54 protein-coding genes are annotated in these 57416 nt (G+C 66.8%); 14 read left to right on the top strand and 40 right to left on the bottom strand.

What is annotated here, in order from left to right:
- Positions 1 to 274: 274 nt before the first annotated feature.
- Positions 275 to 2203, top strand: coding sequence for a TonB-dependent receptor domain-containing protein (locus GEM_RS20455; protein ID WP_014899286.1), 1929 nt, complete (start codon positions 275 to 277; stop codon positions 2201 to 2203).
- Positions 2204 to 2318: 115 nt separating this feature from the next.
- Here GEM_RS20455 and GEM_RS20450 read toward each other — a convergent pair whose 3' ends face one another.
- A complete protein-coding gene (locus GEM_RS20450) occupies positions 2319 to 2957 on the bottom strand; it encodes a LysE family translocator (RefSeq protein WP_014899285.1) in 639 nt (212 codons plus the stop codon).
- A gap of 115 nt (positions 2958 to 3072) precedes the next feature.
- On the opposite strand from GEM_RS20450, the gene GEM_RS20445 reads away from it, so the two are divergent.
- On the top strand, positions 3073 to 3534 hold the full coding sequence (locus GEM_RS20445; RefSeq protein ID WP_041490770.1) for an Lrp/AsnC family transcriptional regulator: 462 nt from the start codon (positions 3073 to 3075) through the stop codon (positions 3532 to 3534).
- 58 nt (positions 3535 to 3592) lie between these two features.
- Positions 3593 to 4009 carry a VOC family protein gene (locus GEM_RS20440; RefSeq protein ID WP_014899283.1) on the top strand — a complete coding sequence of 139 codons (417 nt, stop codon included), beginning with the start codon at positions 3593 to 3595 and terminating at the stop codon, positions 4007 to 4009.
- Between the two features lie 43 nt (positions 4010 to 4052).
- Here GEM_RS20440 and GEM_RS20435 read toward each other — a convergent pair whose 3' ends face one another.
- The 3 genes from GEM_RS20435 to GEM_RS20425 are packed head-to-tail and all read right to left on the bottom strand — an operon-like array spanning position 4053 to position 5878.
- A complete protein-coding gene (locus GEM_RS20435) occupies positions 4053 to 4406 on the bottom strand; it encodes a copper-binding protein (RefSeq protein WP_014899282.1) in 354 nt (117 codons plus the stop codon).
- A 39-nt stretch (positions 4407 to 4445) separates the two neighbouring features.
- Positions 4446 to 5237, bottom strand: coding sequence for a DUF2182 domain-containing protein (locus GEM_RS20430; RefSeq protein ID WP_014899281.1), 792 nt, complete (start codon positions 5235 to 5237; stop codon positions 4446 to 4448).
- The gene (locus GEM_RS20425) at positions 5234 to 5878 is read right to left on the bottom strand and encodes a DUF1326 domain-containing protein (RefSeq protein WP_014899280.1); all 645 of its coding nucleotides are present in this window, start codon (positions 5876 to 5878) and stop codon (positions 5234 to 5236) included. Before GEM_RS20425 ends, GEM_RS20430 begins: the two co-directional genes overlap by 4 nt.
- 344 nt (positions 5879 to 6222) lie before the next feature.
- Between GEM_RS20425 and GEM_RS20420 the strand changes: the two genes are divergently transcribed.
- Positions 6223 to 7386 carry an MFS transporter gene (locus GEM_RS20420; RefSeq protein WP_014899279.1) on the top strand — a complete coding sequence of 388 codons (1164 nt, stop codon included), beginning with the start codon at positions 6223 to 6225 and terminating at the stop codon, positions 7384 to 7386.
- A 23-nt stretch (positions 7387 to 7409) separates the two neighbouring features.
- Here the strand turns inward: GEM_RS20420 and GEM_RS20415 are convergent, their stop codons facing one another.
- From GEM_RS20415 to GEM_RS20390, 6 genes are all read right to left on the bottom strand, one after another.
- On the bottom strand, positions 7410 to 7658 hold the full coding sequence (locus GEM_RS20415; protein WP_014899278.1) for a hypothetical protein: 249 nt from the start codon (positions 7656 to 7658) through the stop codon (positions 7410 to 7412).
- A gap of 207 nt (positions 7659 to 7865) precedes the next feature.
- Positions 7866 to 8396, bottom strand: coding sequence for a transferase hexapeptide repeat family protein (locus tag GEM_RS20410; RefSeq protein ID WP_014899277.1), 531 nt, complete (start codon positions 8394 to 8396; stop codon positions 7866 to 7868).
- A 3-nt stretch (positions 8397 to 8399) separates the two neighbouring features.
- Entirely contained in the window at positions 8400 to 9362 is a 963-nt protein-coding gene (locus GEM_RS20405; RefSeq protein WP_014899276.1) for an electron transfer flavoprotein subunit alpha/FixB family protein, read from the bottom strand.
- 16 nt (positions 9363 to 9378) lie between these two features.
- Positions 9379 to 10128, bottom strand: coding sequence for an electron transfer flavoprotein subunit beta/FixA family protein (locus GEM_RS20400; RefSeq protein ID WP_014899275.1), 750 nt, complete (start codon positions 10126 to 10128; stop codon positions 9379 to 9381).
- Between the two features lie 38 nt (positions 10129 to 10166).
- Positions 10167 to 10955, bottom strand: a complete 789-nt coding sequence (locus tag GEM_RS20395; protein ID WP_014899274.1) for an SDR family NAD(P)-dependent oxidoreductase — start codon at positions 10953 to 10955, stop codon at positions 10167 to 10169.
- Positions 10956 to 11018: 63 nt separating this feature from the next.
- Entirely contained in the window at positions 11019 to 11864 is an 846-nt protein-coding gene (locus tag GEM_RS20390; RefSeq protein WP_014899273.1) for an alpha/beta fold hydrolase, read from the bottom strand.
- 138 nt (positions 11865 to 12002) lie between these two features.
- Between GEM_RS20390 and GEM_RS20385 the strand changes: the two genes are divergently transcribed.
- From GEM_RS20385 to dmpG, 6 genes are all read left to right on the top strand, one after another.
- A complete protein-coding gene (locus GEM_RS20385) occupies positions 12003 to 12782 on the top strand; it encodes an SDR family oxidoreductase (protein WP_014899272.1) in 780 nt (259 codons plus the stop codon).
- A gap of 151 nt (positions 12783 to 12933) precedes the next feature.
- A complete protein-coding gene (locus GEM_RS20380; protein WP_014899271.1) occupies positions 12934 to 14499 on the top strand; it encodes a DUF1302 domain-containing protein in 1566 nt (521 codons plus the stop codon).
- A gap of 41 nt (positions 14500 to 14540) precedes the next feature.
- The gene (locus GEM_RS20375) at positions 14541 to 15923 is read left to right on the top strand and encodes a DUF1329 domain-containing protein (protein ID WP_014899270.1); all 1383 of its coding nucleotides are present in this window, start codon (positions 14541 to 14543) and stop codon (positions 15921 to 15923) included.
- 98 nt (positions 15924 to 16021) lie between these two features.
- Positions 16022 to 16804: a 2-oxopent-4-enoate hydratase gene (gene dmpE / locus GEM_RS20370; RefSeq protein WP_014899269.1), complete on the top strand. Its 783-nt coding sequence runs from the start codon at positions 16022 to 16024 to the stop codon at positions 16802 to 16804.
- A 13-nt stretch (positions 16805 to 16817) separates the two neighbouring features.
- Positions 16818 to 17717 (top strand): acetaldehyde dehydrogenase (acetylating), encoded by a 900-nt coding sequence (locus tag GEM_RS20365; RefSeq protein ID WP_014899268.1) that lies wholly within the window; start codon positions 16818 to 16820, stop codon positions 17715 to 17717.
- Between the two features lie 16 nt (positions 17718 to 17733).
- Entirely contained in the window at positions 17734 to 18765 is a 1032-nt protein-coding gene (dmpG, locus tag GEM_RS20360; RefSeq protein WP_014899267.1) for a 4-hydroxy-2-oxovalerate aldolase, read from the top strand.
- A gap of 99 nt (positions 18766 to 18864) precedes the next feature.
- Here the strand turns inward: dmpG and GEM_RS20355 are convergent, their stop codons facing one another.
- Genes GEM_RS20355 through GEM_RS20325 form a run of 7 tightly spaced genes read right to left on the bottom strand, consistent with a single transcriptional unit; the run spans position 18865 to position 25839 of the window.
- Positions 18865 to 19671 carry an SDR family NAD(P)-dependent oxidoreductase gene (locus GEM_RS20355; protein ID WP_014899266.1) on the bottom strand — a complete coding sequence of 269 codons (807 nt, stop codon included), beginning with the start codon at positions 19669 to 19671 and terminating at the stop codon, positions 18865 to 18867.
- 58 nt (positions 19672 to 19729) lie between these two features.
- A complete protein-coding gene (locus GEM_RS20350) occupies positions 19730 to 21304 on the bottom strand; it encodes a FadD3 family acyl-CoA ligase (protein WP_041490769.1) in 1575 nt (524 codons plus the stop codon).
- 5 nt (positions 21305 to 21309) lie between these two features.
- Positions 21310 to 22416: an alkene reductase gene (locus GEM_RS20345; RefSeq protein ID WP_014899264.1), complete on the bottom strand. Its 1107-nt coding sequence runs from the start codon at positions 22414 to 22416 to the stop codon at positions 21310 to 21312.
- Positions 22417 to 22435: 19 nt separating this feature from the next.
- On the bottom strand, positions 22436 to 23059 hold the full coding sequence (locus GEM_RS20340; protein WP_014899263.1) for a nuclear transport factor 2 family protein: 624 nt from the start codon (positions 23057 to 23059) through the stop codon (positions 22436 to 22438).
- On the bottom strand, positions 23056 to 23907 hold the full coding sequence (locus GEM_RS20335; protein ID WP_014899262.1) for an SDR family NAD(P)-dependent oxidoreductase: 852 nt from the start codon (positions 23905 to 23907) through the stop codon (positions 23056 to 23058). The genes GEM_RS20340 and GEM_RS20335 overlap by 4 nt, the downstream gene beginning before the upstream one ends.
- 9 nt (positions 23908 to 23916) lie before the next feature.
- Positions 23917 to 24744, bottom strand: a complete 828-nt coding sequence (locus GEM_RS20330) for an SDR family NAD(P)-dependent oxidoreductase (RefSeq protein WP_014899261.1) — start codon at positions 24742 to 24744, stop codon at positions 23917 to 23919.
- 12 nt (positions 24745 to 24756) lie between these two features.
- A complete protein-coding gene (locus GEM_RS20325; RefSeq protein ID WP_014899260.1) occupies positions 24757 to 25839 on the bottom strand; it encodes a Rieske 2Fe-2S domain-containing protein in 1083 nt (360 codons plus the stop codon).
- Positions 25840 to 26187: 348 nt separating this feature from the next.
- Here GEM_RS20325 and GEM_RS20320 point away from each other — a divergent pair, with 348 nt between their 5' ends.
- The gene (locus tag GEM_RS20320; protein WP_014899259.1) at positions 26188 to 27348 is read left to right on the top strand and encodes a helix-turn-helix transcriptional regulator; all 1161 of its coding nucleotides are present in this window, start codon (positions 26188 to 26190) and stop codon (positions 27346 to 27348) included.
- 556 nt (positions 27349 to 27904) lie between these two features.
- Here the strand turns inward: GEM_RS20320 and GEM_RS20310 are convergent.
- From GEM_RS20310 to GEM_RS20200, 23 genes are all read right to left on the bottom strand, one after another.
- Positions 27905 to 28255: a phasin family protein gene (locus GEM_RS20310; RefSeq protein ID WP_014899258.1), complete on the bottom strand. Its 351-nt coding sequence runs from the start codon at positions 28253 to 28255 to the stop codon at positions 27905 to 27907.
- A 460-nt stretch (positions 28256 to 28715) separates the two neighbouring features.
- A complete protein-coding gene (locus tag GEM_RS20305; RefSeq protein ID WP_014899257.1) occupies positions 28716 to 30770 on the bottom strand; it encodes a Na/Pi cotransporter family protein in 2055 nt (684 codons plus the stop codon).
- A gap of 871 nt (positions 30771 to 31641) precedes the next feature.
- Positions 31642 to 31905, bottom strand: coding sequence for a translation initiation factor IF-1 (gene infA / locus GEM_RS20300; RefSeq protein WP_006483034.1), 264 nt, complete (start codon positions 31903 to 31905; stop codon positions 31642 to 31644).
- Positions 31906 to 32370: 465 nt separating this feature from the next.
- Positions 32371 to 32574, bottom strand: a complete 204-nt coding sequence (locus GEM_RS20295) for a cold-shock protein (protein ID WP_006751843.1) — start codon at positions 32572 to 32574, stop codon at positions 32371 to 32373.
- A gap of 277 nt (positions 32575 to 32851) precedes the next feature.
- A complete protein-coding gene (locus tag GEM_RS20290; protein ID WP_014899255.1) occupies positions 32852 to 33931 on the bottom strand; it encodes a Rieske 2Fe-2S domain-containing protein in 1080 nt (359 codons plus the stop codon).
- Positions 33932 to 34008: 77 nt separating this feature from the next.
- A complete protein-coding gene (locus GEM_RS20285) occupies positions 34009 to 36474 on the bottom strand; it encodes an efflux RND transporter permease subunit (RefSeq protein ID WP_014899254.1) in 2466 nt (821 codons plus the stop codon).
- Positions 36475 to 36570: 96 nt separating this feature from the next.
- A complete protein-coding gene (locus GEM_RS20280; protein ID WP_014899253.1) occupies positions 36571 to 37530 on the bottom strand; it encodes a WD40/YVTN/BNR-like repeat-containing protein in 960 nt (319 codons plus the stop codon).
- Positions 37531 to 37686: 156 nt separating this feature from the next.
- Positions 37687 to 38892, bottom strand: a complete 1206-nt coding sequence (locus GEM_RS20275; RefSeq protein WP_014899252.1) for an acetyl-CoA C-acyltransferase — start codon at positions 38890 to 38892, stop codon at positions 37687 to 37689.
- Between the two features lie 23 nt (positions 38893 to 38915).
- Positions 38916 to 39401, bottom strand: coding sequence for a MaoC family dehydratase (locus tag GEM_RS20270; RefSeq protein WP_041490767.1), 486 nt, complete (start codon positions 39399 to 39401; stop codon positions 38916 to 38918).
- On the bottom strand, positions 39401 to 40201 hold the full coding sequence (locus GEM_RS20265) for an SDR family oxidoreductase (protein ID WP_014899250.1): 801 nt from the start codon (positions 40199 to 40201) through the stop codon (positions 39401 to 39403). The genes GEM_RS20270 and GEM_RS20265 overlap by 1 nt, the downstream gene beginning before the upstream one ends.
- The gene (locus GEM_RS20260) at positions 40198 to 41397 is read right to left on the bottom strand and encodes an acyl-CoA dehydrogenase family protein (RefSeq protein ID WP_014899249.1); all 1200 of its coding nucleotides are present in this window, start codon (positions 41395 to 41397) and stop codon (positions 40198 to 40200) included. Before GEM_RS20260 ends, GEM_RS20265 begins: the two co-directional genes overlap by 4 nt.
- Entirely contained in the window at positions 41394 to 42629 is a 1236-nt protein-coding gene (locus GEM_RS20255; RefSeq protein WP_014899248.1) for an acyl-CoA dehydrogenase family protein, read from the bottom strand. The genes GEM_RS20260 and GEM_RS20255 overlap by 4 nt, the downstream gene beginning before the upstream one ends.
- A 3-nt stretch (positions 42630 to 42632) precedes the next feature.
- Positions 42633 to 43511 (bottom strand): SDR family oxidoreductase, encoded by an 879-nt coding sequence (locus tag GEM_RS20250; protein ID WP_014899247.1) that lies wholly within the window; start codon positions 43509 to 43511, stop codon positions 42633 to 42635.
- Positions 43512 to 43553: 42 nt separating this feature from the next.
- A complete protein-coding gene (locus GEM_RS20245; protein ID WP_014899246.1) occupies positions 43554 to 44705 on the bottom strand; it encodes an acetyl-CoA C-acetyltransferase in 1152 nt (383 codons plus the stop codon).
- Positions 44702 to 45772 carry an acyl-CoA dehydrogenase family protein gene (locus GEM_RS20240; protein ID WP_014899245.1) on the bottom strand — a complete coding sequence of 357 codons (1071 nt, stop codon included), beginning with the start codon at positions 45770 to 45772 and terminating at the stop codon, positions 44702 to 44704. The genes GEM_RS20245 and GEM_RS20240 overlap by 4 nt, the downstream gene beginning before the upstream one ends.
- Before the next feature lie 35 nt (positions 45773 to 45807).
- Entirely contained in the window at positions 45808 to 46977 is a 1170-nt protein-coding gene (locus GEM_RS20235) for an acyl-CoA dehydrogenase family protein (RefSeq protein ID WP_014899244.1), read from the bottom strand.
- Positions 46974 to 47777 carry an enoyl-CoA hydratase family protein gene (locus tag GEM_RS20230; protein ID WP_014899243.1) on the bottom strand — a complete coding sequence of 268 codons (804 nt, stop codon included), beginning with the start codon at positions 47775 to 47777 and terminating at the stop codon, positions 46974 to 46976. Before GEM_RS20230 ends, GEM_RS20235 begins: the two co-directional genes overlap by 4 nt.
- A gap of 25 nt (positions 47778 to 47802) precedes the next feature.
- Positions 47803 to 48903: an NAD(P)H-dependent flavin oxidoreductase gene (locus tag GEM_RS20225; RefSeq protein ID WP_014899242.1), complete on the bottom strand. Its 1101-nt coding sequence runs from the start codon at positions 48901 to 48903 to the stop codon at positions 47803 to 47805.
- Positions 48900 to 49820: an enoyl-CoA hydratase gene (locus GEM_RS20220; RefSeq protein ID WP_014899241.1), complete on the bottom strand. Its 921-nt coding sequence runs from the start codon at positions 49818 to 49820 to the stop codon at positions 48900 to 48902. Before GEM_RS20220 ends, GEM_RS20225 begins: the two co-directional genes overlap by 4 nt.
- A gap of 8 nt (positions 49821 to 49828) precedes the next feature.
- Positions 49829 to 50626, bottom strand: a complete 798-nt coding sequence (locus tag GEM_RS20215; protein ID WP_014899240.1) for a CoA-transferase subunit beta — start codon at positions 50624 to 50626, stop codon at positions 49829 to 49831.
- Between the two features lie 10 nt (positions 50627 to 50636).
- On the bottom strand, positions 50637 to 51530 hold the full coding sequence (locus tag GEM_RS20210; protein ID WP_014899239.1) for a CoA transferase subunit A: 894 nt from the start codon (positions 51528 to 51530) through the stop codon (positions 50637 to 50639).
- A 9-nt stretch (positions 51531 to 51539) separates the two neighbouring features.
- Positions 51540 to 52436, bottom strand: a complete 897-nt coding sequence (locus tag GEM_RS20205) for a VOC family protein (protein ID WP_014899238.1) — start codon at positions 52434 to 52436, stop codon at positions 51540 to 51542.
- A gap of 212 nt (positions 52437 to 52648) precedes the next feature.
- On the bottom strand, positions 52649 to 53059 hold the full coding sequence (locus GEM_RS20200) for a type II toxin-antitoxin system VapC family toxin (RefSeq protein ID WP_041490766.1): 411 nt from the start codon (positions 53057 to 53059) through the stop codon (positions 52649 to 52651).
- A 255-nt stretch (positions 53060 to 53314) separates the two neighbouring features.
- Here GEM_RS20200 and GEM_RS29230 point away from each other — a divergent pair, with 255 nt between their 5' ends.
- From GEM_RS29230 to GEM_RS20185, 3 genes are all read left to right on the top strand, one after another.
- Positions 53315 to 54217 (top strand): HNH endonuclease, encoded by a 903-nt coding sequence (locus GEM_RS29230; protein ID WP_014899236.1) that lies wholly within the window; start codon positions 53315 to 53317, stop codon positions 54215 to 54217.
- A 584-nt stretch (positions 54218 to 54801) separates the two neighbouring features.
- On the top strand, positions 54802 to 56118 hold the full coding sequence (locus tag GEM_RS20190; protein WP_148283873.1) for a PIN domain-containing protein: 1317 nt from the start codon (positions 54802 to 54804) through the stop codon (positions 56116 to 56118).
- Between the two features lie 512 nt (positions 56119 to 56630).
- Positions 56631 to 56864: a hypothetical protein gene (locus GEM_RS20185; RefSeq protein WP_011549124.1), complete on the top strand. Its 234-nt coding sequence runs from the start codon at positions 56631 to 56633 to the stop codon at positions 56862 to 56864.
- Positions 56865 to 57416 lie beyond the last annotated feature (552 nt).

Genomic DNA, 57416 nt, shown 5'->3' with positions numbered 1-57416 from the left:
TGGACGGCCCGACCTCAGGACCTTTCCGATGTCCATCCTTTCCGCCTCCGCTGCCACGCCGGAAGCGTCGCGCCGCCGCGCCGCCAGAGTCGGCTGCGTATCCGCGCACTTACGCCGTGCCGTGTCGATCGTCTCGTCCGGCTGGTGCCCAGTCGAAACCCGCGACAACCGTCCACGCTGTCCGGTCTCGCGATAGACCAACCCGAACCAGGCGGCACCGCCCGCCCCCCGCTTACCGTCGCCGTACCTGCAACACGCTCACCCTAGCTGCCTCATGAACCTTCGCCACCTTCTCGCCACGTCCGCCGCCACGGCCCTGCTCTCCCCGATCGCCCATGCGGCCGGCGACCCGGCGCTCACGCCGTCGTCGCAGCCTGCGGACGGCACCGACCTGCCGACGATCAGCGTGACCGACACGCGACACCTGCCCGAATCGTTCGACCAGCGCTATGCGACCACGCAGGTGCTCACGCGCGCCGATCTCGACCGGCTGTCGCCGAGCGACCCGAGCATCACGCAGGCGCTCGCGACGCTGCCGGGCGTCACCGTCTCGCAGACCGGCGGCCCCGGCTCGTCCGCGTCGGTCAGCATCCGCGGCTCGTCGTCCAGCCAGGTCGCGGTGTTCGTCGACGGGATCCGGATCGGCTCGCCGACCACCGGCATCGCGCCGTGGGCCAACCTGCCGACCGACGCGTTCGAGCGCGTCGAGGTGATTTCGGGGCCGGCCGCCGCGTCGTTCGGCGCGAACGCGATGGGCGGCGTCGTGCAACTGTTCACGCGCCGCGCCGCCAACCAGCCGAACCAGACCACCGTGTCGTTCGGCGGCGGCTCGAACAAGACCTTTGACACGCAGCTGCGCACGTCGGGCACCGTGCCGTCGACGGGGCCGCTCGCCGCGCTCGGCGGCCTCACCTATGCGCTCGGCCTGCACGACTACAACACGGCCGGCATCGACGCGACGCGCCCCGTGTTGCCGTACCACGAGGACGGCCGCAATCCGTATCACGCGCAGGACCTCGATGCGCGCCTCGGCTACGCGCGCGACAACTGGTCGATCTCGACGTTCGCGCTGTATCACCGGTCCGACCTGTCCTATGACAACGCCGGCTTCGCGAACCGCGAGCTCGATCATCAACTGACGACCGGCATCGCGTTCCATCTCGACATCACACCCGACACGCAGTTCGACCAGTCGTTCGGTTATGCGAACGACCGCCAGTTCCTGTATGCGAGCGACCCGACCATCCCGACCGACCAGATCAACTCGCAGCGCATCAGCACGTCGACTTCGCTGACCCATCAGGAGCACGGCTTCCACCTGTTCGGCCTGCCGCTGTCGGGCGAGACGAAGGTCGCGTACGACTTCACGCGCGAACAGGCATTCCTGCCGGTCGACGCGCCGAGCGGCGTGCCCACGCGCAACGATTCCGCGTTCTCGCTGCATCAATCGGCGACGCTCGGCAGCGTGACGATGTTCGTCGCCGGCCGGCACGAGATCATCGCCGGGACGGCCGTGAACACCGGCAACGCGGCGCTGGCATGGGCGATTACGCCGGTGTACACGGCGCGCGTGTCGTACGGCAATGCGTTCCGCCTGCCGTCGTTCAACGACCTGTACTACCCGGGCTACGGCAATCCGAACCTCAACCCCGAACGCAGCGATTCGGTCGAGGCCGCGCTCGACGCGAACACCGCGTACGGCACGTTCAGCGCCGCGGTCTACGACACGCGCGTCAACAACCTGATCGCGTACAACCCCGCGACGTTCTCGCCGATGAACATCGGCCGCGCGCATATCCAGGGGATCGACCTGTCGTACAAGGGCACAATCGGTCGCTATACGCCGGTGAGCGTCGCGATCGGGTTCCTGAATCCGCAGGACGAAACCAACGACAGCTGGCTCAGCCGCCGGCCGCGCCAGACGGTCAGCGTCAACGTCGACCACACGTGGGACGAATTCCAGCTGCACGCACTGAGCACGGGCGCGTCGCTGAACTACGGCGGCACGACGTTCGACGACCCGGCCAATACGACGTATCTGCCGTCGTACCTGACCGTGAACCTGCGCGCGTCGTACCGGGTCAACGCGCACCTGACCGTGTCGGCGACGCTGTCGAACCTGTTCGACCGTCAGTACATGACCGCCTACGGCTACAACACGCTCGGCCGCACCGCGTTCGGCAAGGTCAGCTATACGTTCTGACCGGGGCGGCCGGTTCATCGACGCCCGCGGTTGCGCGCGTCGATGCGGACACGGTTGCGGGTACCGGATGCCGTCGTCGTGCGCGAGCGAACGCGTTCGCTCGCTGCGGTTCGCGTCAGGACCAGACGACGCCGCGCACGCCCGCGATCAACTGGATCGCGCCGAACAGCGCGATGACGACGGCCGACACGCGCGACAGCCGGTGCATGAACGTCAGCGACATGTTCGTGCGCAACGCGGCGGTCGCGCTGCTGAGGCACAGCCACCACGTCGCGGAGCCCAGGAACACGCCGGCGACCATCAGCGCGATGGTCGGCCCCATCGCGCCTTCCCCCGTGCCCGCCAGCGGGCCGAGGGCCGCGAAAATCCCGACGAACGACAGGATCGTCATCGGGTTCGACAGCGTGAGGCCGAACGTCGTCAGGAAATCGCGCAGCACGGTCGTGCGCGGCAAGTCGCGCGGCGCCGCGGACCCGGCCGGCGCCTGCCGCGCGATGGTCCAGGCCAGCCACACGAGGAACGCGCCGCCGCCTATTTTCAGCGCGACCGTCAGCATCGGGAACGCGGTGACGATGCCGGCGACGCCCAGCGCGCCGAGCAGCCCGTAGATCGCGTCGGCGCATGCCGCGCCGATCCCCGTGGCGAACCCCGCTTGAAAGCCGCGGCTCAGGCTGCGCTGGATGCACAGCATGCCGATCGGGCCGACCGGCACCGCGATCGACAATCCCATCATGACGGACTTGATGAACAGCATGGCCGGCTCCTTGCGACATGTAATGACATGCATCCGAATCGTAGGGAAAGTCCGATCGCCGATGAAGGCGGTTTTTAAGGAAAAATGGCGGCTCCACCTTAAAAAACCTACCGCGATGGACGAACTCGACTGGAAGATACTCGCGCTGCTGCAGGCCAACGGCCGCGTCAGCTACACGGAGCTGGCCCGCCAAGTTCACCTGTCGGTGCCGGCGGTGACGGAACGCGTGAAACGCCTCGAATCAGCCGGCGTGATCGACGGTTACACCGCGCGGGTCAATCCGGCCGCGGCCGGCTACCCGGTGAGCGCGCTGATCGGCATCACGGTGCCGCAGCCGGCGAAGGCGAAATTCCTGAAGCTGCTGGAGACGATTCCGGAAGTCGTCGAGTGCCATCACGTGACCGGCGCGGATTCCTACGTGATGCGGCTCGTCGCCGTCAGCATGACGCACCTCGAACGGTTGATCGAGCGCATCAACCTGTACGGCGAAACGCGCACGTCGATCGTGATGTCGACGCCGCTGCCGGCGCGCGGGCTGGCGCGCCCGTCTGTGGGGATCAAAGGCATTCGGGGGTGACAGAACGCCTCACGCTGCGCGATGCTGTACTCACCTTGCACGAACCGGACAATCTGCCATGCCAGTGATCGGACTCAATCATTACAACCTGCGCGCGGATCGATCGACGCTCGATACGCTGCGCGATTTCTACGTGAACGTCGTGGGCCTCGAGCTTGGCTTTCGGCCGCCGTTTCAGAGCGCCGGCTACTGGCTCTACGCAGGAGCGCAAGCGATTCTCCATCTGTCGGAAGCGCGGCCGGGCGAGGTGCGGCCGGCGCACGTCGTCAATACGTTCGACCATGTGGCGTTTTCATGCGCGAACGCCGCGGACGTCGAACGGCGTCTGGCCGATGCTCAGGTCCGGTACACGCGCCGGTACGTTCCGCTCACGAGTCAGTTGCAGCTGTTTTTCACCGACCCGGCCGGCAATGGCGTCGAATTGAACTGCGCCGATGCCGACGGCGATTCCGGTGACGGCCCGGGTCAGCACTAGCGGCTCGTGACCGTCGCCCGGAAAGCGATCGCTTGCGCGAGCGTCACTGCCGTTGCACGAGCTTCACGATCGTCAGCGTGCCGTTCACGCGTTCGATCCGCACCCTGACCTTGTCGCCCACGTGCAGCGATTCGATCATCGCCGGGTCGCCGGCCTTGAACGTCATCGTCATCGGCCCCATCCCGACGTTCTCGAGCGCGCCGTGCTTCAGCGTCACCATCCCGTGCGCGGCATCGATCCGCTTCACTTCGGCGTCGGTCAGTGCGCTATCCGGCGCCGCCATCTTCATGTCGCCCATGTTCATGTCGGACATGCTGCCGCCCGCGCATGCCGGCCTCGCGACGACGGTCATCGCGCCGAAGGCTGCAACGGTGACGGCGATGGATCGGATCTTCATCGATAGACTCCCCGGTACGGCCGGTAACGAATGCGCCCGCTAAACCAGCAACGTCGCAACGGCCCACGCGATCAGCACGACGCCCAGCGCGCGGCCGACGCGCTCGCCGCCGGGCAGCACTTTCTCGACGAGCACGAACAGCGACAACGCGACGATCCACACGACATTCATCACGCCGCCGACGAACAGCAGCGCCATCAGCAGCCAGCAACAGCCCACGCAATACGCACCGTGCCGCACCCCGAGCAGGAAGCTGCCCGCGACGCCCGGTCGCCAGTACGTGGCGAGAAAACGAACCGGCGACCGGCATTGCCGCAGGCAAGCGTGCTTCAGCGGCGAGAACTGATAGACGCCCGCCAGCGCGAGGACGGTCGCGGAAAGCGCGGCGCTCTTCGACCACAGCATCATCCCGGAGATCAGGCCGGCGGGCTGCAGCAGCCGCTGGAGCACGGCCGCGCCGACCGAGAACGCGAGCCACGCGCTCAGGTAGCCGGCCAGCAGGAACGTCGACATCAACGCCGAGCCGGAACCGTCCGCATCGTGATGCCGCAGCACGCGCCGGTACAGCAGCACGAGCGGCGCCGCGCCGGGCGTCATCATCGCGATCATCATCACCCACCACATCAGGATCACGGTAGCGAGCGACGGATCCATGGCGCCGAGGTCGTCGGCCAGCCGGTGCGGGAACAGCGCGACCGCCGTCATCTGCAGCGCCGACATGCCGGTGCCCGCCCCAGTCCACAGGTAGACCCAGCACGCGCCGACGAGCACGGTCATGCCGAGCAGCGTGACGACGCGCTCCCGTCCGAGGAATTCGTCGACCGGAATCATGCCGCGACGCGATGCCGGACCACTCCGTGGTTGTTCAGGTGCAGCCGCGCGAACTGCGCGTAGCTCCGCTCGAGATCCAGCTCGATGTGGCCATGCGAGCGGCCGGTGCCCGACCCGATCTCGGCAAGCTCGTACTCGAAGCCGTGCGGCAGGTCGATCCGCACGCGATGGTCGGCGCCCGTCACCGGATTGCGGATCGGTTCGCCGACGACGTCGAACACGCCTTCGACGCTGATCCGGCCGCGCCGCGCATCGACATCGACGTCGAACTCGATATTCGTGAAGATCGGATCGTAGGCCTGCTCGAGCGTCGACGCGAATACGGAGAACATCGTCGCGAATGGATCGGTATCCTGACCAGTCATGATCTTCAGCACGGCCTCGCACTGCGCCGGGCTGGCCCGCTCGTCGACGATCGGCTGGCACCTTCCGTGGCCTTCGTGAATCGGCCCGGGCCACTGGAATACGACCGCGATCCGGACGCCGTCGAGCACCACGTCGCCGTAGTGTCCGCTGTCGATCGAAATCGCACCCATCGCTTCGCAGTTGCCGTGCGTCGGCAGCGAATTGAACTGGCAGGGGCAACCGTATGAGCAATTGCAGTTCAGCAGCTCGGTTCCCTGAATCTCCCACGGCGTCATGGCTCCACCTCGCACATTTGGTGACACATATCACGCTTCGAATCTAGTGCACGGCACTGGGGAAAGCAAAGCGCGCCCGAGCGGCGCCGACGCCCCGGCAAAGCGCTGCCGGCGCGGCCTGCAACAAGGCTGATCCGACGAATCGATCCTCGCGCCGCGACCACGTCGTAACGGGCCGCACACGGCCAAATGGAGCATCCGGCGCATCCGGTTCGCGCCAGGTCCGACGAAAGCCGGCAGGACCGCCGCGACATAACGAATGCGGGGACCCCGCATGGGTCCTGGTACATACTGTTTCGCAGTCGACGATTCTCCGACCGTCACCGCTGCCCAGGATGGCTGTCATGCGCGTTCACAGTGCGTTGCTGTTCCTCTTCGGCACCCTGCTCACCGCGGGCGGCTATGGCGCGACCTTCCTGCTATCGATGCGATTCCGCGCGATCGGCGGCAGCGACCTCGATACCGGCGCGGCGCTTGCCGCCGCAACGGTCGGCACCTTCGCCGGCCTGTCGTTCGTCGGCTGGTTCTCGCAGCAGATCGGCACGGCGCGCATCGCCGCGCTGTCGTCGCTGTGCATCGGCACCGGCATCGTCGGCTTCGCGCTCGGCGGACGCGTGCCGTCCGCCGACCTGGCGTCCGGTTTCCTGGTCGGGTTCGGCTGGGGCGCGTTTCACCTGGCCGCGCCGATGTCGCTGGCCGAGCGAACCAGCGGCGCGGAGCGCGGCAGATGGTTCTTTCGATCGGCGACGTTCCAGATGACGGGGATCGGCGCGTCCCCGGCGTTTGCCGCGTATGCGATGAGGATGCTCCACTGGTCGATCGAAGACACGCTTTATGCGGTCGGCGCCCTGTGCGTGGTGGCGTCGCTGCTGCTGGAAACATTCGGCCGACTGTGCCCGCGCAAGCCCGCATCCGTGCCCGGCGGACGCTGGGTGCGCGACCTCCGCGCCATCTCGCGCACGCGCGCGGCCGCGCCGATCGCGATGATCGCACTCGGCACCTGCGTGTTCTCCGGCCTGATGACGTTCCAGATGTCGCTGATGCAAGGCACGCACGCGCGCCCCAGCACATTCTTCAGTCTTTACACGATGACGGTGGTGACCGCGCGCTGGCTGCTCGGGCGATGGGTCAGGATGGCGCGCCCGGAAACGGCGACCAAGGGTTTGCTCGTGATGATGCTGCTCGGCGCGCTCGCAATGTTCGGCGCGTCCGCGCATGCATCGTTCCAGTCCATCGCGGCCATTCTGCTCGGCGCCGGCTACGGTCTCGTCTACCCGGTGATCCAGGCGCAGGCGGTCAACGATTGCGCGGACACGCAACGGCACGGCGTGCTGACGTGGTTCGTCGCGTCGTATTTCCTCGGTGCATTCGGGTTCCCTTCGGTCGGCGGCTGGGTGATGGTGCACGCCGGCAAGGGTGCATTGCTGATGCTGATCGCCAGCTGCGGTCTCGCGGCGCTGTCGCTCGCGATCCTGCACGACCGGCCGGAGCCGGTGCGCACGCAATAAGCGGCGGCGCGACGCCCGCCCGGCTAGCCGGGCTTCTTCGGCGCGCGCGCGATGGTGAACCACCCCATCAGCGCGCCCGCGACCCACGCGCAGGTCAGCAGCAGATCGAAGTCCATCATCCCTTCGAAATTCGCGGTGTTCTCGAAGCTGCAATGCCGGCTGCCGAGGAATTCGATGCAACCGCTGACGACCCACTGGACGTGCATGAATACGTGATAGAAGGCGAAAGCCGAAGCAATGATGGCGACACGCAGGCGTATATTCGTTTTCATTCGGCGCCGGAGGCGGTGGGCTGGTCTGACGCCGATCTTAAGACAACGACGCCGCATCAGGCAATCGCTGCGGCACGGATGTCACGAACGGCATGCACGATCGCGCGTCGCCATCGGCATAAACCCCGAGAAAAGCCGCGACCGAACGTCACACGCGCGTGCCGATCGTCGACGAGCGCGCACCGCCGGGACGATGGCGCGCGACGCTTACGCGTCGTCGACCTGCCTGAGCTCCTTCAGGCAATCCACCGCCAGTTGCTGGTAGATCCGCGTGCCGTTCGCCTTCGCGACGATCTCCGCCTCGCTCAAGCGCCGCACCACGCGCCCCGGCACGCCCGCGAGCAGCACGCCGGGCGGCACGTCGTAACCGGCCTTCACGAACGCGCAGGCGGCGACAATCGTCGTCGCGCCGATCGTCGCGCCATCCATCACGACCGCGTTCATCCCGATCATCGTGTCCGGTTCGAGCGTCGCGCCGTGCACGATCGCGCCGTGGCCGATGTGGCTGTTCACGCCGAGCCGGCACGTCTCGCCGATGCCCACGTGCAGCACGCAGCCGTCCTGCACGTTGCTGCCGTCGGCGACGACGATCGCGCCGAAATCGCCGCGCAGGCTCGCGTGCGGGCCGATATAGCAGCCCGCGCCGATCGTCACGTCGCCGATCACGACCGCGCTCGGGTGCACGTACGCGGACGGATCGACGCGCGGCCGCATGCCGTTGAATTCGAACAGCGGCATCGCTCAGAGCACCGCGGCCGTATCGGGCACGAGCGTGAACAGGTCGCCGACCACGCCGTAGTCGGCCACGCTGAAGATCGGTGCGTCCGGGTCCTTGTTGATCGCGACGATCACCTTCGAATCCTTCATGCCGGCCAGATGCTGGATCGCCCCCGAGATGCCGACCGCGATGTACAGCTGCGGTGCGACGATCTTGCCGGTCTGGCCGACCTGGTAGTCGTTCGGCACGTAGCCGGCGTCGACTGCCGCGCGCGATGCGCCTAGCGCCGCCTGCAGTTTGTCGGCCAGCGGCTCGAGTACCTTCGTGTAGTTCTCGCCGCTACCGAGACCACGGCCGCCCGACACGATGATCTTCGCGCTGGTGAGCTCCGGACGGTCCAGCTTCGTCACTTCACGGCTCAGGAACTGCGAAATCCCTGCGTCGGGCGCTGCATCGATCTTCTCGATCGATGCGCTGCCGCCCTCCGCCGCAACCGGATCGAAACCCGTCGCACGCACCGTGATCACCTTGACCGGATCGCCCGACTGCACCGTCGCGATCGCGTTGCCTGCGTAGATCGGGCGCTCGAACGTGTCAGCCGACACCACCGCCGTGATGTCGGAGATCTGCGCGACGTCCAGCTTCGCGGCGATACGCGGCGCGACGTTCTTGCCGTAGGCCGTCGCCGGCGCAAGGATGTGCGAGTAGTTCGACGCGACGGCCAGCACCGTCGCTTCGACGTTCTCGGCGAGACCGTCCGCGAGCTGCGGTGCATCGGCCAGCAGCACCGTCGAAACACCGGCGATCTTCGCCGCTGCGTCGGCCGTCGCTTGCGCATTGTGGCCGGCGACAAGAACGTGAACGTCGCCGCCGCCGAATTTGCCAACCTCGACCGCCGCCGCCACCGTATTCAGCGTCGCGACCTTGATCGGCGAAGCGCCACCCGCCGTTGCCGCATCGTGCTCGGCAATTACCAGAATCGTCATGTCCTTCCGCTCCCTGTTACAGCACCTTGGCTTCGGTCTTCAGCTTGTCGACCAGCGTCTTCACGTCCGGCACCTTCACGCCGGCCGCGCGCTTCGGCGGCTCGTTCACCTTGAGCACCTTCAGGCGCGGCGTCACGTCCACGCCGAGATCGTCGGGCTTGACGGTTTCCAGCGGCTTCTTCTTCGCCTTCATGATGTTCGGCAACGTCACGTAACGCGGCTCGTTCAGGCGCAGATCCGTGGTGACGACGGCGGGCAGTCGAAGCGACAGCGTTTCCGCACCACCGTCGACTTCACGTGCAACGGTTGCCTTGCCGTCGGCGACCGTCACCTTCGACGCAAACGTCGCTTGCGGGAGACCCGCCAGCGCGGCCAGCATCTGGCCCGTCTGGTTCGAATCGTCGTCGATGGCCTGCTTGCCGAGGATCACCAGTTGCGGCTGCTCCTTGTCGACCAGCACCTTCAGCACCTTCGCGACGCCGAGCGGCTCGACGCCGTCATGCGCTTCGACGAGGATCGCGCGATCCGCGCCGATCGCCAGCGCCGTGCGCAGCGTTTCCTGCGCCTGCGCGACACCGACCGACACGGCCACCACCTCGGTCACGACGCCGGCTTCCTTCAACCGCACGGCCTCTTCCACCGCGATTTCGTCGAACGGGTTCATCGACATCTTCACATTCGCGATGTCGACGCCAGTGCGATCGGATTTCACGCCCACCTTCACGTTCGCGTCGACCACGCGCTTCACTGCCACGAGCACTTTCAACTGCCTGTCTCCTGTTTCGTTGCGACTGCCGCACCGCGTCAGCGCGCGGTATAGCCGCCGTCGATCACCAGCTCCGCACCCGTCACGTAGCGCCCGGCCGGCGACACGAGATACAGGATGCCGGCCGCGATGTCGCGCGGGCTGCCGATCTTCGCCATCGGCACGTGCGTCTGCAGATAGCCGAAAACATTGTCGGGGTCCTGCCCCATCTGGCGGAACGCGTCCTCGAGCATCGGCGTGCGGATATAGCCGGGATGCACCGAGTTCGCGCGGATGTTCTTCGCCGCGTACAGCATCGCGTCGACCTTCGCCATCATCCGCACCGCGGCCTTCGATGCGTGATACGCCGGCACGTCGGGGCCGCCGACGATGCCGTACATCGACGACAGGTTCACGATCGAGCCGCCACCGGCTGCATCGATATGCGGGATCGCCGCACGCGTGCACAGGAACACGCCGTTCACGTTCACGTCCTGCACGCGCTGCCACTGCGCGAGCGTGAGCTCGTGCGTCGGCACGTTGTGCCCTTCGATACCCGCGTTGTTCACAAGTACGTCGAGACGCCCGAAACGCGCGACGATCTCGCCGAACACGCGCGACACGTCGGCTTCCTGCGTGACGTCGAGCGACCAGAACGAGGCCTGGCCACCCTGCGCGCGGATCTCTTCGACGAGCGTTTCTGCCGGCTGCGACAGCACGTCGAGGATCGCGACGCTCGCGCCGGCCGCGGCCAGCGTGCGTGCCGTTTCCGCGCCGATGCCGCGCGCGCCGCCGGTGATCGCGGCCACCTTGCCGCGCAGGTCGAACAGGTCTTGGATGAGTTTCATGGAGTCTCCGTGTAATCGGGCGGACCGGCCTCGAACGGGCCGGCCATCAAGGGCATCCGGGGGTTATCGTGCGGCGGTCGCGGCAGGCGCGGCCAGGAAATCGAGGCATTCGCGGTTGAAATAGGCCGCGTGTTCCACCATCACCCAGTGGCCGCAGCGGTTCAGCAGCACGAAGCGCGCGTCGCGACAGTGTTCGAGGAATTTCATCGCGCCGCTGACCGGATTGAAGCGATCGTCCGTGCCCCAGAAACCGAGTATCGGGCAGCGCAGGTCGCCGAGCGCACCCGTCAGGTTCGGTACGCTCATCGTCGACAGCACTTCGGTCGGCTGCTCGACGCACACCTTCATCCGCTCGGCGACGAGCGCGTCGGTGACGATCGCGGGGTCGTGCACCAGCAGCGTCAGCAGCTCGCGCATGGTGTCGTCATTCATCTGGCGATTGGTGAACAGCTTCACCATCCGCTGGATCCCTTCCATCCGGAAATAGGTATCGCGATCCTCGACGCCGCCCGGCGCCATCATGATCAGTCCGTCGACTTCAGCGGGGTAATCGAGCGCGTATTTCAGCGCGATCGCGCCGCCGAGCGAGTTGCCGAGCAGCACGGCCGGCCCGATGCCGAGCGCGGACAGCTGCGCGTGCAGCGCGCCGACGAAGAAATCGAGCGTATAGGCGACGTCGGACGGCTTCGACGACTGCCCGTAGCCGGGCAGGTCGACGACGATCGCGCGGTGGCCGGCGGCCGCGAACGCGGGGTAGTTGTGCTTGAAATTGCTGAAACCGCTGGCGCCCGGGCCGCTGCCGTGGATGAACACCACCGGCCGGCCTTTGCCCGCCTCGAAATGATGCAGGCGCAGGCCGCCCGGTACGTCGGTGAAGATGCCGGCCGGCGGCGTCGTGGGGGTCGTCATCGCGGGTTGTCTCCTTCGTCGGTCGATGGATGCTTGCCACGATGATTGCGCCGCCGGCGCCGGCCGGCATCATCCTTTCAGACTACGAAGCCGCGCGCGCTTGTTTCTATCATCGGGCCACCGAAACGGAGGCAGACGATGAACGGATTCGACTACAGCGGCAAGACGGTGCTCGTGACGGGCGGCACCAAGGGCATCGGGCGGCGCATCGCCGAGCGGTTTCTCGCGGCGGGCGCACGCGTGTTCGTGTGCGGGCGCAGCGCGCCCGACACGCCGCCTTCGGCCAGCGGCCGCACGGCCAGCTTCATCGCGGCCGACCTGCGCGACATCGAGCAGGTCGACGCGATGCTCGCGACGATCCGCGATGCGACCGGCGGCCTCGACGTGCTCGTCAACAACGCGGGCGGCTCGCCGTTCGTGCTCGCGGCCGACGCATCGCCGCGCTTCACCGAATCGATCGTGCGGCTGAACCTGATCGCGCCGCTGCAGCTCGCGCAGCGCGTGAACGCGATCATGCAGCCGCAGCCCCACGGTGGCGTGATGCTGTTCATCGCGAGCGTCAGCGCGTCGCGGCCGTCGCCCGGCACGACCGCCTACGGCGCCGCGAAGGCGGGCCTCGTCAACGCGGTCACGTCGCTCGCGGTCGAGTGGGCGCCGCGCGTGCGCGTGTGCGCGATCAGCCCGAGCCTGGTGCAAACGGAATCCGCGACCGAAGGTCATTACGGCGACGACGACGCGCTCGACGCGATCCGCGCGACGATTCCGGCCGGACGGCTCGCGACCCCCGACGACGTCGCATCGGCGTGCCTGTTCCTCGCGTCGCCCGAGGCGTCGTACACGTCCGGCGCGAACCTGCGGCTTGACGGCGGCGGGGAGCGACCCGCGTTCTTGTCGGCAGCACAAACGGACGCGCGATGACGCCCGCAGCGCGAGCGGCGCGACGCGATCGTTTCTAGTCCTAGGGAAGTCATCTAGTTCATTTTGACGATTCCCTGCTAACGCGATCTCCCTACTCTGCCTCTCACGACAACCACAGTCGACCGTCGTCGATACCCCCAGAGGAGACACCATGCATCAACGGATTTCGCGCCGTACCGACAAGCGGGCCACCGCCACGCTGTCGACGCTGGCCGCCGCGCTGCTGACGTGCGCCGTTCCCAACGCGCACGCCGGCAGCACGATCGACCTTGGCGCCGACACGACGCTGGACTACACGTTCACGCTGAGTTACGGCCTCGGCATGCGCACGCGTGCGCCGAGCGGCAATCTGCTGACGCCCGCGAACATCAACGGCGACGACGGCGACCGCAACTTCGCGAAGAACAAGCTGATCGAGAACCAGGTCAGCCTGCTCGGCGAAGTGAACCTGAAGCACGACGACTGGGGCGTATTCGTCCGCGCGAACACGTTCTACGACCAGGCCTATCACCGCCCGAACTACAACGACGCGCCGGGCACCGTGAACCAGTCGGGCCAGTACAACAACTTCACGAGCGACGCGCGCTACTGGTCCGGCGGCCACACGACGCTGCTTGCCGCGTACGCGTACAACACGTTCCATCTCGGCTCGACGAGCCTGAACGTGAAGGTCGGCGACCAGGTGGTCGCGTGGGGCGAAAGCCTGTTCTTCCCGAACATCGCGGGCGCGCAGGGGCCGGCCGATGCGACCAAGTCGTACATGGCGGGCGCCGAGGTGAAGGACATCCTGCTGCCGGTGCCGCAGATCTCGACGCAATGGCAGATCACGCCGAACTTCAGCCTGCTCGGCTACTACCAGTTCTCGTTCCAGCAGAACCGCCTGACCGCGCCCGGCACCTACTGGAGCTATTCCGACGTGACGGGTCCGGGTGCGCAATTCATCATCGGCCCGGGCGGGATGATCATTCCGCGCGGTCCCGACGACAAGCCGAGCGCACGTAACCAGTGGGGTATCGGCGCACGCTTCCGCGTGCTCGGCGACACCGAGCTCGGCCTGTACCACCTGCATTACAACGACATGAACCCGAGCGTCGTCACGACCTTCTTCCCGACGCTCCAGTACCAGCAAACCTATTTCAGCAACATCAAGCTGACCGGCGCGAGCTTCTCGACGCAGATCGGCCCGGTGAACGTCGCGGGTGAAGTGTCGTACCGCCAGGGCGCGGCCGTGCTCGTCAACACGCCGACCGGCCCGCAGTCGACGCGCGCGAACGTGCTGCAGACCAACCTGTCCGGCATCTACTCGATCGGACCGAGCTTCCTCGCGAACTCGCAGTCGCTGATCGGCGAACTCACATACGTGCATGCGGGCAGCATCTCCGAGCTCGACGGCTCGACGACGCTCGCCAACTCGCGCAACGCGCTCGCGATGGAGATCGCGTGGACGCTCAGCTACAAGAACGTGTTCAACGGCTGGGATCTCGACGTGCCGCTCACCTACACACACGACCTGACCGGCACGTCGCCGCTCGCCGGCGCGCTCGGCTCGCTGACGGGCCAGGGCGATCACCGCGTGACGGCCGGCGTGACGTTCACGCGCCTGAGCAACCTGCAGCTGTCGCTCGTCTACGCCAAGTTCCTCGGTTCGCCGAACCCGACCACGCGTCCGCTGGCGGATCGCGACTACGTGCTCGCCACGGCGACCTACCACTTCTGAGCGGCCCGGCCGCTCGTCACTCAGCAAGAAGAGGATTTGTCATGAAACGAACTCGTCTCCCCCTCCTGCGCGCGTCGGTGATGACCGCGTGCGCGCTCGTCGCGACGGCGTCGTTCCCGAAGGTCACGCCGGACGACCTGAAGGCGCTCGACGGCAATCTGACGCCGATGGGCGCGGTACGCGCCGCGAGCAAGGACAACAGCGTGCCCGAGTGGTCGGGCAAGTGGCTCGGCACGCCGCCCGACGTGCAGTACAAGCGCGGCAGCCGCTACCCCGATCCGTTTGCGAGCGACAAGCCCGTCGCGACGATCACCGCCGAGAACATGGCGCAGTACGCGGAGCACCTGACCGACGGCCAGAAGGCGATGTTCAAGCGCTACCCGGCCACGTTCAAGATCAACGTCTATCCGAGCCATCGCGACTTCCGCTACGCGGACTCCGTCTACAAGGACATCCGCGCGTATGCGCCCGATTCGACGATGACGTCCGACGCGAACGGGCTGACCAACGCGCCGCCGCAGGTGCCCTACCCGATTCCGAAGACGGCCGCCGAACTGCTGTGGAACCAGCGCTTCTCGTCGGCGATCGGCACCGAGCAGGCGACCTACGACCAGGCGGTCGTGTATTCCGACGGCAACATCGCGTGGGGCAAGGTGCGCTACGACATCTACTCGCCGCGCAACGTCGGCAAGTACGACGTGAAGAGCGACCTGAACAACCGCACGTTCTATCGCAACGCGACCGAGCTGCCGCTGTCCGACCGAGGCTCGCTGATCGTCGGCTTCACGAACTGGGACAAGGCCGGCGCGGACAACTCGTCGCGCACGTGGATGTACAACCCCGGCACGCGGCGCGTGCGCCAGGCGCCGGAATACGGCTATGACCAGCCGCAGGGCCCGGGCGGCTTCCGCACCGTCGACGACGATCGCCTGTACAACGGCCCCGGCGACCGCTACGACTGGAAGATCGTCGGCAAGCGGGAAGTCTACGTGCCGTACGACAACTACAAGGCGATGGACAGTTCGGTCAAGTATGCGGAACTGCTGACCAAGGGCCACGAGAACCCGTCGTACATCCGCTACGAGTTGCATCGCGTATGGGTGCTGCAGGCGACGCTGAAGAACGGCTACCGCCACCAGTACGCGAAGCGCGTGCTGTACATCGACGAGGATTCGTGGATGACGCTGCTCGCCGACAACTACGACGCACGCGGCCAGCTGTGGCGCACCAACGTCGCGACGACGCTGTACGCGTATGACGCGAAGACGTTCTACCCGGGCGTCGTGTTCTTCCACGACCTGATCTCCGGCGCATACATGGCCGACCGCCTGACCAACGAAGGGCCGATGCCGAAGCTCGACAGCAGCCCGCAGTTCAGCGAGGCGTACTTCTCGCCGGACGCGATCCGCAGTTCGGGCAACTGACCGAGCGGCGCGGCACGCCCGCGACCCACGCGCCGGAGCCTGGCTCCGGCGCACGACGCCGCCCGAGACGGCGGCCTGTTTCATTCGAGGGCCCTACCATGTCCAACCGCTTGCATGCGACGCTCGGCGACGAGCTGTATGCCGCATGGCACTCCCGCGCGCCGGTCGCGCCGCTGTCGGGGCGGCCACGCCGGCTGTCCCTCGACGATGCGTACCGCATCCAGCAACGCTTCATCGAACGCCGCGTCGAACGCGGCGAATCGGTCGTCGGCAAGAAGATCGGCGTGACGAGCCAGGCCGTGCAGGACATGCTGAACGTGCGCCAGCCCGATTTCGGCATCCTGCTGTCCGGCATGCACTACGCGGCCGGCGAAGCGATCGCCACCGATGCGCTGATCGCGCCGCGCGCCGAGGGCGAGATCGCGTTCATCCTGTCACGCGACCTGCGCGGCCCCGGCATCGACCGCACCGACGTGATCGCCGCGACGGCCGCCGTCGCACCCTGCTTCGAGATCGTCGATTCGCGCATCCGCGACTGGGCGATCCGCATCGAGGACACCGTCGCCGACAACGCGTCGTGCGGCGTGTACGTGCTCGGCGACGCGCGCGTCGATCCGCGCACGCTCGACCTCGCCGCGTGCGAGATGACGATCGAGAAAAACGGCGAGCCCGTCGCGCAAGGCCGCGGCGACGCGGCGCTCGGCCATCCCGCCGACGCGGTCGCGTGGCTCGCGAACACCCTCGCCGAATACGACGTGCCGCTGCTCGCCGGCGAAATCGTGCTGTCCGGCTCGCTCGCGAAACTGATTCCGGTCACGGCCGGCGACGCGCTGTCGATGCACATCGCCGGCATCGGCGGTTGCGACGTCCGCTTTATCTAAAGGAACGAACCTGATGAAGAAAATCAAATGCGCACTGATCGGGCCCGGCAACATCGGCACCGACCTGCTGTACAAGCTGCGCCGCTCGACGGTGCTCGAACCGGTGTGGATGGTGGGCGTCGACCCGGCTTCCGACGGCCTCGCGCGGGCCCGCGAATTCGGCCTGAAGACCACCGACCAGGGCGTCGACGGGCTGCTGCCGCACGTCGCCGCCGACGACATCCGCATCGCGTTCGATGCGACCTCCGCCTACGTGCACCGCGACAACTCCGACAAGCTCACCGCGCTCGGCGTGAAGATGATCGACCTGACGCCCGCCGCGATCGGGCCGTACTGCGTGCCGCCCGTCAACCTCGATGCGCATCTCGACAGTGCGCAGATGAACGTGAACATGGTGACCTGCGGCGGCCAGGCGACGATCCCGATGGTGTACGCCGTGTCGCGCGTGCAGCCGGTCGCGTACGGCGAGATCGTCGCGACCGTGTCGTCGCGCTCGGTTGGCCCCGGCACGCGCAAGAACATCGACGAATTCACGCGCACGACGTCCGGCGCGATCGAAGCGGTGGGCGGCGCACGCAAGGGCAAGGCGATCATCGTGATCAATCCGGCCGAACCGCCGCTGATCATGCGCGACACGATCCACTGCCTGACCGACGGCCCGCCGGACGTCGATGCGATCACGGCGTCGGTGCATGCGATGGTCAAGGAAGTGCAGCGCTACGTGCCCGGCTACACGCTGAAGAACGGCCCGGTGTTCGACGGCAACCGCGTGACGGTGTTCATGGAAGTCGAGGGGCTCGGCGACTACCTGCCGAAATACGCGGGCAACCTCGACATCATGACCGCCGCCGCGGCCGCCACGGCCGAGCGTTTCGCCGAACAGATGCTGGCCGCGACGGCCGCCACCGCTTGAGTCGAGGAGTCACACGATGTCACTTGCAGGCAAGAAGATTACCGTCCACGACATGTCGTTGCGCGACGGGATGCACCCGAAACGTCACCAGATCACGCTCGACCAGATGCGCAACATCGCACGTGGGCTGGATGCGGCCGGCGTGCCGCTGATCGAGGTCACGCACGGCGACGGACTCGGCGGCGCGTCGGTCAACTACGGCTTTCCCGCGCACACCGACGAGGCGTACCTGAGCGCCGTGATCCCTGAGCTGAAGCAGGCAAAGGTGTCGGCGCTGCTGCTGCCCGGCATCGGCACCGTCGAGCACCTGCGCATGGCGCACGAACTCGGCGTCGGCACGATCCGCGTCGCGACGCACTGTACCGAAGCGGACGTGTCGGAGCAGCACATCGGCCTCGCGCGCACGCTCGGGCTCGATACGGTCGGCTTCCTGATGATGGCGCACATGTCGTCGCCCGAGCAACTCGTCGTGCAGGCGAAGCTGATGGAGTCGTACGGCGCGAACTGCATCTACATCACCGATTCGGCCGGCCACATGCTGCCCGACGACGTGACTGCGCGAATCGGCCAGGTGCGCGCCGCGCTGAAGCCGGAGACGGAACTCGGCTTCCACGGCCACCACAACCTCGCGATGGGCGTCGCGAACTCGGTCGCGGCGGTCGCCGCCGGCGCGAACCGGATCGACGCGGCCGCGGCCGGCCTCGGTGCGGGCGCGGGCAATACGCCGATGGAAGTGTTCGTCGCGGTGTGCGACCGGATGGGGATCGACACCGGCGTCGACGTATTCGCGATTGCCGACGTCGCGGAGGATCTCGTCGTGCCGATCATGGACGCGCCGATCCGCCTCGACCGCGATGCGCTGACGCTCGGCTATGCGGGCGTCTACTCGTCGTTCCTGCTGTTCGCGAAGCGTGCGGAAGCGAAGTACGGGATTCCCGCGCGCGACATCCTCGTCGAACTGGGCCGGCAGCGGCTCGTCGGCGGCCAGGAGGACATGATCGAGGATGCGGCGCTGACGATGGCGCGGGCTCGGGCGGTGGCGGCCTGATCGGATGACCTCGACGGCCGATCAGGCCGTCGCATGAAAAAACGCGGAGCCTCAGCTCCGCGTTTTGCATTCCTGGCGCGACCGAACGCGGCGCCGCGCTCAGAACCGCTGCGACGGAATATTGCCGCCATCCACCACCAGCTCGGCGCCCGTCACGTAGCTCGCTTCGTCGGACATCAGGAACCGGGCCACCCGGCCGATCTCCGCCGGATCGCCGAGCCGGCCCAGCATGATGCGCCGCTCGAACGTGCCGGCGGGCAACGCATCGACCACCGGCTGAATCATGGGCGTGAGGATCTGGCCGGGCGAGATCGCGTTCACGCGGACGCCGTCATTGCCGAGGCTGTCCGCGAGCGAGCGGACCAGCGCGAGCACCCCGCCCTTCGACGCCGTGTAGGCCGGAATCAACCCGTTGCCGAGCGTCGCGTTGATCGACGCGATCGCGACGACCGCCGAGCCGCGCTGTGCGCGCAGGTCCGGCAGCACCGCCTGCACGAGCAGCGCCAGCGCACGCAGGTTCACGTCGAGCACGGCGTCCCAGCGCGCTTCGGTCAACGCGTCGATGCCGCTCTGGTCGACCACGCCCGCCGCGTGCACGAGGCCGCCGAGCGGCGGCAACGCGGCGCGCGTCGCGGCCAGCGCGTCGTTCATCTGGCCACCGTCGCGCAGGTCGACGCCGACACCGAAGGTCGGCACGCCGTAGCGCTCGGCGAGCTGGCCCGCCACGTCGCGCGCCTTGTCCGCCTGGATGTCCCAGATCGCGACCGGGCGGCCGACCGCCGCGAGCGCTTCCGCGCACGCGTGGCCGATGCCCGATGCGCCGCCCGTCACGATGACGCCGGTCGAAGGTGCATCGAATGCGATGCGCGATACGTCGCCGTGCGTGGAAGAGGTTTGAGTCGTCATGGGTTGTCTCCTGTGTTGAGTGTTTTATGTCGATGGTTCTGTCGTCGATGGTCGCACGTCACGCCGAATCCCGCGCCGACAATTCGCGCAACGCCTGCTTCAATACCTTGCCCGACGCGTTGAGCGGCAGCGCGTCGACGAACGCGATGCCGCGCGGCACCTTGTAGTTCGCCATCCGCGTGCGGCACCACCCGGCGAGCGTCGCGGCGTCGAGCGACGCGCCCGCCCGCGGCACGACGAACGCGTGGCCGGCTTCACCGAGCCGTGCATCCGGCACGCCGATCACCGCGACCTGCGCGACCTGCGGGTGCGCAGCGATCATGTTCTCGATTTCCGCCGGATAGCAATTGAATCCGCCGACGATATACATGTCCTTCAGGCGATCGGTGATGCGCAGGTAGCCGCGTTCGTCGAGCACGCCGACGTCGCCGGTATGCAGCCAGCCGTGCGCGTCGATCGCATCGCGGGTCGCCGCGTCGTCGTCGAGGTAGCCCTGCATCACGTTGAAGCCGCGGATCAGGATCTCGCCGGGCATCCCGACCGGCACGTCGGCCCCCGCCGCGTCGATGCAGCGCAGTTCGATCCCTGGCAGCGGATGGCCGCAGGTCGTCGCGGCGACACGCTCGTCGTCGCCCGCACGGCACACCGTCGCGAGCCCGCAGCATTCGGTCAGCCCGTATGCGGTCAGCACCGACCGAAAGCCGAGCCGGTCGCGCATCCGCGCGATCAGGTCGGGCGCGACGTTCGCCGCGCCGGTGACCGCCACGCGCAACGACGACCGGTCGAAGCGGTCGAGCGCGGGGTGCGCGAGCAGGCTCAGGTAGAGCGTCGGCGAACCGGGCAGGAAGCTCACGCGTTCGTCCGCGATGCGGCGCAGCACCGCATCGGCATCGAAGGTCGCCTGCGGCAGGATCGTCGCGCCGCGTATCAGCGCGGCGAGCCAGCCGGCCTTGTAGCCGAACGCGTGAAAGAACGGGTTGATGATCAGGTAGCGGTCGCCGGCCTGCAATCCGACCAGCGTCGACCACTGGTCGAACGCGGCCAGGTTCTGCCCGTGTGCGGTGACGACGCCCTTCGGCCGGCCCGTCGTGCCCGACGTGAACAGCACGTCCGACGGCGTGTGCGGCCCGATGGCCGCGATCCGCGCGTCGAGCACCGCTTCGGGGATCGTCTCGGCGCGTGCGACGAACGCGTCCCAGCCCGCCGCGCCGGCCTGCGGATCGCGCAGCACGACCGTGTGCCGTAGCGACGGCAGCGCGTGCCCGGCGAGCATGTCAGGATAGCGGACGCCGAGAAACGCGCCGATCGAGAACAGCACGCGCGCGCGGCTGCGGTTGAGGATGTCTGCGGCTTCGTCGCCCTTGAGCCGCGTGTTCAGCGGCACCAGCGCAGCGCCCGCGAAATGGACACCGAGCGCGGCGACGATCCACTCGTGCAGGTTCGGCGCCCAGATCGCGACGCGCTCGCCCGGCTGCACGTCGAGTGCGATCAGCGCGCGTGCGGCGCGCCGTGCCGCGTCGTAAAGCGTCGCGTAGTCGATCGAAAGCCCGTCGTCGACGATGGCCGGGCACGCCGCGTAACGCCGCGCGGATTCGGTCAGCATCGCGGGAATCGTCGACGGCACTGCGAGCATTGAGGTCACGGGGCACTCCGTTGCATGGAAGGACCGCCCCCGTCGAGCGCAGCGAGCGGCGGATAGTCGGTAAAGCCGTGCGCACCGGGCGTATACAACGTGGTGCGGTCGAACGCGGCGAGCGCGGCGCCGTGCCGCAAGCGCGCGACGAGGTCCGGGTTCGCGATGAAATGCCTGGCGAACGACACGGCGTCCGCGTGGCCGGCTGCGAGCAGGTCGGCCGCGCTGCGCGCGTCGAATCCGTCGTTCGCGATCAGCGCGCCGCGAAAATGATGGCGGGCGAGCGCGAACGCATCGAGCTGCCGGTCCGGCGAGCGGCTCACGTGCAGATACGCGAGCCCGAGCGGCGCCACCGCATCGAGCAGCGTGCCGTACGTCAGCGCGGGATCGTCGTCGTGCATGTCGTTGTACGGATTGCCCGGACAGATCCGCAGCCCGACGCGCTGCGCGCCGATCGCGCCAACCATCGCTTCGAGCGCTTCGATCGTGAAGCGGGCTCGCCGCGCGGGCGTGCCGCCGTAGTCGTCGGTGCGGCAGTTCGAGCCGGCGAGCAGGAACTGCATCGGCAAATAGCCGCTGCTCGCGTGCAGCTCGACGCCGTCGAAGCCGGCAGCGCGCGCGTTGACGGCCGCCTGCCGGAAGCCGTCGATCACGGCGGGGATCTCCGCGCGGCCAAGCGCGCGCGGTACCTCCATCGGCACCGGGCCGTGCCCGTCCGCATGGATCGTGCCGTGCGCACGAAGCGCGGACGGCGCGACGGTGTCGGCATCCGGCGCCTTGTTGAAGCGCGATGCGACGCGCCCGACGTGCATCAGTTGCAGCATGATGCGGCCGTGCGCGCGGTGCACGGCGTCGGTCACGCGCCGCCACGCGTCGATCTGGTGTTGCGTCGCGATGCCGGGCGTGCGGCAGTAGCCCTTGCCGTCAGCGTGCGGGTACGTGCCTTCCGCGACGATCAACCCGGCGCCCGCACGCTGCGCGTAGTACGCGACATGCAGGTCGCCGGGCGCGTCGTGCTGGTCCGCGCGGCTGCGCGTCATCGGCGCCATCACGATGCGGTTCGGCATCGCAAGCGCACCGATCCGCGCGGGCTCGAAAAGCGGTGTGGTCATGGTCGGGCCTCCGTGCCGGTCAGCGCGTGCGAATCTTCGGGAACGCCGAACCGCGCCGCATCGTCGCGAGAAACGCACCGAGCGGCGCCGGCGCCGCGACGTCGGGCAGCCCGTCGGGCTTGTCGTTCCAGAACGCCTGCCACGACGGCCACAGCGCATGCCATGAACCGTCGTACGGCTCGCGGCCCGGCCAGCGCATCTTGCGTTCACCGATCGGCGGCCGGTTCAGGTCCGACGCGTACAGGTAGCACGGGTAGCGCCGCCGAAAATACCAGCGCCCGCCGATCCGCTCGTAGTCATCCCAGTAGAGCATCTGCATCGCGACCCACTCGGGGCCCGTCTCGTGCTCGTTCTTCGAATAGACGACGCCGCTCGCGTGGTCAGCATCCGAGAACTCGATGATGTGGCCGCCGATGTGATGCGACGTGACGGTGAACTGGTGGCGCAGGGTATCGTCGATCCAGCGTTTCAGGTGCGCGCGGCCGACCTGTTCCTTGCTGACCACAACGTCCTCGGGAAAGAGGTTCGTCCACGCGTCGAGATCGCGCATGTCGAGCGCGAGCGCATATTGCGCGGGCAGCATCCGGATCGCCTCGATCGATTCGAGCCGGTCGATCCGCGCGAGCAGGGTCGTATCGTTCATCGCGTGTGCGCTCCGGCAGGATCGGCTTGCGGTTCGGGTCGCGCGCGCCGTTCGGCGGACGTGTCCGACACGTAGTCGGTGGCGCCGACATCGAGGCGGCAGGTCTTGCCGCCGTCGACAACGAGGCTTTGCCCGGTGATGTACGACGCTTCGTCGGACGCGAGAAACAGGATCGCGTCGGCGACCTCGCGCGGCTCGCCGATGCGCCGCAGCGGCACCGCGCGCGCGGTGCCTTCGCGCGTCGCGTCGTCCTGCAGCGCCTCGCGCGTGCCCTCGCTCCACACCACGCCGGGGATGACCACGTTCACGCGGATGCCGTCGGCCGCGCCCTCAAGCGCGACCGCGCGGCTGAAATTGAGCACGCCCGCTTTCGCCGCGCCATACGCGGACAACCCGGGGCTGCCGAGCAGCCCCACGACCGAGCCGAGGTTGACGATCGCGCCGCCGCCCTGCCGCTTCATCGCGCGCATCGCCGCGCGCGTGCCGAAGAACGCGACGTCCAGCGTGCCGCGCAGGCAGCGGTGCCAGTCTTCCGTGCTTACCTGGTCGATGAGGCCCCACGTGTAGTTCACCGCGTTGTTGACCATCACGTCGAGGCGGCCGAAGCGCTCGAGCGTCGCGTCGACCGCGCGGCCGACCGACGCTTCGTCGGTCACGTCGGCCTGGATCCATCCGGCCTCGCCGCCCGCCGCGACGATCTCGCGCGCCACCTGCTCGAGCGGCTCGCGGCGCCGGCCGCACAGCATCACGCGCGCGCCTTGCGCCGCAAAGCGCTGCGCTGTCGCCGCGCCGATCCCGGTGCCCGCGCCGCTGATCAGCGCGGTCTTGTGCTGCAAACGTCCTGTCATGGTGGTCTCCTAGATCATGTGCATACCGCCGCTGACCGACAGCGTCTGCCCGGTCATCTGCCGGGCGTCGTCGGACGCGAGGTAAAGGACCGAGCGTGCGATGTCGTCCGGTTCGGCCATGCTGCCGAGCGGAATCGCGCGTTCAAGTTCGCGCGCCCACGCGTCGGGAATCGACTGCATCATCGGCGTACGGGTCGGGCCCGGGCAGATCGCGTTCACGCGAATGCCGCGCGGGCCGAGATCGCGCGCGAGACAGCGCGTCAGCCCGAGGATCGCGGCCTTCGACGCGCAATAGGCCGGCGGCCCGTCGCCGGACAGCGCCGACACGCTCGCGATGTTGACGATCGAGCCGCGCACGCCCGCGGCGATCATCAGCCGCACGGCAGCACGCGAGCAGAAAAACGTCCCGTTCAGGTTGATGTCGACGATGCGACGCCAGCCCGCGTCGGTGAGATCGACGATCGTGTCGGAAAACACCGTCGGCGCAGCGCCGTTCGCCAGCTGCTGCGCGCGCTGCGCGATGCGCTGCTGGGCAAGTTCGAAGCCGTCGCCCGGCACCTGCCCCGCGCCCGCGTTGTTGACCAGCACGTCGAGCCGCCCGTAGCGCTGGCCGATCGCGTCGAACAGCGCGCCGACCGCGTCGCTGTCGGCCACGTCGCACGCATGGGCGAGGCCCGTGCCGGCGGCCTGCGCGAGATGCAGCGTCTCGTCGGCGCGCGCGCCGTCGAGATCGGCGGCCACCACCGTCGCGCCGCGCGCGGCGAACAAGCACGCAGTCGCTCGCCCCATTCCGGATCCTGCGCCCGTGACGAGCACCACCTTGTCGTTGAATGACATCGTCGTGCTCCGTCAGATCGTATGCAGGCGGCTGGCCGCGAGCGGCGGCACGTCGTTCAGCGTGCGCCACGCGCCGTCCTGCCATTCGAAGACCTTCTTGCGGTCGAGATCGGCGGGCAACTTCGCGATGTCCGTATAAAACTGCCGGTACCAGTCGCGCAACTGGTAGATCGGGCCGTCGCCTTCGCACAGCACGGGAAAATCGATCCGCGTCTTGTTGTGCCAGATCTCGACGTCCTGGAAGAACGACCGGTGCGCCTGCTCGACATATGCGTTCGCGATCGCGCGGTTAGCGTCGTCGGACAGCGCCGGATCCTTGCAGATCATCACGCCGTAGCGCAGCTCGAAGCTGTGCTGGTCGATCGGCACGTGGCAGTTGAGCAGGATGCTGTCGACCGCGCGCCCTTCGACGTCGGCCGTCATCCGCGTGATGTGATACGCGGGGCCGAAATACGCGCTGTCCGCGACGAGCCCGTTGCCGAGCAGCTCGCTCTGGCCACCGCGAAACATCTGGTAGCCGGTGTGGCCGACGAAGGTGTTGCAGAAGTAGTTCGCCGGCGAGCCGTGGACCGGGCCGAAATGGGCGACGTCCGCGAGGTTGTCGACGAGCTCCCGGCAGTTCGTCCGGATCGTCATCTTGCGGACCGCCCACGCGGTCCACTCGCCGGAGAAGCACGCATCGATGCGCGGAATCGCGACGCGCGCCGGCGGCTCGCCGCCTTCGTGGTCATGCCAGACGAACAGCAGCGCGTTCTGCTCGCATGCGTGCCACGACCGGATCCGCGCCTTGTGCGGCACGCGGGTCGCATACGGGACCTGCTCGCAGGCGCCGTCGCCGCCCCAGCGCCAGTGATGGAACGGACAGACGAGCGCGTTGCCGCGCACCTCGCCTTTCGACAGGTCGGCGCCCATGTGCGGGCACCACGCGTCGAGGATCCGGATGGCGCCGTCGTCGCCGGCGAAGGCGACGAGCTGGGTGCCGAAGATGTCGAGCCGGTGCGGCTTGCCGTCCCGATAGTCGGCTGCGAGCCCGAGGCAATGCCAGCCGCGCGCATACCGGTCGCCCGCCGCCTGGGCGGCGTGTTGCAGTTCCATGTGTCCCCTCCGTGATCGAGTCGTGTGCGGACCCATTGTCGGAACCGGGTCGGGGCCGGACATACTCCGGATGGACGAGATCGCCGCCCGCGCGCGAAACGGGCGCGAGTTCTTGCACGGAACGGGGGTAAACAACCCCGGTTTGGACTAGAAATGGCGCCGCGCCACGCCGATCGCGCGGCGGCGGCCGAAGCCCGCGACACGCGAGACAACCCGGCCAAACCGGTCGTTCGGCGAAGCTAGTGGCACGCCCGCATTCCCGTTCCCGCTCGCGTACGGCAATCTCGCGATATCGCCCGGCGCCCTCGAAGGTGGCGACGACGCAACGACAGGACAGGAGACACCGCAGTGCCCACGACCGCCCCCCCGCCCGAGCACGCCGGCTCCGACCTCGCCGCGGCGACGCCCGACGAACTGAGCGACCTGATCGGCCTGGTCTACGAAGGCGTGACGTCCGCCGTACCCTGGCACGGGCTGCTCGACGCACTCCGGGTCCGGCTCGCGGCCAACTACGCGACGCTCGTGCTGCGGCCGCCCGCCGATGCGATGAAGGGGTTCATCGTCACGTCGAGCCTCGTCGATACGTCGGTCGGCACCGGCGCGTACCTGCAGCGTTTCCACACGCTCGACGCGTTCGTCAACCTGCCGCGCGACACGGTGACGACCGTGCACGAAATGCTCGGCGAACGCGGCTGGCTCGACAGCGAGAAATACCGGAACTTCGACCGTATGTACGACGTGCTGCACGTGATGGGCGCGGATATCCACGTGGACGCCGACAACGAGTGCCGGTTGCGCATCTGCCGGCCGCACGGCGCACCGCCGTTCGACGCGAACGACAAGCGGCTGTGCCGGTTCCTGCTGCCGCACCTGAAGCGCGCGGCGAGCCTGCGCGCGAGCCTCGAAGTGACGGCGAACGAGCGCCACCTGTATGCGGAGACGGTCAGCCAGTTGCGGATCGGCGCGATCCTGCTCGACGAGCAGGCACGCGTGATGAAGACCAACGACGACGCGGCGCAGGTCCTCGCCGAACGCGACGGGCTGTTCATCGTCGACGGCAGGCTGGCCTGCGACGGCGCCACGAACCAGCGCATGCTGCACGCGCTGATCCGCGACGCGCTGGCGCGGCAGCCCGGCGCCACGCGCGGGATGACGCTGACGCGCCGCGCCGGACGCGCACGGCTGGGCCTGCTGGTGCGGCCGCTGCCGATCGACGAGCAATCGGGCCGCAAGCGTCGCGCGGCCGCCGTCGTGCTGGTGCGCGATCCCGACTGCCGGCCGCAGATCTCAGGCGAGACGCTGCAGGCGATGTTCAACCTGACCCGCAGCGAGGCGTCGCTGGTGCTGCACCTGACGCAAGGGCTGTCGCTGCAGGACGCCGCGGACACGATGGCCATTCGCCACAACACCGCCCGCTCGCATTTGCGCGCGGTGTTCTCGAAGATGGGCGTGACCCGGCAGACCGAACTGATCCAGGCGATCGAGCATTGCGTGATTCCGCTGCAGTGACGCGGCGCGGCGACTCGATGCGCTCCTGCGGTGCTGCGGCTGACCGGCGGGCTGCTCGCGGACCTCCACAGCCGGCGCTGCATCTTCATGACAGGCGACGGTCGACGCTCTTCGAGTCGACGGATGGCGATCGATCATCACGCTGCCCCGCCTGCTTGCATCGCTGGCTCAGGCCTTGCCGAACTACCCGCTCGGGTTAGCGTACGCGCGAGACCGCTTTCAGGACAGCATGCCCCTCGGCCGTTACCTGGATCGGTCCATAGTCTGTCGACAACGGATCGAAGGCGACCAGTCGACGCTCCAATAACGTGAATAGCTCCGCCCGGTCAGAACCAAGCTGGTCGGGGGCAGACCACGCCATCATCAGCGTCGTAATTTCGTGTGGACTCAGCATCGTGAGCGTAGGGTCCTCGCATCGAAACAATCGGGTTATGGATGCATGCGCCGACGCATGGCGATCTCGAATCGTTGACACGCGTGCTCGACCGCAGCCTAAGACACCGTCAGCATGCTCGTCGCAGCCTTCTTGCGGGCCGGTGGATGCCTCGCAAGACGTCTAGAAACGCGGCATGCTGCGGGCGTGATATTCGTACTGCGATCCGACGATCTTCAGCCATTCGGCGTGGATGCCCGATGCAATGGCGGCAAGTTGACCACCATACGTCAATGCTCGCTCGGCACGCGACTGGAGGTGCTTCGTCTGTTGCGCGATCGCTTGTTCCGGGGACTTCCACGACAGTGCTTCCGTCAAATACGACCTGCTATCGTCAAGCGCCTGCCGGGCCACCTGCAGGTTGAGTTGAATCACTTGCTCGCAGCCTTCGAATGCCTGACTCGTGAGTGCAAGCATGGCGGCTGTGTTGGCTTTGCTCAACGCAACCAGTTGCTCCGGCGTGAAACCGATCATTCGTGCGCTCCCTTGTATGGTTCGGCGCCTGCCATGAATTTGCCTGCCTGGAAAACTCGAAGACAAGGACCCGTCTGGCATCCAGACTATCTTCCGCGCGAACACAATGCTTAATTGGAGCAACGATTCTATCGTGCCAGTATTGAATCGGGTTCACCACTCCGTAGGTAGATGCCCTAGCTCGAAAACGTTACCAGTCGCGTCGATTGATGCGGACGTTCGAAACGAGCTGAAGATCGGATCCTCCGACACGCGTCATCCAGTCAAGCCGCTCGGCGTCGGCAGGTCACCGGCAGCGGGCGTCAGTCGCGCGGACTTCAGCGAGTGGCGCCTCGTTGGCGTTGGCGATGTGAATCGAGCGGTACGCACGCCGCGAATGAACGTTTGCCAACAATGCAGTGCCCTGGAGTCGTTCGCTCAATTGATCGGGTTGCGATCTGCAGGCCAGGCCCTCGCGTTGTCACCGCCCCTTGATCAAAAGCACGATAACCAGGATCGCGACCAGCGCAGCGAGCCACTTCAGGCCGGCAAACACGTTGTCGAGCCTTTCCGTCAGCGCCACGACTGGATTCCTGTCGTCCGCGCGCTGCGGCACCTGCGCTGACTGGCCATCTCCCGGCAGGCTGAATTTCGGGAGATCGATGGCGAGATAAACGACATATCCGCTGGCAGTGGCCGGAGTCTCCAATGTGTTGCCATCCTCGCCAGGCCTCAGGAACACGCGGAATCCATCAGTTGGCGCAGCACCAGACGGGATCGGCGTGTAGACGTCCCGCAGGCACAGCCCGGCCTTGACAGCGGTAACCCGTCCCGCCTCAACGCCGTCGGCAAGTGCCTGCATGCTGCTCGCCGGCACGTCACACCATGCCCACCACTGAGCCGGTTCCTGCATCTCGGCATCGGACTCGTTGTAGCCGAGTCTTGCCGTGCCAAGCGGATCGTCTGAATGGGCGATGCCGAGTTCGTCCTGCAATTCGCGAAGGCCTCGCCGTTCAGTCGCGCCGATCTCGCGAGCCGCGAAGGTGATGTGTACCGTGCGCGTGTGGTTCTGCCCTTCGCCAATGATCGACAAACAGCAGTCGTCCAGGCTCGCCGTCCCCTGGACATAGGTCGAAAGCGTCGAATGCGTTGCCCCGCCGGCTGGCTCCAGTCGCCTGACGACCTGGATGTCCTGCAGCGTAAGCCACAGCGACTTCGCCGGGTAGTACGTCTGCACATTGCCATCGGCACCAAGGTGCTCGAGCGTATGGCTGGCGCACTCCCTGATTTCGATGCGATGTCGCGCGTCCTCCTGGAGCCGCTCAATGCCTTCAGGTCGGCGCGGTCCATCGTAGCCGGCAAGTTGTCCGGCATCGGGCCGTGCCAGGGATGTCCGGGGCGCAATCCTGACGTTGTCCAGAACGTCGTCGCAGGTACGGACTGCCTTGACCAACGCTGCGGCACGGGCTTGTGAGCGTATCCCGTATCGACTGTCGGCGCCGGGAAGCACGTCATGGGCCGCCATGCCGGCAATGATCTCGGGTACCTGTTCCGCGAGCGGGTCAATGTACTGCGATCGGGACGCGTCCGAGACTTTCACGAGCGAAGGAAGCAGCCGGGTCAACAGGTCTGCGTACGGGATCAGCAGCGGCAGGAACAGGCCGGCCAGCGACAGGTTGAACAGTGTATGAAAATCGGCCACCACCCGCCCATTGTCCGGTTCGATCCTGACCATGACGCGGCCGATCGGCGTCAGTGCTGCAAGTGCAATCACCACGCCTACCGACAGGATGAGCAGCGTGCCAACCGGCATGCGCCTGGAGGCCGGATCGTGTGTTGCCGTTCCCTCCAGCACCGGGCGGATGGCCGCGCCCAGGTTCGCACCGAGCACCAGTGCGAAAGCTGTATCGGGGGGAACGACGTTTTGCGCGCAGAGCGACATGATCAGGAGAACGATCGCGACGTTCGAATCGGCGGCCCAGGTCAGGCCAGCCGCCAGCAAGACGTCGATCAGCGGTACCGTGGATACGTCGCTCAGCAACATCCGAAGACTCGGTGCGTCCTCGTAGTCCGTCATCAACTCCTGCAGATGGTGCAGTGCGAGCAGCAGCAAGCCCAGACCAATGAGCATGCGCCCCAACTCATGTGCGCATGTGTTCGATACCTTGCGGAACATCAGCATGCCAACGAGTATCAGGGCGGGCGACACGGTATCGACTTCGAACGAAAGCACCTGCACGATCAACGTCGTACCCACGTTCGCGCCGAGCATGACTGCCAACGCTGGGACAAGGCCGACGCGCCCCTGCGCGGTGAGTTCGCTCGTCATGACCGCGGTCGTCGCACTACTCTGCAGCACCGCTGTGACGCCCATGCCGCCGAAGAAGGCAGGAAGTCGTCCGTAAAGTACCCGTTCCAGCAGCGATCGCAGGCCAGCGCCGAATGCGCGCTGCATGCCGGTCTGAAGCATCTGCGTCCCGAGCAGCACCAGCGCAATCGAGCCAGCGAGATCGATCAGCGTGAACGTGAATGTCATGTCTCCGGGTCCCCGACGCCGACCGGTTGTTCTTGCAACGTTCCCCGAATTGCAGTTCGTTCACGCCCTGGTCAGTCAGCAAGGAAAGGCGAACGCGAATGTGTGTTGTCACGACGGAGAAACGCATGATCGAACCGTAGATCAGGCGACGGGACCTTTCCCCGAAGACTCCGCGCGCCACGTTACGGTCACCCACGGCGGTTTCCATGAAATCACGCGCCTGCAGGCACATTCCCCATTGCAAGCGGCGTGCCACCAATGCGGGTTGGGTGCGCATGGCGGCTTGGTACCGGAAATACAGAGATGGCCACGTTGGGCGAATCAATGTGTTTCAGCATTGATACAGGCCTGCCTCTCTCATGCAGCGACCTACGTTGATTGCCGCTACCACGCGTGCCCAGCGACCGTGCGATGGCGTCACCGTCACGAGCCGATCGAGCCCGCCGCTGTTCTGACGCGTCGGCTCGTTTCGAAATTGAAACGCGCGGTGCGACACGTGGACGAGTACAACTGGAACGGGTAGAGAGCGCTCTCTGGGTCGGCAGTCTTCAGCGGTGGCTCGCGAACGTCGGTTCGGTAAGCCAGAACGATGGAAAGGCCGATCGGGAAGAGGCTGATTTGACTGGGTATGGTTTGCGAGGCGGGTCGTTCGGCCTTCTCGCGGCTAGCTGGACCTGCCCGGTCAAGTGCACGGGTACCGGGGGACACCACCGTAGCAAACTTGGGGGGAATAACGCTCCGGGGTCGCCACGGTGCGTGAGGCCGGTGGCGACCGGCGAACGACGCGAACCGCGCCGTCCAGCCGGTGTGCCCGGCCGCATGGCCGGGCGGGTGTCGATCGGAGCAGCGTTGCGCGCCCGATCGTTGCCGCTTAACGGCGCGGTTGCCCGCTGCGCGGCGGACGCGGCGAGTTCGCGTCCTTGTGACGGAAGTTGATGCGACCCTTCGTCAGGTCGTACACCGACAGTTCCAGCGTCACACGGTCACCCGCGAGAATGCGGATGTGGTTCTTGCGCATGCGGCCCGACGCATACGCGCCGACCACGACGCCGTTTTCCAGCGTGACACGATATTTGCTGTCCGGCAGCACTTCGTCGACGATTCCGTCCAGTTCCAGCAGTTCTTCTTTTGCCAAACCAATTCCTCCAGACAAGGTGAATGACCGCGGCCGCGGCGAACTCACCGGCGCCGTGTCCCGCAACGGGGTCGGCGGCCGGCAGGATGCCGGGTATCAATTCGTTCAGACGGGCGACAGGCCTGTCTTGCAATCGGAGCCCGGCGCGTTGCGGCGTTCGGGCGGTCAGTGGCGGCGGCGCGATGAGCACCGCGCATAGATCGGGACCGCGCCGCGTATGGCATGGCGACGGTCTACTCGGGTTGCAGCACGAGCCGCTGGCGATGCGGCGAGCGCGTCGCGAGGGCGTTGAATCGCACGTCGTACAGACCTGCGATGGATGAGGGAAGCACACGACCGATGCATCGTGAATACCGCGATGCATCGGTCGTGTGCGTCGAATCGCGCAGGACACAGGCCAGGGCCTGTGCCCGCGCGACATCCGTCCGGCATCGGCCGCCGATTGGCGACCGATGCCGATGCGGCTTACTGCGGCGTGATGTTCGACGCTTGCAGACCCTTCGGGCCACGCTTCACTTCGTAGCTGACCTTCTGGCCTTCGGCCAGGGTCTTGAAACCCGTGCCACGGATTTCAGAGAAATGGGCGAACAGATCGTCGCCGCCGTTGTCCGGGGAGATGAAACCAAAGCCCTTGGTTTCGTTGAACCACTTGACGGTACCGGTATCCACAAATACTTCCTTAATACGAATGAATGAACTTGCGCCCATGACGGGCACAGAAAGAATCAAAGAGGGAGAGACCAACGACTGCCGCACACCGTGCGGCCAATGATGAGCAATCGAGCTTCTTGAAGACTTCGGTCTAGGACACTACGCTGTCCCGGCCGACTCGTCAAGTCCTTTCGGTGCGACGGTCGCGCATGGTATCGCGCGACGCCTTGCCTGGCGGGCGTTAGCGGCAATCAGGGGGCGTAACGTTGCGCCCCCTTTTTTTGCCCCGCCGCCGTTATTGCGGCTCGAACACGTGATGCAGCGCCGGCGGCGTCTCGCCGTCGCGGATCTTCATCTCGAACGCCTTGCGCGCGATGCTCGACGGCCGCACGTCGGCCGCGTCCAGGTAGAACTGCGAATACCAGTCGCGCATCTGGTACAGCGGCCCGTCGCCCTCGCACAGCAGCGGGTTGTCGATCCGGGTCTTGCTGTGCCAGATGTCGACATCCTCGTAGAACGCGCGCTGCGCCTCCTTCACGTACGCGTTCGCGATCTCCAGGTTCTGCTCGTCGCTGAGTCCTGCCACCTTCTTCACGATCACGCCATAGCGCAGCTCGAAGCTGTTCATGTCGATCGGCACGTGGCAGTTCAGCAGCACCGAATGGATCGGCTGCCCGTTGCTCTGGCCCGTCATCTGCGTGATGTGCACGGCCGGCCCGAAATACGTCGACAGCGCGGTCAGGCTGTCGCCGCCGAGCTTCTCGCTACGGCCGACCATCAGCTGCGTCGCCTTGTGGTCCTCGAACAGGTTCGCGAAATAGTCGATCGGCGCGTGGTGTACGGTCGCGAAGTGCGCGACATCCGAGATGTTGTCGACCAGTTCGCGGCAGTTGGCCTGGATCACCATCTTGTCGACGACCCAGTCCGACCATTCGTCCGAGAAGCACACGTCGAGGCGCGGAATCGCGACTTCCGGCGGCGGCGCATTGCCTTCCGGGTCGTTCCACACGAACAGCAGGTTGTTCTCCTCGCAGGTCGGCCATGCGCCGATCCGCGCCTTCGGCGGAATCCGCTTGCAGTACGGGATCGACGCGCACTGCCCTTCACCGTTCCACGCCCAGCCGTGGAACGGGCATACCAGGTTGTCGCCTTCGACCGTGCCGAGGCTCAGGTCGGCGCCCATGTGCGGGCAGTACGCGTCGACGACGTTGATCCTGCCGGTCGAATCGGCGAACGCGGCGAGCTTGCGGCCGAAGATGTTCAGCGTGTGCGGCTTGCCGTCCTGGTAGTCGCGGGCGAGCCCGAGGCAGTGCCAGCCGCGCGCATAGCGCTGCGCGAGCGGCTGGGCTTCGATCTTGTAAGGGCGTGCGGACATGTGGGTTGACTCCTCTTTGGGGGACGCGCGGCGGCCCGCCGCGCACCGGGGTAATGGGGGTTCGGGGGTTGCGTCGTTCAGCGCACCGGATTACCGGGTTCGAGCGCGCGCGTCGGCTTGAGCGTCGGCGCGGCCTGCGGCGCGGACGGCTGCGGCTCGCGCGACTCGCGCCGCTCGGCACGCTCGACGCCGAGCCATGCGGCCAGCGCGGGCAACAGGAACACCGCGCCGAACAGGTTCACGAGGAACATGAACGCGAGCAGCACGCCCATGTCGACCTGGAACTTCAGCGCGGAGAACGCCCACGTGCCGACGCCGATGAACATCGTGACGGCCGTGAACAGTGCCGCGGTGCCGCGCTGGCGCATCGCGTCCGCGAACGCGTCCGGCAGCGTCGCGCCGTGACGGATATCGTGCTGCAGGCGTTCGTACAGGTAGATCCCATAGTCGACGCCGACCCCGACGCCGAGCGTGATCACCGGCAGCGTCGCGACCTTCAGCCCGATGCCGAGCCGCGCCATCACCGCGTTGCACAGGATCGACACCAGCGTGAGCGGCACGATGATGCACAGCACCGCGCGCCATGAGCGGAACGTCACCGCGCAGAGCAGCGCGATCGCGCCGAAGATCGACAGCAGCATCGCGATCTCCGCGTCGCCGACGGCCTCGTTGGTCGCGGCCATCACGCCGACGTTGCCGCCCGCGAGCCGGAACGCGACGTTCGGCGTCGGGTTCTCGGCCGCGAAGCGCTTGATCTCGTCGACGATGTGCGCGATGGTCGTGCCTTCGTGGTTCTTCGTGTAGATCAGCACCTGGATCGCCTTGCAATTCGCGGTGTTCATCCCGTTGTCGGGGTCGAACGCGTTGGAACCCTGCGTGAGCCCGTCGCTGGAGCGCGGCAGCGCGGCCCAGCGCGGGTTGCCTTCGTTGAAGGCGGCGATGAACACCTTGCCCTGCGACGACACGCTCGTCACCGACTGCACGCCGGCCACGCCGCGCATGTTCATCTCGAACTTCTCGATCGCGCTCATCACCGGGTAATGCAGGCACGCGTCGTCGAAGCCGGTCGTCTCGACGATCACCGACAGCACGTCGACGCCGATGTTGTACTGGTGCGTGATCGCCGCGTTGTCGATGTTGTAGCGCGAGTTCGCGCGCAGCTCCGGCGCGCCCGTGCCGATGTCGCCGATTTCCAGCTTGCGCGATTCGAGCGTGCCGAACGCGAGCAGCGCGAGTGCCACCGCGAACACGCCGAGCGCCGGCGCCGGCCGCGCGAACACCGCGAAGCGCGACCACATCCGGCTGCCGCCTGCCGCCGCCGTGCGCCGTGCGCGCGCCAGCGTGCCGCGCTCGAGGCGCGTGTACGACAGCAGGATCGGCAGGAACACCTTGTTCGTCACGATCATCAGCAGCACGCCGAGGCACGCGGTGATGCCGAGCTCGCGCACGATGTCGATCTTGATCCGCATGATCACCATGAAGCCGAGCGCGTTGGTCAGCAGCGCGACGGTGCCCGGCACGAACAGCTTGCGGAACGCATCGCGCGCGGCATCGACCGACGACGCGCCGCGCACCAGCGCCTGCTTCCACGCGTTGGTCATCTGCACCGCGTGCGACACGCCGATCGAGAAAATCAGGAACGGCACGAGGATCGACATCGGGTCGATGCCGAGCCCGAGCAACGGCAGCGAACCGAGCAGCCAGACGACCGGCAGCAGCGCGACGACGAGCGCGAGCACGGTGGTCTTCAGCGAACGCGTATAGGCGAACAGCAGCGCGGCCGTCACGAGGAACGCAAGCGCGAAGAACGCCATCACGCCGGAGATGCCGTTCTCGACGTCGCCGACCAGCTTCGCGAAGCCGATGATGTTCACGTCGATGCCCTGCTTCGCGTACTTCGCGCGGATCTCCTCGAGCTGGCGCGCGACCGCGCTGTAGTCGAGCCGCTTGCCGGTCGTCGGATCGGTCTCGCGCAGCTCCGCGCGGATCAGCGCCGATTTCAGGTCGTTGCCGACGAGGCGGCCGATCTGCCCCGAGCGCGCGACGTTGCGGCGCACCTTCGCGAGATCGTCCGGGTTCGCGCTCGAGAACTGGCCGGGCACGACCACGTCGCCGCGGAAGCCGGCCTCGGTCACCTCGGTGTAGTGGACGTTCGGCGTGAACAGCGAGAACACGCGCGAGCGGTTCACGCCGGGGATGAAGAACACGTCGTCGGTCGCATGGCGCAGCCCGTCCATGAAGGTCTGGTTGTAGATGTCGCCGTCGCCCTTCCAGCGCAGGCTGACGAGGATCGTGTTCGCGCCGGGGAACGCCCCCGCGTAGCGCTCGAACACCTGCATGTACGGGTGCTGCATCGGGATCATCTTGTTGAAGCCCGGATCGAGCTTCAGGCGCGTCGCGGACAAGCCGAGCGCGAGCGTCACCGCGACGCACAGCAGCATCAGCAGCCGGCGCTGCCGGATGATCGTGTCGGCGCAGCGCTCGACGAACGCGGCGAGGCGCGACGCGGGAACGGCTTCAGTGGGGCGTGACAGGTCGTTCATGGAATTCTCGTGTCTGTACTGGCGATGCGGACGATGCCGGACTGGCGAAGCGAAACGCACGGAGGCGGGCGGCCGCAACAGCCGCCGCTGCGTGCATCAGGACGGCGACGCGGCGAGCGGCGCGACACCGGCTTCGCCGCCGAGCAGCAGCGAGCCGTGGCCCATGTCGAGCACGGCCGCGAGGCTCTGCACGCCGCCGAGCTTGCGCACGTCGAAGGTCAGCCCGCCGTCGCGCGACGCGACGATCGCGCCGCCCTGGCCGACCAGCACGAGTTCACCGTCGGCAAGCTGGGTCGCACCGAAATACGACACCGGCACATGGCTGTCGACATGGGTCCAGGTCGTGCCGTGATCGGTGCTGCGCACCACGTTGCCGCGCATCCCGTATGCGACCCAGTCGCCGTTCGCGAGCATCAGCGCGCCGAACAGCGAGCCCGCGTACGGCGACGCCAGCTTGTCCCACGTGACGCCGTTGTCGGTCGAGCGCAGCAGCGTGCCGCTTTCGCCCGCGATCAGCAGGTTGCCGTGGCCGTCGCCGACGATCGCGTTCAGGTGGCGGTCGCCGGCCGGCGTCTTCACCGTCTGCCAGCTGACGCCGGCGTCGTTCGAGCGCAGCAGCTGGCCGAAGCTGCCGGCCGCGAACAGCGGGCCGTCAGCGGTGCCCCATACCGACAGCAGCGGATCGGAATGGTCGTGGTCCATGTGGACCTCGCGCCAGTGCACACCGCCATCGTCGCTGCGGACGATCCGGCCGTCGTGGCCGACCGCGATCCCCAGCGTCGGCGTGATGAAGTTCACCTGCGTGAGCGTCGAGCCCTGGTCGGGCGTGACCGAAGCCGGCCGCCAGCGGCGGCCCGCATCGTCGCTCAGCAGGATCACGCCGCGCTCGCCGACCGCGACGATGCGTGTGCCGGCCCTCGCCAGCCCGTTGATCTGCAGGCGGTCCCCATGGATCGCGGTGACCGGGAACGCCGGCAGCGGGCGCGGCGAAAACGCGAACAGCGCGGCGCCTACCACGAGCGCCGACATCGCGAGTCCTGGCAAAGTTCGTTTCATCGGTTGTCTCCTGTCTTTGCGACGGCCCGGGCCCGCGCCGACGCGCGCGCCCTGCCGTTGCAAGTCTCCGGGCCGTCGATCGTTGCCGCGGCCTCGAATGGTCCCGAATGGATGGCGGCCGAACCGGGGTTTGCGGTCCGACTGCCGCTGCGACTGCTACGCGCCGACCTCGAACAGCGCCGCGGCACCCATCCCGCCGCCGATGCACATCGTCACGACCGCATGCCGCACGCCGCGGCGTGCGCCTTCGAGCAGCGCATGCATCGTCATCCGCGTGCCCGACATCCCGAACGGATGGCCGAGCGCGATCGCGCCGCCGTCGACGTTCAGCCGCTCGTCGGGGATGCCGAGCGTGTCGCGGCAATACAGCGCCTGGCACGCGAACGCCTCGTTCAGCTCCCACAGCCCGACGTCGCGCACGGTCATCCCGAACCGCTCAAGCAGCTTCGGGATCGCGAACACCGGGCCGATGCCCATCTCGTCCGGCTCGCAGCCGGCCACCGCGAGGCCGCGGAAGGTACCGAGCGGTGTCAGCCCGCGGCGCTCTGCTTCTGCGCGCGACATCACGACCACGGCCGCCGCGCCGTCCGACAGCTGCGACGCGTTGCCGGCCGTCACGAACTCGCCCTGCTCGACGACCTTGCCGCCGCTCCACGACGGCTTGAGCCCCGCGAGCCGTTCGGCCGTCGTATCGGCGCGCACGCCTTCGTCGCGCGCCGCGCGCACGTCTTCGTGGCCGGTCGGGTTGCCTTCCTTGTCGAACAGCGCGCGCCGCACGTCGAGCGGCGCGATCTCCGCGTCGAAGCGACCGGCCGCCTGTGCGTCGGCCGTGCGCTGGTGGCTCTGCAGCGCAAATTCGTCCTGCGCCGCGCGCGAGATCCCGTAGCGGCGCGACACGATCTCGGCCGTTTCCATCATCGCGATGTACGCGGCCGGCTGGTGGTCGAGCACGGCCTGCGAACGCGCGCGGTAGCCGTTCTTGTGCTTGTTCTGCGTGAGCGAGATCGACTCGACGCCGCCCGCGACGACGATCCGCGCATCGCCCGCGCCGATGCTGCGCGCGGCGCTCGCGATCGACATCAGGCCCGACGAGCACATCCGGTCGATCGCCATGCCGGGCACCGACGCCGGCAGCCCGGCCGCCGCGGCCGACAGGCGGCCGATGTTGTAGCCCTGCGTGCCCTGCTGCGCCGCGCAGCCGATCAGCACGTCGTCGACGTCGGCCGGCGCGACGCCCGCGCGTTCGAGCGCCGTGCGCACGACGTGGCCGCCCAGCGCGGGCGCCTCGGTGTCGTTGAACATGCCGCGAAACGCCTTGCCGATCGGCGTGCGTGCGACGGAAACGATGACTGCGTCTTCCATGAGCTGGCTCTCTGAATCTGGAACTAGTAGTAGTAGCGGCTGATCGTGTCGGCGACGCAGCCGGGCTTGGCCTCGCCTTCGATCTCGACGGTCACGCGGATCCACGCCTGTACGCCGCCGTCGAGCGGCTCGACGCGCAGCAGCTCGCCGACGCCGCGCACGCGTGCACCGACCTTCACCGGTGCGGGGAAGCGGATCTTGTCGCAGCCGTAGTTGACGCCGAGCCGCGCGCCGTCGATGCGCACGATCTGTGGCAGGAAATAATTGACGAGCGACAGCGTCAGGTAGCCGTGCGCGATGCACACGCCGAACGGGCCGTCCTTCGCGCGCACCGGATCGACGTGCACCCACTGGTGGTCGCCCGTCGCATCGGCGAAGCCGTCGATGCGGATCTGGTCGATCGCGAGCCACGCGCTCGCGCCGAGCGTGTCGCCGACGGCCGCGGCGAGCTCGCCGGGGTGTGCGAACACGCGGGGTGTCGCGCGCACGGGGTCGAGGGTCGTGTCCATCATGCGTGCTGGCTGCTGACCGACAGTACTTCGCCCGTCATGTACGACGCGTAATCGCTTGCAAGGAACACCATCACGTTCGCGACCTCCCAGACTTCGGCGGCGCGCCCGAAGGCTTCGCGCGACGCCAGTTGATTCAGCAGGTCGGCCGGGGCCGACTTCTTCAGAAAATCGTGCATCGCGATGCTCGGCGCAACCGCGTTGATGCGCACGCCGTATGGCGACGCCTCGAGCGCCGCGCAGCGCGTGAGCGCCATCACGCCCGCTTTCGCGGCCGCGTAATGCGCCTGTTCCGCCTGCGCACGCCAGCCGAGCACCGATGCGTTGTTGACGATCGCGCCGCGGCCGCGGGCCTGCATGTGCGGCAGCATCGCGCGCGTCATCCGGAACGTCCCGGTAAGGCTAATGTCGATCACCCGCGACCATTCGGCATCGTCCATTTCGACGATGCGCTTGGCCCCGCCGAGCCCGGCGTTGTTGATCAGTACGTCGACGCCGTCGAGCTGGTCCTGGGCATCCGCGACGAGCGCCTGCACGTCGTCCTCGACCGCGACGTTGCACAGGCGCCCGTAGATCTGCTGCAGCCCGGTTTCGGCGCGCAGTGTCTCCACGGCCTGTTCGAGGCGCTTCTCGTGGATGTCGGAAATGAACAGCGCGCGGCAGCCTTCCTCCGCGCAGCGGCGCGCGGCCGCGAAGCCGATGCCGGCGCCGGCGGCGGCCGTGATCAGCACCGATTTGCCGGCGAGCAACTGGTGGCCCGGTACGTAGGCCGGCGCTTTCTGGATCTGGGGTTCGGTCATGCGTTTCCTCGCGGTTCTCTGGGCATGCCGAGCCCGCGCTCGGCCATGATGTTCAGCTGGATTTCGTTGGTGCCGGCGTAGATCGTGTCCGCACGGGAGAACAGGAACACGCGCTGCAGATGGGTGAGCTTTTCGTCGGCCGGATCGATCACGTTCGCGCGCGGCCCTAGCGCGTCCATCGCGAGCTGGCCGAGGTCGCGGTGCCAGTTCGACCAGTAGTACTTGTAGATCAGTGCCTCGCGGCGCAGCGGTGCGGTGGCGCCGTTCGCGTCGTCCGCGCCCGCCAGCATCCGCAGCGCGTTGTAGCGCATCACCCGCAGCCCGACCCACGCGCGGCCGATCCGCTGGCGCAGCACCGGGTCGCGATCGGCGCCCGATTCGCGCGCGGCGTCGATCACCCACTCGAGCTCGCGGACGAACTGCATCTGCTGGCCGAGCGTCGACATCCCGCGCTCGAAGCCGAGCAGCGTCATCGCGATCCGCCAGCCGTCGCCCGGCGCGCCGACCAGGTCGTGTGCTTCCGCACGCGCGCCGTCGAAGAACACTTCGTTGAATTCGGCGCCGCCGTTGAGCTGCTTGATCGGACGAATCTCGATACCCGGCTGGTCGAGCGGCATCAGCAGGAACGACAGCCCCTTGTTGCCTTTCGATGCCGGATCGGTGCGCGCGAGCACGAAGATCCAGTCGGAATCGTGCGCGAGCGACGTCCACACCTTCTGACCATAAACGCGCCACGTGCCGTCCGCGTCCTGTTCGGCACGCGTGCGCACGTTCGCGAGGTCGGAACCGGCGCCCGGCTCCGAGTAGCCTTGGCACCAGAACTGCGTGCCGGCCAGGATGCCGGGCAGGAAGCGCACGCGCTGGTCGTCGGTGCCGCACGCGACGAGCGTCGGCCCCAGCAGCCCTTCGCCGATATGGCCCATCCGTCCGGGGCCGCCGGCGCGCGCGTATTCCTCGTGGAAGATCACCTGCTCGGCGACCGAGAAGCCGCGGCCGCCCGCGTCGGTCGGCCAGCCGAGGCCGGTCCAGCCGCCCTGCGCCAGTTCCCGTTCCCACGCCTTGCGCAGTTCGGGAAACGCTTCCTCGTCGCCGGGGCCGCCGCGGTATTTCAGGCATGCGAATTCGCCGGTCAGGTGCGACTGCACCCAGTCGGCCACTTCGTGCCGCAATTGCTGTTCGCGCGTTTCGCTGTTCATTGGAGAGCCCCCGTGCGCGCGGCGGACGGACGCGTTGCCGCGGAAGCCGCCGGCGATGCGAGCACCGCGTCGCGCTGCGACGTACCGCCGTCGACCGCATGGCGTGCGATCCATTCGAGCAGTTGCGGCGTGCTGCCGAACTGCGCGCCCGACGCCTGCGCGCGCTTGAAATAGAGATGCGGGTCGTATTCCCACGTGAAGCCGACGCCGCCGTGCAGCTGGATCGCCTCCTGCGCGCAGAACGCATACGCGTCGTTCGCGGCGGCCTTCGCGGCCGCGACGTCGGCACGCAGCGCGGCGCCCGGCACCGGCCCGGCCTCCGCGTCCCACGCGTGCGCCGCGCCGAGCACGGCCGAGCGCGCGGATTCGATCAGCACCATCATCTGTGCGCAGCGATGCTTGACCGCCTGGAACGACGCGATCGTGCGCCCGAACTGCACGCGCTGGCCCGTGTAGTCGAGCGTCAGGTCGAGGCACTGCTGCGCGCCGCCGAGCTGTTCGGCGGCCAGCGCGAGCGCCGCGAACCATCCGGCGCGCTCGAGTACCTGTGCGGCAACGGCGCCGCCTGCGAACAGCGCGTCGCGGCTCACGCGGGTTTCGTCGAGGACGACGCGCGCGATCGGCCGCGTCGCATCGAGCGTGTCGAGCGGCGCGACGCTCAGGCCGGCCGCCGTCGCGACGTCGATCGCGAACAGCCCGATCGCCTGCCCTTCGTTCGCGATCCGCGCCGGGATCAGCAGCAGGTCGGCGCGCGCGCCGTCGATCACCTGTTCGATCGTGCCGGACACCGCGTAGCCGCCCGCCGCTTCTTCCGCGACGACCGGCAACTGCCCGGCGCCGGCCGGCAGCTCGAACGGCAATGCCAGCGTCGCGCTGCATGCGCCTTCGGCGATCTTCGCGAGCCAGCCGGTCGCCGCGGGCGTATCGCAGCCCGCGAGCGCGGTCGCGGCCAGGCATGCGGTCGAAAAATACGGCACGCACGCGACGCGCCGGCCGAGCTGCTCCATCAGCAGCGTCTGCTCGAGCGCGCCGAGCCCCATGCCGCCCGCCGCCTCCGGCAGCGACAGGGCGTTCCAGCCGAGCTCGCCCGCCAGTGCGGCCCACAGTGCGTCGTCGCGGCCGGCCGATTGTTCGAGTGCGCGGCGCACGTCGGCGGACGCGCTGCGTTCGGCCAGCACGTCCGCCGCCGCGTCGCGAATCATCGCCTGTTCGTCGGTGAGCGCCAGATCCATGGCTCAGCTCCCGTACACGCGCTGCGCGGGACGTGCGTCGGCGAGCAGCTGCGCGACCGCCGGGCCGACCTCGCCCGGCGCCCAGCGCGCGCCGCGATCGACGCTCGGGCCGGTGCGCCAGCCTTCGGCGACCGCGATCATCCCGCCCGCGACCTCGAACACCTGGCCCGTCACGTCGGCCGACAGCGCGCTGCCGAGCCACACGACGAGCGGCGCGACGTTGGCCGGATCGAAGTAGTCGAAGCCGCCGTCTTCGGGCTTCTTCATCATGTCGGCGAACACGCCTTCGGTCATCGACGTGCGCGCGGCCGGCGCGAGCGCGTTCACGCGCACGCCGTAGCGCTGCAGCTCGACCGCCTGCATCAGCGTGAGCGCGGCGATGCCGGCCTTCGCCGCGCCGTAGTTCGACTGGCCGATCGAGCCTTGCAGCCCGGCGCCCGAGCTCGTGTTGACGATGCGCGCGTCGACCGGATTGCCGGCCTTCGCGGCGTCGCGCCACACGCGCGCCAGCACGCTCGACAGGCAGAAGTGACCACGCAGGTGCACGCGCATCACGTCGTCCCAGTCGGTTTCGGTCATGCTGGTGAACATCTTGTCGCGGCAGATGCCCGCGTTGTTGACCAGCACGTGAACGTCGCCGAACGCTTCGCGCGCGGCATCGACGATCCGCTGCGCGGTGTCGATCCCGGTGATGTCGTCGGAATTCGCGAGCGCGCGGCCGCCGCGTTGCGCGATCTCGTCGCACACGGCCAGCGCGGCCTCGTGCCGGATGTCGTTGACGACGACCGCCGCGCCCTCGGCCGCGAACGCGAGCGCGTATTCGCGCCCAAGCCCGCCGCCGGCGCCGGTGATGATGACGGTGCGTCCGTTACAGATTCCCATGCTTGTGCCTCTTGGATCGAGAGATCGTGGAAGGTGACGCGCTCACAGGCGCTCGATGATCGTGACGTTCGCGAGGCCGCCGCCTTCGCACATCGTCTGCAGCCCGTAGCGACCGCCGGTGCGCTCCAGTTCGTGCAGCAGCGTTGTCATCAGCCGTGCGCCGGTCGCGCCGAGCGGATGGCCGAGCGCGATTCCGCCGCCGTTGGGGTTGGTCTTTTCGTGCGGGAACCGCGTGTCGGCGAGCCAGGCCTGCGCGACCGACGCGAACGCCTCGTTCATCTCGACGACGTCGATCTGCGACCAGTCGAGCCCGCTTTTCTTGAGTGCCGCCTTGGTCGCCGGGATCGGCGCGGTGAGCATCCACAGCGGATCGTCGCCGAGCACGCTCAGGTGATGGATCCGCGCGCGCGGCGTGAGCCCGTAGCGCTTCAGTGCGTCCTCCGACACGATCAGCAGCGCGGCGGCCGCATCGCAGGTCTGGCTCGCGACGGCGGCCGTCAGCGAGCCGCCGGGCATCAGCGGTTCGAGCGTCGCCATCTTTTCGAGCGACGTGTCGGGGCGCGGCGTCTCGTCGTGCAGTACGCCCTCGAGCGGCACGATTTCCCGCTTGAAATGGCCGGCCTCGATCGCCGCGACCGCGCGGCGGTGGCTTTCCAGCGCATAGCGCTCCATCGCGTCACGCGACAGGTTCCAGTGATCGGCGATCCGCTGCGCGGCGACGAACTGCGACACCGGCGCGTCGCCGAAGCGCGCGCGCCAGCCGGTGCTGCCGGAGAACGGATCGTTGAAGCCGAGCGGCGCCGCGCTGGTCATCGCGGACGAGATCGGGATCTGCGTCATCGTCTGCACGCCACCCGCGACGACCACATCCTGCATGCCGCTCATCACCGCCTGCGCGGCAAAATGCACGGCCTGCTGCGACGAGCCGCACTGGCGATCGACCGTCACGCCCGGCACCTGCAACGGCAGGCCGGCTGCGAGCCAGCAAGTACGCGCGATGTTGCCCGCGAGCGGGCCGATCGTGTCGACGCAGCCGAACACCACGTCGTCGTATTCATCGGCCGGAATCGCGTTGCGCTCGACGAGCGTCTTCAGCACGAAGCCGCCGAGGTCGGCCGCATGCACGTGCGCGAGCCCGCCCTTGCGGCGGCCGGTCGGCGTGCGCAGCGCGTCGACGATATAGGCTTGTTTCATTGATTGGTTTCCTCGAAATCGAAGGTCTGCGCGGGACCGATCGGCAATGCGTCGCCGAGGATCGCGTCGGCCACGCGGGCCTTGTGGAACGCGGTGTCGCCCCAGCTGCCGGAGAGCGCCCAGATCCGCTTCATGAAGATCTGCAGGTCGAGCTCCCACGTGTAGCCGATCGCGCCGTGCACCTGCATCGTGTGGCGCGCGGCCAGTTGCGCGGCCGACGTCGCCGCGAGCTTCGCGTGCGACACCAGCACCGCGCGCTGCGGGTGATCGTCGGCGATCGCCTGCGCGGCGCGCGCGAGCACCGGCCGTGCGAACTCGTAGCGGATCGCCACGTCAGCGAGCAGGTGCTTGAGCGCCTGGTACGAGCCGATCGCCTTGCCGAACTGCTTGCGCTGCGCGCTGTAGTCGATCGCGACGTCGAGCACGCGCTGCGTGAGACCGAGCAGCTGCGCGGCGACCGCGAACGCGCCGTGGTCGAGCGCGCGATTCAGCAGCGGCCCGGCATCGTCGGCACCGGCGATGCGGGTGGCCGCCGACGGTTCCCAGTCGAGCGTGAACAGGCGCCGCGACGGGTCGACGCTGTCGACTGCACGCCACGCGCACTGCGCGGGGTCGACGCGGTGCAGTTCACCGCGGTGTTCGCACAACAGCGCCTGCGCGACGTGCACGTCGGCCGCATACGGGTTCACCGAATGCACGAGCGCGACACGCGAGCGCCCTTCGGCGATGTCGCGCAGCAGCGCATCGCGCCAGTCGCTGGCGGGCAGCCCCGCCAGCACGCCGGCCGACACCAGCGCCGTGTCGAGCAGCGGCTCGGGGCTGCCGAAGTAGCCGTAGGTCTGCGCGAGCAGCGCCCATTCCACTTCGGTCAGGCCGAGGCCGCCGTGCGCTTCCGGCACCGACACGGCGGTCAGCCCCTGCGACGCGAACAGCGACCACAGCGCGTCGGAGCGGCCTGTCGGGGTGGCCCACAGCTCGCGAATCAGCTCCGGGGTCATCTCGGTCATCAGCAGGCGCTTCACGCTGTCCGCGAGCGCTTCCTGGTCTTCATCGAATACGAAATCCATACGATGTCCGTTCAGTGAGGGAGTCGCCGGCGCGCTTACGCGCGCGGCATGCCGAGCATCCGTTCGGCGACGATGTTGCGCTGGATCTCGTTGGTGCCCGCGTAGATCGGGCCGGCCTGCGCGAACAGGAAGCCGTCGAGCCAGTGGCCGAGCGTCGCGTGCTGCGCAGCCGTCTGCGGGACGACCTCGCCGTGTGCGCCGAGGATGTCGAGCGCCGTCTGGTGCATGCGCAGGTCGAGCTCCGACCAGAACACCTTGTTGGTGCTCGACTCCGCGCCGATATGGCCGCCCTTCAGCAGCCGGCTCGCGGTTGCGTAGGTCGACAGCGCGTAGGCCTGCGCGTCCATCCATGCGGAGACCACGCGTTCGCGCAGCGTCGGGTCGCGGTCCGCGCTGTCGCGGTGCGCGAGATACAGGTCGCGCAGCGCCTGCGCGGTGCGCTGGAAACGCGCCGGCGAACGCAGCATCAGCCCGCGCTCGAAGCCGGCCGTCGCCATCGCGACCTGCCAGCCCGCGCCTTCGGCCGCGAGCCGGTTCTCGACCGGCACGCGCACGTCGTCGAAGAAGATTTCCGCGAAACCCGTCTGCCCGTTCAGCTGGCGGATCGGCCGCACCGTGATGCCCGGCGTCGACAGCGGCACCATCAGGAACGTGAGCCCGTGGTGACGCGACGATTCCGGATCGCTGCGGAACAGCCCGAACAGCCAGTCGGCCCATACCGCGCGGGTCGACCAGATCTTCTGGCCGTTGAGCACGTATTCGTCGCCGATACGGATCGCCGTCGTGCGGATCGCGGCCATGTCCGAGCCCGCGTTCGGCTCCGACCAGCCCTGTGCCCACACGTGCTCGCCCGCCGCCATCGCGGGCAGGAAGCGCGCCTTCTGCGCGTCGGTGCCGAAATCCATCAGCGTCGGGCCGAGCAGGAAGATGCCGTTCTGGTTCACGCGCATCGGTGCGTCGGCGCGCCAGTACTCTTCCTCGAAGATCAGCCACTCGATCAGGTCGCAGCCGCGCCCGCCCAGCTCGCGCGGCCACGTGACCATGCTCCAGCGGCCCGAGTGCAGCGTGCGCTCCCATTCGCGGTGCGCGGCGAAGCCTTCCTCGGTATCGAAGCTCGGCAGCCGCTCGCGCGGCACGTGCGCGGCGAGCCATTCGCGGATTTCCGCGCGGAACGCCTGCTGTTGCGGCGTATAGGTCAGTTTCATGCGCGTGCCTCCTCGGCCTGCGCGTCGAACCGCGCGTCGCGCTTCTCGACGAACGCGGCACGCGCCTCCGTCGAGTCGTTGGTCATGTACGCCTGCAGCGTGAAGCCCTGCTCCCAGCGGTACTTGTCCTCGAGATCGCCGTCCTCGACGCCGTTCAGCGCCTCCTTCGCGAGCCGCACCATCGCCGGGCTCTTCTCCGCGATCTTGCGGGCGATCGCGAGCGCCGCGTCGCGCAGCGCGTCGCGTGTCACGACCTGCTCGACCGCGCCGAGCCGGTACGCTTCGGCCGCGTCGATCATCTCGCCGGTGAAGTACATGGTGCGCACCTTCTGCACGCCGAACAGCCGCTGCAGGTGCGCGCCGCCGCCCATCGCGCCGCGGTCGATCTCGGGCACGCCGAAGGTCGCGCAATCGGCCGCGACGACGATGTCCGCCGCGCCGCAGATGCCGATCCCGCCGCCGAGCACGAAGCCGTGCACGGCCGCGATCACCGGCTTCGGGTTACGGTGCACCGCGCGGAACGTCTCGTAGTTGCCCGCGTTGACCGTCACGATCCGCTCCGGATGCGCGGCCAGCTCCTTGATGTCGACGCCGGCGCAGAAACCGCGGCCTTCGCCGCGCACGACGATCACACGGACGTCGTCATCCTCGCCGAGCGCGTCGAGCGCGCGGGAGAGTGCGTGCCAGCCCTGCGCGTCGAGCGCATTGACGGGCGGATGGGCGATCACCAGTTCGGCGATGCCGTCGGCGCGCTCGATCCGGAACGGCATCGCGCCGACCGGTTGATTGGAAGTTGTCATCTCCAAAGCCTCCCTGTGATGTTTTTCACGCAGCCTGTGTCGCTGCTGCGCCGCGCATTGCGGCCAGCGCGTCCAGCCGCTCGCCGGCTTCCGCGACGATCCGGGCGATCAGCGCGTCGCACGATTCGATCGCGCCGATCATCGCGGCCGCCTGGCCGCTCGGCAGCACGCCTTCGTCCGGTCGCCCCTCGACGATCGCGCGCTGGATCAGGAACGGCGCGTTCGCCGCCATCAGCGTCTGGCTCGCCGTGTAGTCGTGCGAGCGCAGCGCCTTGATCGCGAGTCCCAGCATTTCAGTCGTACGCAGCCCGTTCTGGCGGCGCCACGCTTCCGCCGTCTTCAGCGCGAACAGCGTGCGGCGCAGCGGACCGAAGCGTTCGAGCTTCAGCAGATACGGGTTGTCGATCATGCGTTGCGGCAGCCCGTCGAGCGCATCCGACACGCGGATGCGTGCCGGGTCGCCGACCGCGACGTACTGGTCGAGCGTCGCGCGCGGCACCGGCGATTCGGCGCTCATCAGGAAGCGCGTGCCCATCGCGATGCCGGCCGCGCCGTATGCGAGCGCGGCGGCCAGCCCGCGCCCGTCGAAGAACCCGCCGGCCGCGACCACCGGCACGCGCACCGCGTCGAGCACCTTCGGCAGCAGCAGCGTGGTCGGCACCGAGCCCGTGTGGCCGCCGCCTTCCGCGCCCTGCACCGTCACGATGTCCGCGCCGAGCTCGACCGCCTTCGCGGCATGCTTCGGCGCGCCGACGGTCGGCATGCAGACGATGCCGGCGTCCTTGAAGCGGCGGATCGTCTTCGCATCCGGCCCGCGGCCGTAGCTGACCGCGCGCAGCCGGTGCTTGATCGCGAGATCGACCACCTGCGCGGCGTTCTTCTGGAACATGTGGAAGTTGATGCCGAACGGCTTGTCGGTCAGCGACTTCACCTTCAGGATCTCGGCCTCGACCTGCCCGGGTTCGAGCGTCGCGCCGGCCAGGAAGCCGAAGCCGCCCGCGTTGGCGGTCGCCGCGACGAGCCGCGCGTCGGCGACCCAGCCCATCGCGGTCTGCACGATCGGGTAACGGCAGCCGAGCAGATCGCACAGCGGCGTATGCAGCGGGCCTTGAAGCGTCGTGCTCATGCGGCAGCTCCGTTGACGGCGGCCGGTGCGGGCGCGTCGCCGCGATCCGCGCCGTTCGGCTGGCGCTGCGAGCTGGCCATGCTGCGCGCGTCGTAGCCGCCGAGGCGGTCGCCGCTGACGAGCTCGTTGTGCGCATGCGCGAAGTGATGCCACGCGAATGCCGCGTCCATCGCCGCGCGCTTGCCCTGCAGTTCCTCGACGTGGTTCAGCGCCTGCTTGGTCAGCGCGAGGCCGAGGCGCGGCATCGTCGCGATCTTCGCGGCGATCGCGTAGGTCGCGTCGCGCAGCCGCTCGCGCGGCACCACGCGATTGACCATACCCATCTGGTACGCGCGCTCGGCCGGCATCCGCTCACCGAGGAACAGGAATTCCTTCGCAATGCGCGGGTTCAGCTCGTACGCATGCGCGAAATACTCGACGCCCGGAATCCCCATCCGCACGACCGGATCCGCGAAGAACGCGTCCTCCGACGCGACGATCAGGTCGCACACCCACGCGAGCATCAGCCCGCCTGCGATGCACGCGCCCTGCACCATCGCGATCGTCGGCTTCGGCAGGTCGCGCCAGCGCCGGCACATCCCGAGGTACACCTCCTGCTCGCGCGCATAGAGGAATTCGCCGCCTTCCTTGTCGACGTGGTCGTACCACAGCGACGCGCGGTCGAACGACTCGTGGATGTCGCGGCCCGGCGTGCCGATGTCGTGGCCCGCCGAGAAATGCTTGCCGGCCCCCGCGAGCACGATCGCCTTCACCGCGTCGTCGTGCGCCGCGCGCCGGAACGCCGCGTCGAGCGCATACGTCATCTTCGAGTTCTGCGCGTTGTGATACTCGGGGCGGTTCATCGTGATCGTCGCGATGCCGTCCTCGACCGCGTAATCGACGACACCGTCGCCAAAGGTCATCTGGGTCGCTTCCATGTCAGACCTCATCCCCGGCGCGGCGCCGGATTGTTGCGCACGATCGTCGCGCGCAGGTTGTGCGGATCGAGCCCGCGCACGATGCGCAGGTCTTCCGCGTTCGGCGGGGCCGTCGTGCCGATGTCGGACGCCGCGATCAGCGCGAAACCCGTCGCGTCCTGCACTTCGTCGAAGCTCACGCCCGGGTGCAGCGAACGCACGCGGATCGCGTGGTCCGGGCCGCCGAAATCCATCACGCACAGATCGGTGACGATGCTGCGCAGGTCGACGAAGGTCTTCATCCCGGGCAGCCGGCGCGCCGGGTTGTAGCCGACCGTGCACACCATGTCGACTTCGCCGCCGACGAACGTGCGCTTCCCGTGGCCGCTGACGAAGAACGAGTTCGCGTGGTTTGTCGTGTTGCCGGGGAAGCCGCGGGCGCCGAGCAGCTGGGTTTTCGGACGCGCGTAGTCGTCGCCGAGCCACGAGATGTTGGCCTGGCCGAAACGGTCGATCTGCGTCGGCATCACGAGCGCATGGCGGCGGCCATGCCACAGACAGTCGAACACGCGTTCGTAGGTCATCCAGCCGCTCGCCTTCACGCGATAGCCGTCGGGACGCGGCCCCAGCGGCACCGGCTCCTCGACGAGATACGCTTCGCCGTCGGTCAGCATCAGCCCATTGTTGTACGCGAGCCGTGCGAGGCCGGCCGCGAGCCGCGGGCCCGTGCCGATGCCGGTCGCCAGCACTTCGCCGTCGTCGCGCCAGAGTCGCGCGGACGCGACGATCATCAGTTCCGCGAGGGAATGGTCGAGAGATTCGCTCACAGGCGCTCCTTTACAGAATCGGCAACGGCAGCGTCGTCACATGCGACAACCCGCCGACACCTTCGAGGTACTGGCGTTCGTCCTGGCCGACCACGTCGCGCAGGTATGCCACCGTCTTCGCATCGTCTTCCGCGCTCGCGCAGTACGCGCGCAGGTGCGGCAGGTCCCAGCCGTAGGCCGGCCCGCACGACGTCGGGTGTGCGCCGCCCTGCGCATGCACGACGCCCGTGACGAGCGAGCGCTCGAACGGATTGCGTTTGGCGGCGTCGAGGTCTTCGCTCGCGAGCGACGCGTCGACCGTTTCCGCCGACACGTAACAACGCTGCGCGGCGCGTGCCATCCACGCATCGAAGAACGGATCGGGACCGTCGATGCGCGTGTTGCCCATCCGGTCGGCCGCGTTCACGTGCAGCAGCGCGACGTCGAGTTCGATCGCCGGCATCGCGAGCAGCGTTTCGCCGTCGTCGTACGGCGATTGCACCGTGCGCAATTGCGGCGCGTGATCGAGCAGCGCGGTGCCGAGCCCGGCACGGGTCGGCAGGAACGGCAGTCGCGCGGCGGCCGCGCGCAGGCCGAGCTGCAACATCCCTTCGTCGAGCTCCAGCACGTCGATGCGGCCCTGTTCACGCGCACGACGGAATTGCGGCTCGAGCGGGATCACGTCGAGCGACACGAAACCGAACACCACCTTGCGTACCTTGGCCGCCGCGCACAGCAGCCCGACATCGGCACCGCCGTAGGCGACGATCGTCAGGTCCTTCAGGTTCGAGCGCGCGATTTCGCGCACCAGCGCCATCGGCTTGCGCCGCGGCCCCCATCCGCCGATGCCGATCGTCATGCCGTCGGCGAGTTGCGCGACCACGTCGCGCGCGGACATCGTTTTGTCGAGAGGTTTCATCGTCATCGTGCTGGCTTACCGGTATCCGATGCTGAAATCGTGGCCCCACTGGCTCACCTTGGTGGCCTCGAACACCGCGTGCTTCGACCAGTCGACCGTGAGGCCGCCGAAGCCGTATTCGAGATCGAAGCCGCCGGGGGTCTTCATGTAGAAAGAAATCATCTGGTCGTTGCAGTGGCGGCCGAGCGTCGCGGACATCTTCACGTCGTGCGCGCCCACGCGATCCAGCGCGCGGCCCACTTCGTCCATCGAATCGACTTCAGCCATCACGTGCACGCAACCCGACGGCACGGCCATCTCGAACAGCGCGAGGCTGTGATGGCGTGCGTTGCGGCAGTGCATGAAATGGATGCGTTTTTCCGGTTCGGCCGGATCGGGCGTGAACTTCACGCGGTAGATGTCGGACAGCTCGAAGCCGAGCACGCCGCGCACGAATGCATCGGTCGCGTCGAACTGCGGTGCGGGCAGCACCGCGTGGCCGAGCCCCATGTCGCCGGTGACGAAACGCGCAACGCCCAGCGGCGACACGAAGCGACGGAAGTCGCAGCGCGGGCCCCAGTACAGCTCGTGCCGGTTGCCGGACGGGTCGGTGCACCACGCCATCGCCTGCACGCGGCGCAGCGCGGCTTCGTCGCGCGTGGCACGCACGGCTTCGACGCCCGCCTGCCGCAATGCCGCCAGCGCAGCGTCGAACGCGGCGCCGTCGGGCAGTTCCCAGCCCGACGCGAAATAGCGGTCGGTCGAGCCGGGGACGATCACGTAGCGGAAATCGCGCTCGTCCATCTTCAGGTACAGCGCGCCGTCGGGCGCGTCGAGCGCCTGCATGCCCAGCACGTCTTCCGCGTAGCGGCGCCACGCATCGACGCGGGTCGCCTCGACGACGACGTAGCCGAGCGCACGGACATCGATCATGTCGGCCTCCTCCAGGTTCAGAATCCGTTGTTCGTGAAAGGATTCTGGCCGGTCGGGGATGGCGTCACATCGTCTGTTGGGACGAGAGCCAGCGGGATATTCGGCGCGCGGCGGGCGCGTGCGCAAGCCCGGCGGAACAGGCTACGGGTGCGGTGCGGGAGGAAGCGGGAAGCGGGAAGCGGCGGCAGGTTGCCGCGCTGACGTGATCCGGTTCAATCGAACGGGTTCAGTAGCCGGACGCCGGTGCGCGCGAAATCGTCGACATTGCGTGTGACGACCGTGAGATCGTTGATCAGCGCGGTGGCCGCGATCAGTTTGTCGAGTGCGTGGGTCGGATCGGGCACGCGCAGATGGCCCCACATCTGGCTGGTCTCGATATCGACCGGCAGGATGTTCTGCGCATAGCCGGACAGGATCGTCGCCATCCATGCCTCGAGCGCCGACGCCTGTGGATGATCGCCGCGATGGCGGATCAGATCGACGCCGCGCCGCAATTCGGCCACCGTCACGACCGACAGGTAAAGCGGGCTCGCGTCGGCCTCGGCCTGCCTGAAGAACGCGCGCACGCCGCGGTTGGTTCGCTTGCCCTTCCTGATCTCGCTGATGACGTTCGTATCGATCAAATAGGCTGGGCGATTCGGCGTGTTTTCTTTTGATTTCAATTGGTTAAGTGCACAATCTGGCGAAAATTCACCTGACAGAGTGTGCATCTTGACGCCATAAGAATCAAGCACTTACCTATGTGTTCTGAACAGAGCCGCTAGCAGTGTCCAAGCAAGCACGCACATTGGCATTCGCGGATCCTGATCTGCCCCCCTTCCACTCCCGAATAAAGAAAGGTAACGTCTCACGAACACAACAATCTGGGCTACGGGGCAATGGAGTTCTACTGGGTAAACGTCGGACTGACGATCAATGAGGTTCTCAGCGGCAATTTCCTCTGGGCGCCAGACCATACCGTCACGCAATCGGGGAAAGAGCAGCACCTGGAGCACTGGGACAACGTTGCGAAGGTCAAGGCTGGCGACGTAGTCTTTTGCTGCCACAGTCAACGCATTTCTCATATCGCCAGGGCGGTCAAGGACTCGTACTCCGCTCCGAGGCCTCCCAGCCGCTCCTTCTCCGAATGGAATGCCGGCGGGCATCGCGTCGATGTCCAACTGACCGAACTGAAAACCCCAATGCTTCGGGACGAAGTCTCGGGCGAGTTCATGTCGCGGTTTGACGAGCGCACGTCACCGCCCCTGTTTACGAGTACTGGCACCCTCAAGCAAATTTATATGGCGCACATGCCGCAAGATGCCGGCGCCTACCTGCTCGAGGCATCCCAGATGATCGATCGCTTCGAAGAAGCACTAGTATCCGACGGTGGAAACGGAAAGAAGGTATCCAAGACGACCCGCGATACGATCGTGAAAGCCCGTGTTGGTCAAGGAAAATTTCGAGCAGATTTACTCAAGAGATGGAACAACCAATGTTCGCTCACGGGCCTGGCAAATACTGATCTTCTGGTCGCGTCTCACATCCATGCTTGGAGCCTCAGCACGAACGACGAGAGGATCGATCCTGACAACGGGTTGCTGCTCGCTCCACATATAGATCGGCTATTCGACAAGGGGCTGATTTCGTTCGACCAGGACGGTGGCCTGTTGGTCGGACCGAAGCTGTCCCAGCGCGACCAACAGGTCCTCGCGCTCGACCGGTATGCGGCACTGCGTAAGGTCACACACGGAAACAAAACCTTCCTGGCACGCCACCGGGCCCGATACAAGTTCGATTAGATCCATACCGGGTTTGAAGGCCGATTCCACTGTACGCAACAACAGCTGACAGGCGGCAGACCCGCGACGCGATGCGGGTGCGTGCGATCGTCGGTGTTGTCGATGCGTACAGTGACGATGGATGCGAAAGCGAAAAAACCACGCCATCGATACACCGGCTGAGCGCTTTCATCAATTCGTTGCATCGACGGGTTGAATCCGCAGCCGGCAGCCGCCGGTCGTGATCTCCGGCAACCGGCCAAAAGGTGTACTTCGCACTTGCCGGGCGGGGCCGCTGGTAAACTCGGACAGCCAAAGCAACTTTTCCCGATCACATGAGCACGCAACCCGCAGCGGCACCTGCAACTGTCACTCCAATGATGCAGCAGTACCTGTGCCTTATCTGACAACGCACATATCACAAACCTACGCCGAGACCTACGCCTGCCCTTTCAGCGAAGGGCCGTTACCGACCCGAAGCGGACGGTGGTGATTCTTTAAAGCGGACGAGACGCGCTTAAGGCAGTGAAATCGTGTAGTAACATCTCACCAGCAGGGTAAGAGGTTTAGAAAGGTAAATTCAACAGTGAGGCCGGCTAACTCGAATGTCAAAAAAAGCAATTGCAGCCCCTGAAGGGGCAACGCCGAGTACGACCGGCGCCGCTGATGGACTGCTAGATTTCATCTACCCCGATCCTGCCGATGCGATTTCGTTTCAGCCTGCCTCGATCGGCCAGATGAAAGAAGACGCAATCGTGTTCTTGGACACCAACGTCCTGCTTCTACCGTATAACACTGGTAAGAACAGTCTCGTAGACATCGTAAGAATCTACTCCGATCTTATCGAACAGGGGCGATTGGTGATTCCGGCCCGGGTGATGCAAGAGTTTCTTAAGAACTCTCCTGACCGCCTTAAAGAAGTTTTCCAAAAACTCTCTCGGCAACGGAATCTTAATGTTCCGGTTGAAAGCTATCCGGTCCTCGAAAACGTGGCGGAATATACTGAATTTCTAAATGCCAGAAAAGAACTCGTCGATCAAGTAAAGAATTTTCAGCAAAAATTGGGCAAACTCGTGAGCTTGATCCAGGATTGGCACCACGATGATCCGGTAAGACAGGCATACGCAAAGATTTTCCGTGCCGGCGAAATTGTGAAACTGGAACCGGAAGCTACCGCAGCCGTCAGTAAGGAGTCTGCGTTTCGTTACGAAAACAAGATACCTCCCGGCTACAAGGACGGCGCGAAAGATGATGGCGGGATAGGCGACTTACTCATCTGGAAAACTATCCTTCAAGTTGCAATGAAGCGAAGCAAACACGCGATTTTTGTTTGTGGTGAAGAAAAAGCAGATTGGTGGCATCGCAGCGAGAATCAACCGCTTATGGTCCGGCATGAGTTAATCGATGAATATCGGCGCGCGTCTGGTGGCAAAACCTTCAGACTGCTTGATATGGGCGATTTTCTTGAGCTATTCGGTGCCAAAAAATCGGTCGTGCAAGAAGTAAAGGAAGAGCAGAAGACCTTGGCCGTGAGTGCGCAAAATGCCCAAAGATTTGGGTTCGAGGCCGAGCGAGCGGTGTACAACTGGTTAGCGAAGCGTGGAGAAGGGACGGTCGTCGTAAAGCAGCATGGAGCGGACTTTGAAGTGAAGTCCGCCAACGGCAATACCTTGGTCGACGTAAAGCTTGGTCGACCGTTAGGGGTGGGTAAACGCGTAGTTGATTGTTATCAGCGCGCTCTAAAATTGCGTCAAATGGGAGAGGTTTTTTCAAACTACATGATCGTGTTCGTGTCGGAAAACGAGCAGATCGCGTCGCGTGTCGCTTCCGAGATTCCGACATGGGCGCCTCAGGTCGCAGATTGGATTTTAATGACGTGCGGATTTTTGGACGAAGCCGGCAACTTCATACCAGTCGCATAAGCCCAGAAAACCCAGTTTAATGACACGAGGAACGGCGCACCTTGACACTGATAGAAGACGACCGTCGCTGATCTCTTCGACGTATCAAAGTTCGAAGATGACGAGTTAGGCTGTTTTCGCGTGCGCCGATAGCACTGAGACGTGTAGGCGGAGAGAATCACGACTCGTTTCAATCGTCACTGCTTCTTGCATCGGATTGTCAACAATCTGAGCGACAGTGCCGACTGACCGTTCCTGGCCGGCTACTGCCCGACGCGGTCGGCAGAAATCGACCCTGAACGGCCCTTCAGATTCATCCAAAGCGGCCAATCGTTGTGACCTGCGGCGGGATTTTGTAGCCACGCTCGATGAGTATCTTGGCCTCGGCGCGACTGCGGAATCATTCCCGATTAAATCGCTTCTCGCGCAGCGTGCCGTTGGAACCTTCAACGGAGTCGTTCTGCCAAGGGCGGGCAAGAACGGACACAGCGTGTACGATCTGGTCTTCAAGAAAACCATCCAAGGAGAGTGGAATGAATCCGGAACAGGCCCGAGCCGAAGAAACCCAGGCGATGGAGCGCATGGTGGCCGCCACGCTGCGCGTGCAGAGTACGTTCGCCTCGATGCAGAAGCAATTTCCGCCGCAAGGCAGCGGCGAGCCTTCGCCGTTCGCGCTGCAAACCTTTGATGCCGCCCTGCAGGAACTTGAAGACGCACAGGCCGCGTTCGATGCGCTGCTGAACGATCTGATCGACGGTAACCGCTAAAGGCTACGCCCTTACCGGCGCACTTCAGGCACCCATGTTCAGGGAAGCATTTCTATCTCACGCGCTAGCGCCTCATTTTTTCTTGCGACCCACCGGAAAAGAAGCCCAAGAACCCCAAAGATGATCACGAAGGCCGCGAACTCGGCCGCAAGTAGACTCCCCGGGGATTTCGGGTGGATTACCAATCCTACTCCCAGCACGAATGGGAAAATGAACAAGATCCTAGCAAGCCACCGCAGCTGGTTACCTGTTGCTCGGAGTTTCTGTGCTGAACCACCGTTCTCCAGCGCGAATTGCGCTGGACTCAAACCCCGCGCCTTTGCACTTCGCCAGCGAATCGCTCGAAGCACTGCAACAAATAAAACTGCTACCGCAAGGAATATGTTGTACGTGACATGCATGGCGCGATAGATTTTTAGATGGCAATTGGGCGCGGTCGCTGCGCAGAATTGTCGACGATGCAAGCCGGCGTGTCGAATGGCTGTTCACGGCCGACTGCTGCCCGATGCGGTCGACCATCGACTCGCGAAACGGTCATCCGCATGACACTAG

This window comes from Burkholderia cepacia GG4 (assembly GCF_000292915.1).
GTDB lineage: Bacteria > Pseudomonadota > Gammaproteobacteria > Burkholderiales > Burkholderiaceae > Burkholderia > Burkholderia cepacia_D.
The sequence above is the reverse complement of the archived record's forward strand: the minus strand, read 5'-3'. Positions and strand labels throughout refer to the sequence as shown.

Coding starts and splice junctions, on each gene's coding strand:
- GEM_RS20365 (WP_014899268.1), top strand. CDS start 16,818: ATGAAGAAAATCAAATGCGCACTGATCGGGCCCGGCAACATCGGCACC.
- GEM_RS20270 (WP_041490767.1), bottom strand. CDS start 39,401: ATGGACACGACCCTCGACCCCGTGCGCGCGACACCCCGCGTGTTCGCA.
- GEM_RS20260 (WP_014899249.1), bottom strand. CDS start 41,397: ATGAACAGCGAAACGCGCGAACAGCAATTGCGGCACGAAGTGGCCGAC.
- GEM_RS29230 (WP_014899236.1), top strand. CDS start 53,315: ATGGAGTTCTACTGGGTAAACGTCGGACTGACGATCAATGAGGTTCTC.
- GEM_RS20440 (WP_014899283.1), top strand. CDS start 3,593: ATGCCAGTGATCGGACTCAATCATTACAACCTGCGCGCGGATCGATCG.
- GEM_RS20255 (WP_014899248.1), bottom strand. CDS start 42,629: ATGGATCTGGCGCTCACCGACGAACAGGCGATGATTCGCGACGCGGCG.
- GEM_RS20380 (WP_014899271.1), top strand. CDS start 12,934: ATGCATCAACGGATTTCGCGCCGTACCGACAAGCGGGCCACCGCCACG.
- GEM_RS20445 (WP_041490770.1), top strand. CDS start 3,073: ATGGACGAACTCGACTGGAAGATACTCGCGCTGCTGCAGGCCAACGGC.
- GEM_RS20415 (WP_014899278.1), bottom strand. CDS start 7,658: ATGAAAACGAATATACGCCTGCGTGTCGCCATCATTGCTTCGGCTTTC.
- GEM_RS20330 (WP_014899261.1), bottom strand. CDS start 24,744: ATGTCATTCAACGACAAGGTGGTGCTCGTCACGGGCGCAGGATCCGGA.
- GEM_RS20250 (WP_014899247.1), bottom strand. CDS start 43,511: ATGGGAATCTGTAACGGACGCACCGTCATCATCACCGGCGCCGGCGGC.
- dmpE (WP_014899269.1), top strand. CDS start 16,022: ATGTCCAACCGCTTGCATGCGACGCTCGGCGACGAGCTGTATGCCGCA.
- GEM_RS20450 (WP_014899285.1), bottom strand. CDS start 2,957: ATGCTGTTCATCAAGTCCGTCATGATGGGATTGTCGATCGCGGTGCCG.
- GEM_RS20225 (WP_014899242.1), bottom strand. CDS start 48,903: ATGAGCACGACGCTTCAAGGCCCGCTGCATACGCCGCTGTGCGATCTG.
- GEM_RS20350 (WP_041490769.1), bottom strand. CDS start 21,304: ATGCTCGCAGTGCCGTCGACGATTCCCGCGATGCTGACCGAATCCGCG.
- GEM_RS20375 (WP_014899270.1), top strand. CDS start 14,541: ATGAAACGAACTCGTCTCCCCCTCCTGCGCGCGTCGGTGATGACCGCG.
- GEM_RS20340 (WP_014899263.1), bottom strand. CDS start 23,059: ATGAACGATACGACCCTGCTCGCGCGGATCGACCGGCTCGAATCGATC.
- GEM_RS20430 (WP_014899281.1), bottom strand. CDS start 5,237: ATGATTCCGGTCGACGAATTCCTCGGACGGGAGCGCGTCGTCACGCTG.
- GEM_RS20455 (WP_014899286.1), top strand. CDS start 275: ATGAACCTTCGCCACCTTCTCGCCACGTCCGCCGCCACGGCCCTGCTC.
- GEM_RS20420 (WP_014899279.1), top strand. CDS start 6,223: ATGCGCGTTCACAGTGCGTTGCTGTTCCTCTTCGGCACCCTGCTCACC.
- GEM_RS20355 (WP_014899266.1), bottom strand. CDS start 19,671: ATGACGACTCAAACCTCTTCCACGCACGGCGACGTATCGCGCATCGCA.
- GEM_RS20435 (WP_014899282.1), bottom strand. CDS start 4,406: ATGAAGATCCGATCCATCGCCGTCACCGTTGCAGCCTTCGGCGCGATG.
- GEM_RS20275 (WP_014899252.1), bottom strand. CDS start 38,892: ATGGAAGACGCAGTCATCGTTTCCGTCGCACGCACGCCGATCGGCAAG.
- GEM_RS20425 (WP_014899280.1), bottom strand. CDS start 5,878: ATGACGCCGTGGGAGATTCAGGGAACCGAGCTGCTGAACTGCAATTGC.
- GEM_RS20265 (WP_014899250.1), bottom strand. CDS start 40,201: ATGACCGAACCCCAGATCCAGAAAGCGCCGGCCTACGTACCGGGCCAC.
- dmpG (WP_014899267.1), top strand. CDS start 17,734: ATGTCACTTGCAGGCAAGAAGATTACCGTCCACGACATGTCGTTGCGC.
- GEM_RS20220 (WP_014899241.1), bottom strand. CDS start 49,820: ATGGAAGCGACCCAGATGACCTTTGGCGACGGTGTCGTCGATTACGCG.
- GEM_RS20385 (WP_014899272.1), top strand. CDS start 12,003: ATGAACGGATTCGACTACAGCGGCAAGACGGTGCTCGTGACGGGCGGC.
- GEM_RS20210 (WP_014899239.1), bottom strand. CDS start 51,530: ATGACGATGAAACCTCTCGACAAAACGATGTCCGCGCGCGACGTGGTC.
- GEM_RS20280 (WP_014899253.1), bottom strand. CDS start 37,530: ATGAAACGAACTTTGCCAGGACTCGCGATGTCGGCGCTCGTGGTAGGC.
- GEM_RS20205 (WP_014899238.1), bottom strand. CDS start 52,436: ATGATCGATGTCCGTGCGCTCGGCTACGTCGTCGTCGAGGCGACCCGC.
- GEM_RS20410 (WP_014899277.1), bottom strand. CDS start 8,396: ATGCCGCTGTTCGAATTCAACGGCATGCGGCCGCGCGTCGATCCGTCC.
- GEM_RS20305 (WP_014899257.1), bottom strand. CDS start 30,770: ATGACATTCACGTTCACGCTGATCGATCTCGCTGGCTCGATTGCGCTG.
- GEM_RS20345 (WP_014899264.1), bottom strand. CDS start 22,416: ATGACCACACCGCTTTTCGAGCCCGCGCGGATCGGTGCGCTTGCGATG.
- GEM_RS20405 (WP_014899276.1), bottom strand. CDS start 9,362: ATGACGATTCTGGTAATTGCCGAGCACGATGCGGCAACGGCGGGTGGC.
- GEM_RS20325 (WP_014899260.1), bottom strand. CDS start 25,839: ATGGAACTGCAACACGCCGCCCAGGCGGCGGGCGACCGGTATGCGCGC.
- GEM_RS20285 (WP_014899254.1), bottom strand. CDS start 36,474: ATGAACGACCTGTCACGCCCCACTGAAGCCGTTCCCGCGTCGCGCCTC.
- GEM_RS20185 (WP_011549124.1), top strand. CDS start 56,631: ATGAATCCGGAACAGGCCCGAGCCGAAGAAACCCAGGCGATGGAGCGC.
- GEM_RS20235 (WP_014899244.1), bottom strand. CDS start 46,977: ATGAAACTGACCTATACGCCGCAACAGCAGGCGTTCCGCGCGGAAATC.
- GEM_RS20310 (WP_014899258.1), bottom strand. CDS start 28,255: ATGATCGGTTTCACGCCGGAGCAACTGGTTGCGTTGAGCAAAGCCAAC.
- GEM_RS20290 (WP_014899255.1), bottom strand. CDS start 33,931: ATGTCCGCACGCCCTTACAAGATCGAAGCCCAGCCGCTCGCGCAGCGC.
- GEM_RS20395 (WP_014899274.1), bottom strand. CDS start 10,955: ATGAAACTCATCCAAGACCTGTTCGACCTGCGCGGCAAGGTGGCCGCG.
- GEM_RS20240 (WP_014899245.1), bottom strand. CDS start 45,772: ATGGATTTCGTATTCGATGAAGACCAGGAAGCGCTCGCGGACAGCGTG.
- GEM_RS20245 (WP_014899246.1), bottom strand. CDS start 44,705: ATGAAACAAGCCTATATCGTCGACGCGCTGCGCACGCCGACCGGCCGC.
- GEM_RS20230 (WP_014899243.1), bottom strand. CDS start 47,777: ATGACAACTTCCAATCAACCGGTCGGCGCGATGCCGTTCCGGATCGAG.
- GEM_RS20190 (WP_148283873.1), top strand. CDS start 54,802: ATGTCAAAAAAAGCAATTGCAGCCCCTGAAGGGGCAACGCCGAGTACG.
- GEM_RS20335 (WP_014899262.1), bottom strand. CDS start 23,907: ATGACAGGACGTTTGCAGCACAAGACCGCGCTGATCAGCGGCGCGGGC.
- GEM_RS20390 (WP_014899273.1), bottom strand. CDS start 11,864: ATGACGACCCCCACGACGCCGCCGGCCGGCATCTTCACCGACGTACCG.